This is a genomic window from Microbacterium sp. MYb54 (genome assembly GCF_002979515.1).
GTDB lineage: Bacteria > Actinomycetota > Actinomycetes > Actinomycetales > Microbacteriaceae > Microbacterium.
Genome location: NZ_PCPA01000017.1, coordinates 1 through 57,671, shown reverse-complemented (window position 1 = coordinate 57,671; position 57,671 = coordinate 1). Strand labels below are relative to the sequence as shown.

Annotated in this window: 47 protein-coding genes and 6 pseudogenes (1 of these 53 running past the window's edge); 23 read left to right on the top strand and 30 right to left on the bottom strand. The window is 64.2% G+C overall.

The features are described 5' to 3' along the window. Nucleotides 1–191: the 5' end (the start) of a hypothetical protein gene (locus tag CQ040_RS15960; protein ID WP_146113929.1), read on the bottom strand. It extends 580 nt beyond the left edge of the window; only the first 191 of its 771 coding nucleotides appear in the window; its start codon is at nucleotides 189–191; its stop codon lies off the left edge, out of view. A 693-nt stretch (nucleotides 192–884) separates the two neighbouring features. Here CQ040_RS15960 and CQ040_RS21280 point away from each other — a divergent pair. Both CQ040_RS21280 and CQ040_RS21275 read left to right on the top strand, forming a co-directional pair. Then, nucleotides 885–1,010, top strand: a pseudogene (locus tag CQ040_RS21280) (transposase); the annotation flags it as partial. Nucleotides 1,011–1,628: 618 nt separating this feature from the next. Further along, nucleotides 1,629–2,061, top strand: a pseudogene (locus CQ040_RS21275) (ASCH domain-containing protein). Nucleotides 2,062–2,363: 302 nt separating this feature from the next. Here CQ040_RS21275 and CQ040_RS15945 read toward each other — a convergent pair. The 8 genes and pseudogenes from CQ040_RS15945 to CQ040_RS15910 form a co-directional block, all read right to left on the bottom strand. Beyond that, a pseudogene (locus tag CQ040_RS15945) lies at nucleotides 2,364–2,639 on the bottom strand (integrase core domain-containing protein); the annotation flags it as partial. Between the two features lie 103 nt (nucleotides 2,640–2,742). Next, a complete protein-coding gene (locus tag CQ040_RS15940) occupies nucleotides 2,743–3,546 on the bottom strand; it encodes a glycosyltransferase family A protein (protein WP_181157022.1) in 804 nt (267 codons plus the stop codon). Next, nucleotides 3,543–5,174, bottom strand: coding sequence for a thiamine pyrophosphate-binding protein (locus CQ040_RS15935; RefSeq protein WP_105527838.1), 1,632 nt, complete (start codon nucleotides 5,172–5,174; stop codon nucleotides 3,543–3,545). The genes CQ040_RS15940 and CQ040_RS15935 overlap by 4 nt, the downstream gene beginning before the upstream one ends. Continuing rightward, a complete protein-coding gene (locus CQ040_RS15930; RefSeq protein ID WP_181157023.1) occupies nucleotides 5,167–5,430 on the bottom strand; it encodes an acyl carrier protein in 264 nt (87 codons plus the stop codon). The genes CQ040_RS15935 and CQ040_RS15930 overlap by 8 nt, the downstream gene beginning before the upstream one ends. Then, nucleotides 5,427–6,437 (bottom strand): beta-ketoacyl synthase N-terminal-like domain-containing protein, encoded by a 1,011-nt coding sequence (locus tag CQ040_RS15925; protein ID WP_105527836.1) that lies wholly within the window; start codon nucleotides 6,435–6,437, stop codon nucleotides 5,427–5,429. The genes CQ040_RS15930 and CQ040_RS15925 overlap by 4 nt, the downstream gene beginning before the upstream one ends. Beyond that, nucleotides 6,437–7,582 carry a fatty acid--CoA ligase family protein gene (locus CQ040_RS15920; protein ID WP_181157214.1) on the bottom strand — a complete coding sequence of 382 codons (1,146 nt, stop codon included), beginning with the start codon at nucleotides 7,580–7,582 and terminating at the stop codon, nucleotides 6,437–6,439. The genes CQ040_RS15925 and CQ040_RS15920 overlap by 1 nt, the downstream gene beginning before the upstream one ends. Before the next feature lie 110 nt (nucleotides 7,583–7,692). Continuing rightward, the gene (locus CQ040_RS15915; protein ID WP_105527834.1) at nucleotides 7,693–8,142 is read right to left on the bottom strand and encodes a hypothetical protein; all 450 of its coding nucleotides are present in this window, start codon (nucleotides 8,140–8,142) and stop codon (nucleotides 7,693–7,695) included. After that, nucleotides 8,142–9,311, bottom strand: a complete 1,170-nt coding sequence (locus CQ040_RS15910; RefSeq protein WP_181157025.1) for an aldehyde dehydrogenase family protein — start codon at nucleotides 9,309–9,311, stop codon at nucleotides 8,142–8,144. Before CQ040_RS15910 ends, CQ040_RS15915 begins: the two co-directional genes overlap by 1 nt. Before the next feature lie 104 nt (nucleotides 9,312–9,415). Between CQ040_RS15910 and CQ040_RS15905 the strand changes: the two genes are divergently transcribed. From CQ040_RS15905 to CQ040_RS15880, 6 genes are all read left to right on the top strand, one after another. Then, the gene (locus CQ040_RS15905; RefSeq protein ID WP_105527833.1) at nucleotides 9,416–11,242 is read left to right on the top strand and encodes an HAD-IIIC family phosphatase; all 1,827 of its coding nucleotides are present in this window, start codon (nucleotides 9,416–9,418) and stop codon (nucleotides 11,240–11,242) included. Then, nucleotides 11,211–12,179, top strand: coding sequence for a ribonucleotide-diphosphate reductase subunit beta (locus CQ040_RS15900; protein ID WP_105527832.1), 969 nt, complete (start codon nucleotides 11,211–11,213; stop codon nucleotides 12,177–12,179). Before CQ040_RS15905 ends, CQ040_RS15900 begins: the two co-directional genes overlap by 32 nt. Continuing rightward, nucleotides 12,176–13,168 (top strand): NAD-dependent epimerase/dehydratase family protein, encoded by a 993-nt coding sequence (locus CQ040_RS15895; protein WP_105527831.1) that lies wholly within the window; start codon nucleotides 12,176–12,178, stop codon nucleotides 13,166–13,168. Before CQ040_RS15900 ends, CQ040_RS15895 begins: the two co-directional genes overlap by 4 nt. A gap of 113 nt (nucleotides 13,169–13,281) precedes the next feature. Then, nucleotides 13,282–14,466: an MFS transporter gene (locus CQ040_RS15890; protein ID WP_146113926.1), complete on the top strand. Its 1,185-nt coding sequence runs from the start codon at nucleotides 13,282–13,284 to the stop codon at nucleotides 14,464–14,466. Beyond that, nucleotides 14,459–15,448 (top strand): hypothetical protein, encoded by a 990-nt coding sequence (locus CQ040_RS15885; RefSeq protein ID WP_105527829.1) that lies wholly within the window; start codon nucleotides 14,459–14,461, stop codon nucleotides 15,446–15,448. Before CQ040_RS15890 ends, CQ040_RS15885 begins: the two co-directional genes overlap by 8 nt. 31 nt (nucleotides 15,449–15,479) lie before the next feature. Next, a complete protein-coding gene (locus CQ040_RS15880) occupies nucleotides 15,480–17,126 on the top strand; it encodes an ABC-F family ATP-binding cassette domain-containing protein (RefSeq protein ID WP_105527828.1) in 1,647 nt (548 codons plus the stop codon). A 13-nt stretch (nucleotides 17,127–17,139) separates the two neighbouring features. On the opposite strand, the gene CQ040_RS15875 is transcribed toward CQ040_RS15880, so the two are convergent. Next, on the bottom strand, nucleotides 17,140–18,447 hold the full coding sequence (locus CQ040_RS15875) for a UDP-glucose/GDP-mannose dehydrogenase family protein (protein WP_105527827.1): 1,308 nt from the start codon (nucleotides 18,445–18,447) through the stop codon (nucleotides 17,140–17,142). A gap of 266 nt (nucleotides 18,448–18,713) precedes the next feature. Between CQ040_RS15875 and CQ040_RS15865 the strand changes: the two genes are divergently transcribed. After that, the gene (locus CQ040_RS15865) at nucleotides 18,714–19,445 is read left to right on the top strand and encodes an MFS transporter (protein WP_146113925.1); all 732 of its coding nucleotides are present in this window, start codon (nucleotides 18,714–18,716) and stop codon (nucleotides 19,443–19,445) included. Between the two features lie 75 nt (nucleotides 19,446–19,520). Next, the gene (locus CQ040_RS15860) at nucleotides 19,521–19,985 is read left to right on the top strand and encodes a MarR family winged helix-turn-helix transcriptional regulator (RefSeq protein ID WP_105527824.1); all 465 of its coding nucleotides are present in this window, start codon (nucleotides 19,521–19,523) and stop codon (nucleotides 19,983–19,985) included. A 99-nt stretch (nucleotides 19,986–20,084) separates the two neighbouring features. On the opposite strand, the gene CQ040_RS20885 is transcribed toward CQ040_RS15860, so the two are convergent. Next, nucleotides 20,085–20,321 (bottom strand): alpha/beta fold hydrolase, encoded by a 237-nt coding sequence (locus CQ040_RS20885; protein ID WP_258131506.1) that lies wholly within the window; start codon nucleotides 20,319–20,321, stop codon nucleotides 20,085–20,087. 218 nt (nucleotides 20,322–20,539) lie between these two features. Further along, complete coding sequence (locus CQ040_RS15850) at nucleotides 20,540–21,274, bottom strand: alpha/beta hydrolase fold domain-containing protein (RefSeq protein WP_181157027.1); 735 nt, start codon at nucleotides 21,272–21,274, stop codon at nucleotides 20,540–20,542. 230 nt (nucleotides 21,275–21,504) lie between these two features. Between CQ040_RS15850 and CQ040_RS15845 the strand changes: the two genes are divergently transcribed. After that, complete coding sequence (locus CQ040_RS15845; protein ID WP_105527822.1) at nucleotides 21,505–22,083, top strand: TetR/AcrR family transcriptional regulator; 579 nt, start codon at nucleotides 21,505–21,507, stop codon at nucleotides 22,081–22,083. A 526-nt stretch (nucleotides 22,084–22,609) separates the two neighbouring features. Here CQ040_RS15845 and CQ040_RS21270 read toward each other — a convergent pair. After that, nucleotides 22,610–22,945, bottom strand: coding sequence for a prealbumin-like fold domain-containing protein (locus tag CQ040_RS21270; RefSeq protein WP_105596252.1), 336 nt, complete (start codon nucleotides 22,943–22,945; stop codon nucleotides 22,610–22,612). After that, on the bottom strand, nucleotides 22,915–23,409 hold the full coding sequence (locus CQ040_RS21265) for a DUF5979 domain-containing protein (protein ID WP_219844739.1): 495 nt from the start codon (nucleotides 23,407–23,409) through the stop codon (nucleotides 22,915–22,917). The genes CQ040_RS21270 and CQ040_RS21265 overlap by 31 nt, the downstream gene beginning before the upstream one ends. On the opposite strand from CQ040_RS21265, the pseudogene CQ040_RS21260 reads away from it, so the two are divergent. From CQ040_RS21260 to CQ040_RS15835, 3 genes and pseudogenes are all read left to right on the top strand, one after another. Further along, nucleotides 23,361–23,474, top strand: a pseudogene (locus CQ040_RS21260) (TetR family transcriptional regulator); the annotation flags it as partial. The gene CQ040_RS21265 and the pseudogene CQ040_RS21260 sit on opposite strands and share 49 nt — an antisense overlap. Nucleotides 23,475–23,537: 63 nt before the next feature. After that, complete coding sequence (locus CQ040_RS21255) at nucleotides 23,538–23,870, top strand: hypothetical protein (RefSeq protein WP_181157031.1); 333 nt, start codon at nucleotides 23,538–23,540, stop codon at nucleotides 23,868–23,870. Between the two features lie 1,866 nt (nucleotides 23,871–25,736). Continuing rightward, nucleotides 25,737–26,949, top strand: a pseudogene (locus CQ040_RS15835) (IS3 family transposase). A 12-nt stretch (nucleotides 26,950–26,961) separates the two neighbouring features. Here CQ040_RS15835 and CQ040_RS15830 read toward each other — a convergent pair. From CQ040_RS15830 to CQ040_RS15810, 5 genes are all read right to left on the bottom strand, one after another. Continuing rightward, on the bottom strand, nucleotides 26,962–27,195 hold the full coding sequence (locus CQ040_RS15830; protein ID WP_105527821.1) for a hypothetical protein: 234 nt from the start codon (nucleotides 27,193–27,195) through the stop codon (nucleotides 26,962–26,964). A 10-nt stretch (nucleotides 27,196–27,205) separates the two neighbouring features. Next, the gene (locus CQ040_RS15825; RefSeq protein WP_105527820.1) at nucleotides 27,206–28,048 is read right to left on the bottom strand and encodes a fumarylacetoacetate hydrolase family protein; all 843 of its coding nucleotides are present in this window, start codon (nucleotides 28,046–28,048) and stop codon (nucleotides 27,206–27,208) included. Nucleotides 28,049–28,104: 56 nt separating this feature from the next. After that, nucleotides 28,105–28,983: a VOC family protein gene (locus CQ040_RS15820; RefSeq protein WP_105527819.1), complete on the bottom strand. Its 879-nt coding sequence runs from the start codon at nucleotides 28,981–28,983 to the stop codon at nucleotides 28,105–28,107. Nucleotides 28,984–29,029: 46 nt separating this feature from the next. Further along, nucleotides 29,030–30,820, bottom strand: coding sequence for an FAD-dependent monooxygenase (locus CQ040_RS15815; protein WP_258131505.1), 1,791 nt, complete (start codon nucleotides 30,818–30,820; stop codon nucleotides 29,030–29,032). Between the two features lie 256 nt (nucleotides 30,821–31,076). Next, nucleotides 31,077–31,751 (bottom strand): GntR family transcriptional regulator, encoded by a 675-nt coding sequence (locus CQ040_RS15810; protein WP_105527817.1) that lies wholly within the window; start codon nucleotides 31,749–31,751, stop codon nucleotides 31,077–31,079. A gap of 344 nt (nucleotides 31,752–32,095) precedes the next feature. Between CQ040_RS15810 and CQ040_RS15805 the strand changes: the two genes are divergently transcribed. Both CQ040_RS15805 and CQ040_RS15800 read left to right on the top strand, forming a co-directional pair. After that, nucleotides 32,096–32,698: an RNA polymerase sigma factor gene (locus CQ040_RS15805; RefSeq protein WP_105527816.1), complete on the top strand. Its 603-nt coding sequence runs from the start codon at nucleotides 32,096–32,098 to the stop codon at nucleotides 32,696–32,698. Beyond that, nucleotides 32,673–33,842 (top strand): hypothetical protein, encoded by a 1,170-nt coding sequence (locus CQ040_RS15800; protein WP_105596251.1) that lies wholly within the window; start codon nucleotides 32,673–32,675, stop codon nucleotides 33,840–33,842. Before CQ040_RS15805 ends, CQ040_RS15800 begins: the two co-directional genes overlap by 26 nt. Before the next feature lie 1,536 nt (nucleotides 33,843–35,378). On the opposite strand, the gene CQ040_RS15795 is transcribed toward CQ040_RS15800, so the two are convergent. Further along, nucleotides 35,379–36,833, bottom strand: a complete 1,455-nt coding sequence (locus CQ040_RS15795) for a hypothetical protein (protein ID WP_146115304.1) — start codon at nucleotides 36,831–36,833, stop codon at nucleotides 35,379–35,381. 1,201 nt (nucleotides 36,834–38,034) lie between these two features. On the opposite strand from CQ040_RS15795, the gene CQ040_RS21250 reads away from it, so the two are divergent. After that, a complete protein-coding gene (locus CQ040_RS21250) occupies nucleotides 38,035–39,060 on the top strand; it encodes a helix-turn-helix domain-containing protein (protein ID WP_105527813.1) in 1,026 nt (341 codons plus the stop codon). A gap of 368 nt (nucleotides 39,061–39,428) precedes the next feature. Here CQ040_RS21250 and CQ040_RS20500 read toward each other — a convergent pair whose 3' ends face one another. The 5 genes and pseudogenes from CQ040_RS20500 to CQ040_RS15765 all read right to left on the bottom strand — a co-directional run. Next, complete coding sequence (locus CQ040_RS20500) at nucleotides 39,429–41,021, bottom strand: SpaA isopeptide-forming pilin-related protein (protein WP_146113923.1); 1,593 nt, start codon at nucleotides 41,019–41,021, stop codon at nucleotides 39,429–39,431. 550 nt (nucleotides 41,022–41,571) lie between these two features. Beyond that, complete coding sequence (locus tag CQ040_RS21245) at nucleotides 41,572–41,943, bottom strand: tetratricopeptide repeat protein (protein ID WP_181157102.1); 372 nt, start codon at nucleotides 41,941–41,943, stop codon at nucleotides 41,572–41,574. A gap of 271 nt (nucleotides 41,944–42,214) precedes the next feature. Continuing rightward, nucleotides 42,215–43,750 carry a SpaA isopeptide-forming pilin-related protein gene (locus tag CQ040_RS15775; protein ID WP_146114738.1) on the bottom strand — a complete coding sequence of 512 codons (1,536 nt, stop codon included), beginning with the start codon at nucleotides 43,748–43,750 and terminating at the stop codon, nucleotides 42,215–42,217. Nucleotides 43,751–44,429: 679 nt separating this feature from the next. After that, nucleotides 44,430–45,740 (bottom strand): glutaminase, encoded by a 1,311-nt coding sequence (locus tag CQ040_RS15770; RefSeq protein ID WP_258131503.1) that lies wholly within the window; start codon nucleotides 45,738–45,740, stop codon nucleotides 44,430–44,432. 254 nt (nucleotides 45,741–45,994) lie between these two features. Then, nucleotides 45,995–46,604 (bottom strand): annotated as a pseudogene (locus CQ040_RS15765) (IS5 family transposase); the annotation flags it as partial. Nucleotides 46,605–47,456: 852 nt separating this feature from the next. Here CQ040_RS15765 and CQ040_RS15760 point away from each other — a divergent pair. Further along, entirely contained in the window at nucleotides 47,457–47,945 is a 489-nt protein-coding gene (locus CQ040_RS15760) for a hypothetical protein (RefSeq protein WP_146113922.1), read from the top strand. Next, nucleotides 47,942–49,915, top strand: coding sequence for a DUF1800 domain-containing protein (locus CQ040_RS15755; protein WP_105527808.1), 1,974 nt, complete (start codon nucleotides 47,942–47,944; stop codon nucleotides 49,913–49,915). The genes CQ040_RS15760 and CQ040_RS15755 overlap by 4 nt, the downstream gene beginning before the upstream one ends. Here CQ040_RS15755 and CQ040_RS21060 read toward each other — a convergent pair. After that, nucleotides 49,905–50,348 (bottom strand): hypothetical protein, encoded by a 444-nt coding sequence (locus CQ040_RS21060; protein ID WP_258131516.1) that lies wholly within the window; start codon nucleotides 50,346–50,348, stop codon nucleotides 49,905–49,907. The two genes, CQ040_RS15755 and CQ040_RS21060, sit on opposite strands and share 11 nt — an antisense overlap. On the opposite strand from CQ040_RS21060, the gene CQ040_RS15750 reads away from it, so the two are divergent. The 3 genes from CQ040_RS15750 to CQ040_RS15740 all read left to right on the top strand — a co-directional run bounded on the left by CQ040_RS15750 (nucleotide 50,232) and on the right by CQ040_RS15740 (nucleotide 52,848). After that, the gene (locus CQ040_RS15750; protein WP_258131514.1) at nucleotides 50,232–51,296 is read left to right on the top strand and encodes a DUF1501 domain-containing protein; all 1,065 of its coding nucleotides are present in this window, start codon (nucleotides 50,232–50,234) and stop codon (nucleotides 51,294–51,296) included. The two genes, CQ040_RS21060 and CQ040_RS15750, sit on opposite strands and share 117 nt — an antisense overlap. 517 nt (nucleotides 51,297–51,813) lie before the next feature. Continuing rightward, the gene (locus CQ040_RS15745) at nucleotides 51,814–52,053 is read left to right on the top strand and encodes a hypothetical protein (RefSeq protein ID WP_105527806.1); all 240 of its coding nucleotides are present in this window, start codon (nucleotides 51,814–51,816) and stop codon (nucleotides 52,051–52,053) included. A gap of 276 nt (nucleotides 52,054–52,329) precedes the next feature. Then, nucleotides 52,330–52,848, top strand: a complete 519-nt coding sequence (locus tag CQ040_RS15740) for a GNAT family N-acetyltransferase (RefSeq protein ID WP_105527805.1) — start codon at nucleotides 52,330–52,332, stop codon at nucleotides 52,846–52,848. A 130-nt stretch (nucleotides 52,849–52,978) separates the two neighbouring features. Here the strand turns inward: CQ040_RS15740 and CQ040_RS15735 are convergent, their stop codons facing one another. Then, complete coding sequence (locus CQ040_RS15735) at nucleotides 52,979–53,800, bottom strand: LysR family transcriptional regulator (protein WP_181157099.1); 822 nt, start codon at nucleotides 53,798–53,800, stop codon at nucleotides 52,979–52,981. A gap of 84 nt (nucleotides 53,801–53,884) precedes the next feature. Between CQ040_RS15735 and CQ040_RS15730 the strand changes: the two genes are divergently transcribed. Next, entirely contained in the window at nucleotides 53,885–54,175 is a 291-nt protein-coding gene (locus tag CQ040_RS15730) for a YciI family protein (RefSeq protein WP_105527803.1), read from the top strand. A gap of 215 nt (nucleotides 54,176–54,390) precedes the next feature. Here CQ040_RS15730 and CQ040_RS15725 read toward each other — a convergent pair whose 3' ends face one another. From CQ040_RS15725 to CQ040_RS15715, 3 genes are all read right to left on the bottom strand, one after another. Continuing rightward, nucleotides 54,391–55,062: a GAP family protein gene (locus tag CQ040_RS15725; protein WP_105527802.1), complete on the bottom strand. Its 672-nt coding sequence runs from the start codon at nucleotides 55,060–55,062 to the stop codon at nucleotides 54,391–54,393. Beyond that, on the bottom strand, nucleotides 55,062–56,489 hold the full coding sequence (locus CQ040_RS15720; protein ID WP_219844738.1) for a DUF1254 domain-containing protein: 1,428 nt from the start codon (nucleotides 56,487–56,489) through the stop codon (nucleotides 55,062–55,064). Before CQ040_RS15720 ends, CQ040_RS15725 begins: the two co-directional genes overlap by 1 nt. 872 nt (nucleotides 56,490–57,361) lie before the next feature. Continuing rightward, the coding region (locus tag CQ040_RS15715) for a hypothetical protein (RefSeq protein WP_219844737.1) at nucleotides 57,362–57,671 on the bottom strand (310 nt) is incomplete at its 5' end.

Here is a 57,671-nt window from a genome sequence, read left to right as displayed (position 1 = left end):
TGCCGCAGCGCCTGTTCGATAACCAGCAACACCCGCTGGTCCGTCTCCACGTGTGTCTTCGCCTCCGCCAGACGCCGGATCGATCCTTCCAGCCGTCGCGGATACGACACCTGGATCAGCACGGATACCAGCCCCGCCGCGCCCGCACTCCCGATGACCAAACCAAGCATCGCCAGCAACTGTACGTCCACCGTATTCCCCCTCACCGCAACATGGACACTGAGCATACGTCCGCGCCCCACGCCAGCCGTTCTACGTCGAGCGTGCCCCTACTCACTTGGCCCCGGCCTCACCGTCTAGACCTCTGACGCGCCCACCGCATACGCGTGCCAATCACACACTCACAGCCAGCGCACCCGTCCGCGCAGAAACGGTACAGACAGCGATCAAGACGACGTCGGAGACCTCGGATACTGTGCGGAGATGACGTCATCATCAGAGCTCGCACTCGCGATCACAGCAGCAGACCTCTCCTGAGGAACATCTCGTTTTCTGCCCGGCAGGTCCCTTCGACTCGTCTCAGCAGCAACGAGCAGCACGTCAGCTTACTGACAGTTCCGCCTCGCCGGCTCCGGGCGTTGCGTGCCGCACGGACGCCCGGTCGGCGTGGCGCGTGGAACAGCCTCGTCGATACAGACGACGAGCGCCGTCTACGCGCACTCCTTAGCGCGACGTCAACTTCGAATCCATCATCACATTCTCGTTCGCGGTCGGAGCCTGCCTCCTGGTCGACATCCTCTTCTCCGCCACGGCCCTGTATCTCGAGGTCGGTGCGACGGGTCAGCTCCGCGTCGCACCGACACTTTCGTCGGATTGGCGTTCATCTCGATCTGCAGTTGGTACGCGATACCAATCGCTGACCCGCGCACAAGGGTAACGACCGTCCGATAGTTGACCTGCGGTTGGCGCTTGAGGTCATCGCGTGGCGGTACCGGACGGGTGCGCCGTGGCGGGATGTGCCGGAGCGGTTCGGGAACTGGAACACGATCTACCACCGGTTCGACGCGTGAGCGAAGGACGGCACCTGGGAGCGGATCCTCCGCCGCGTTCAAGCGATGGCGGACGCCGCCGGGGACCTTGACTGGTCAACACCGTGCGACCCTTGCCCGCCGCACAGGGGGCCTGTCGAGTTACACGAATCCCTGCTCGGCCGAACCTGACGACCGTGGCGTCGGCCGCTCCCGTGGTGGCCTCACTACGAAGGTGCATTTGGTCGCGGACGGGAAGGGCCGCCCGCTCGGTTTCGCCGTCACCAGCGGGCAGGTCGCGGACAAGGGCTACCCCTCGAAAGCGAACCGGGCATGGCTCCGCGCACACCGGGTCGGCGCGACCGTCCCAGAACGTGACGACCAGATCGCGCCTCGCCGCAAACGGCCGGGCCGGCCGATCGATTCTGGCAGCCAGCAACGCCAGCGGTACCGCGTCCGCAACGTCGTCGAACGTTGCTTAGCAGGCTCAAGCAATGGCGGGGTATCGCGATGCGTACGGACAAGACCGCCCGCAACTACAACGCTACGATCAGCTACGCCGCGGTGGTACTCTGACTCAGCGACAAACGCCCAGTGAGCTAAGCCGCGATCGGATACCCGCGGGTTCGATGCTCACGTGGCCCCGCCTAGGATGGGCGCATGTCGAGCTTTTTTGAAAGAGCGTCACAGCTGCCCGTCACCTCGTTTGCTTACCCGGGGCCGCTCCGGGACCAACTCAGTGCAGCCATCCTGGCCGGCCTGAAGACCTCGACGGCCTCGCTCCTCACCGACTACGAACAGCCGGGCGAGGAACTCCCGCAGATCGGCCAGCACTACCAACTCATCGACTCCGACGAGCAACCGATCGCGATCGTCGAGGTCACCGACGTACGCACCGTACGCCTTGCTGACGTCTCAACACGCCCTGGACGAAGGTGAAGGGCTCACCAGCGTCCAGGAATGGCGCGAGGTCCACGAACAGTTCTGGACCGAGACCGAACACACCGACAGGACCGGCAAAGTACTCATTCTGGCCGATGACGAGCCCGTCGTTCTCGAGCGCTTCCGGGTCATCGAACTCCCGACAGTCTGAGCCCGACGGGTTTCCCAACACGACCTAATCAAGCGATAAGTGGTTCGGCGACTGCCGTATCGATCCTTCCAACGCCCTGCCGACTCGCTCGCACCTTCGTCCGACGTCGGTTCATAGGAATTCTCATGGTCAATGTAGAAGTCGTTGAAGTCCCCCGCATTGAGATGGAAAAGTGCGTGTTCTGTACGTAGGTCCAGATCCGATGTTGAACGTCCGCGTAGGCGACCCACACCGCATCCCCCGCGCGGGGACGAACGAGGTAAAACGTCATCGGCTGCCCGCACCTCTCCGCTAGTTGTTGTCCCCGTGAGGTTGGGAACGCGGTCTGAGGGTGTTTGTCCGCCGATGCCGGTGTGGGGTCTGTCGTGATTGTAATGATGGATCCAGGCCTGGTAGGTCGCTGCGCGGGCATCCTCGCTGTCGTATGAGGCTGCGTATGCCCACTCAGTTGCGAGGGTGCGGTTAAAGCGTTCGACTTTCCCGTTGGTCTGGCGCCGGTAGGGGCGGGTCCATCGGTGCTTGACGGGGCCGAGTGCGGCAGCGAAGCCGCGCGAGCGGTAGCAGGAGCCGTTGTCGGTGGGCGTTCAGTTTCGCGCGCTGCTCATGAAGCGCGATCAGCGCCTCAGCGATATGAGACGCGGTATCGGCCGATCCGAACTCCGTCATCGGGTTCCTTCCGTTCTAGCGGCCCTTGGCCGACTGTTCGTCGATCGCGACACCATCCACGTTCTGATTGGAATACCCGCCCATGAAGTAACGGACGGTCGCGCGTCCAGAAGTCACGATCGGAACCCCGGCACGCACCATCCGCAGCGTCATCAGAGCGTCCTCTGTCAAACCGAGGCGTCGTTCCGCCGGTGACGGGGGCGTGGGCCTGCTGTATTCGAGGAACAGATCCCGCGTCAGGAACCACTCGTTCGTATCGACTCGGCCCATTCCCACTCCGTAGCGGGCTCTGTCCCTCACCACGTTGGTGCCGGTCTCGAAGACTCCCTCGTGCGCGAGCCGCTCGAAGGAGATGCGGGAGAGCCGCGGATTCGGCACCCACGGGTCTTCGGTTCCAATGAGCCACGGTTGGTCGGCGTCGTCCCAAAGGCTTCGCCAGCTGTGGGCGGCACCGACGTCGTGGACGGCCACGGCATCTGCCAGAGACGTCAGGTGGTCGTCCTCGAATAGGTTGTCATCATCGAGCATCGAGACGAACTCAGCGTCGGCGTCCGCAGCGGCGCGCGCCCGAAGGCGCGCCAGATGGGTTGGAAGATACGAGTCGGTCCGATGCTCGTTTGCGATCACCACGCTCCGCGGGAACTCTCGCTCCAGCGCGACCCGATTGACCGAATCTCCGATGAAATCGCAGCGATCCCCCACGACGAGGTGTTGCACCGCGGGATGGAGCTGCGCGGCGATCGACCTCATCGCCTTCCTCAGCTTCTCCGGCCGGTTCCGCGTGAGAGTTATGACGACGACAGCAGGGACGGCCCTCATTTGCTCGGCCCCATGACTGCTTTCACCCCGGGGATCATCTCGAGATCCGAGACGTCGACCTCCACGAGTCGCGTTCCTTGCGCGAGCGTCGCCTCCGCGAGAGCGGAGGACAACTCGTCCACGCTGCGCGCCCGCCATACCCGGGCACCGGAAGACTCTGCGAACGAGACGAGGTCTCGGGTGCTGGGGAGCAGAGTGGTGACGTCGCTGCTCGGACGGCTGAGGGAGGGCCATCCGAAGCGACGGTTGCGCAGAACGAAGAGGACGATCTCGGCGTTCCGCTCGGTCGCGGTCAGCACCCACGAGAGGTTCTGCTCCAGCGCCCCATCGCCGCAGACGGCGACGACCCGGGCTCCCGCCGCCGCCGCTCCGATCGAGGCCCCCAGCCCGAAGCCCATCGCGGTCTGCTCACCCGGCCCAATGATCCCCCACCCCTCCGGAAGAACGAAGGTGTCCGCGTCATAGCCCCAAAGATCACCGAGGCCATTCTCCTGACAGATAGTCCACAGCCCCCGGGCATCCACCGAGGCGACGGTCTGGCTCAGGAGGGTCCAGAACAACGGAGCGGTCGGGATGCTCGCCCCGTCCGCTCGAACGACAGACGCCGCTCGGCGCAGACCAGATCTGGCTCGCGGTGGCGCGAGCACTCCGTTCAATGCGTCGACTGTCTCGGCACAGTCCCCCACCACCCCGAGGACGGGAAGCACGGACCGCTCCAGGATCGCCGCGTCGATGTCAACCTGCACGATCGTGGCGGTGCCGGGGATCCCCTCTCTCGCGGTCTCCTCCAGCTGGGTGCCCAACGCCAGGATGACGTCCGCCCGACGCAGAGCCTCGCGGCCGGCATCCGTCGCGTAGAGACCGGCAAGACCAGCGAAGCGCGCAGACGATTCAGGGAAGGCGCCGCGTCCAGAACCGGTGACGAGCACGCGGGCATCCAGCGCATCCGCCAGATTGACGAGCGCATCGCGGCGGCCCGCGCGCTTCGCGCCCGCGCCGAGGATGATGACGGGATGCGCTGCCGCTGAGCACACCGCGCTCACTTCAGCGATCGCCGCATCGCTCGGGTGGACGCTCGACAGCGGACGAGGAGGAGGGATTGCACCTGCGTCCGCGGGTACTGGATGCAGATCGGGATCGATCGAGAGCAGGACGGGCCCCGATCTGGTCCCCTCGCTTACCCGGACCGCGGTCCTGACTGCCCATTCGAGATGCGCCGCATCGGAAACGTGGTACTGCCACACGAAGAGCTCCGGAGATGAACGTGTTACGTCCAGTTCCTGAAATCCCCGACGACCTCTCGCATCGGTCCTGTTCGCCGTTGCGACGACGATGAGAGGTGTTCGGAGCGACATCGTCTCGAGGATCCCCGTGCGGGCGTTCTCGAACGAAGGTCCCGCCTGCACTGCGAGAACCGCAGCCCGCCCCGTGATCATCGCCCATCCGCATGCCGCGAAGGCCGCGAGGCGCTGATCGCGGGTCACGATCACCTCGTCGTTGCGCGACGCGGCAGCGTCGAGGAGTTCCGGCTCATCAGCCGGGACCCCCGCATAGGCACGGCGCCCGTCATGATCGAGATGGTCTCTGAGCGTCTCCCAGAGAGAAGCCGAGGCGATCACGCTAGTCATTCGTGGATGCGGCGGACTGGACCACAGCGTGCAGATCCCCTACGGTCGCAGCTTCGAAGACATCGGCGTCCTCGAGCTCGACCGAGTACCACTCATCGAGCTGGAGCGCGAGCTCCACGCTGGACAAGGAGTCCACGTCTAGATCATTTCGGAGGTCGGAGTCGAGGCCGACTTCCAGGTGGCTCTCGTCGACACCCCTCAGATCGGCGACGAATCCCCGGATACGAGTGATGAAGTCCTGCTGATCGATGCTCATGAATTCTTTCCTTTCCATAGATCTCCGCTGCCCGTGACCGCCAGCGCGAAGTTGTTCCCGCCGAATCCGAAGCCATTCACGAGGAAGATGGTGTCTAGATCGACGGCAAAGCTCTCCCCCTCTAGCGGGAGCACGACTTCTCCTGCCGAGGGGATCGGCCTGCCCAGCCCGAAGGAGCCGAGCATCCGGCCTCTCCGCACCGCCTCGGCGACGCCGATGACGGCGGCGATTCCCGCGGCCTGGACGGTGTGCCCGAGGGCGCCCTTCTGAGACACGACGCGAACAGCGTGCTTCCCGTCATCCTTCGTTAGCTCGGCAATGGCGTCGAGCTCTTCGCGATCGCCCTGCACCGTGCCGGTCGCATGCGCCACGACGACGTCAGGAGCGAGCTGCTCCGCCGCCTGCCTCATCACGGCGAGCTGGTCCCTGGCGATGGACGCGGCCCCCGAGCCCGTGACGCGTGAACCGGTCCCGACGATCTCAAGCGACATCGGGGCAGGGTCGGCTGCCACGAGGACGGCTCCGGCGACCGTGCCCAGCACGACGCCGGTTGACCGTTCGTCCAAGGGCCTCACGTCTCCCGACGCGAGAGCGCCGACCCCGCTGAACGACACCCAGTCCCCTCGACTCGAACTCGATACGGCTATGACGATCGCTCGGTCGAACGTTCCGCTATCTACGAGATCGTTCGCGAGCGAAAGGGCCTCAACCCCGGACGCGCACGCACTCGAGACCATGATGTCGGCGACGCCGAGGTCGAGGAGGTCGTTCGACGTCGGCCCGAAGAAGGACCGCTCATCGTCGCGAGCCTGGCCCGTGTGCACGACAGCGATTCTCTCGGAGCGAAGCGCATCCGCCGGAAGGAACCGGACGACCCTTCCGACGAGGTCTTCCCGCGATGCGCTCGGAGGCAGCCGCGTCACCCGTGCACTCTCAGCGAGATCGCTCAGTTCGGCGACGTCTTCCGCGAGGGTGTGCGCGAGTCGGTAGTCAATGATGTGGGCCATCAGCTCTCGCTCCGTTCGATCAAGCGGGACAGACCTTTTCGATCCACCTTGCCCGTCGGCGTCAACGGCGTTTCTCCGGTCTCGAACCACCGCACGCCTTGCACGAAGAATGGTCGCGGAAGATGAGCGCGATTCTGCCGCACGATGTCGAGGAACTCATCCGCCCGCATCGACGAACCGAAGACGGCGGCGACAATACGATCGCCGGTGTCATCCGAGCCGACGCGGGCGAGATACACGGCCGCGCCGCCGGCAAGCCCGTCCTCCAGCTGATGCTCCAGCGATTCGACGGCGATCTTCTCCCCGTGCTGGTGTACAGCGGTGCTTCGGCGGCCCTCGATGACGACATAGCCATCTCTCGTGCGACCCAGATCACCGGTGCAGAGCCACCCTCCGGAGTCGACGACTGCGTTCGTGACGACCTCGCCGTCGACAAGCAGGAGAGAGGACACCGACGGGCTCTTGATTCGCAGCTGTCCCTCATCGTCGACGAGCACGGCGGTACCGTCCAATGGGCGCCCCACGGTACCTGCCCGGTAGCCCGGGCCTGTGTTGATCGCAACGTTGGGGCCCGCCTCCGAGAGACCGTAGCCGTCGTGCAGCGGAGCGCCGATCTCATCGAATCGCGTGGCAAGCGACGCAGCGAGCATCTGACCACCGACGCCACGCACGTGAAGCGCGCGCACCCCGTCGAGAAGAGCCCGGTCATCCCGGGCATGCCTCCAGATGTGCCGCCATGTGGAGGCGCCGGTATCGAGACTGTCGAAGCGGCGTTCCGAGATGCCGGCCAGAAGGACTCGCAGGTGGCCCGGCTGGTACCAATGCAGTTCTCCACCGCTGCGCGCCCACATGTTCACACCACTGAAGCCGTAGGCGTGGGTGGCAGGAAGCGAGAAGGCCCACCGCTGCGACGAGATCTGCATGCGGCGGGCAGTTTCGGTGGCCTGGTACCTCATCGCCTCCTGCGACTGCAGCACCCACTTCGGGGAGCCGCTGGACCCTGACGTGGGGAAGACGACCGCGATATCACGCTCCAACAGCTCGCTGCGGGTTCCGGCCGACAGTTCGACATTCACCGCGAAGGGGCGTGAGGCGAGCACAGCAGCAGCGGCCTGCTCGATGAACACCGCGATGCGACGAGCCATCGATCGCCCCGCATCGTGAGGAACAGCGACCGCGTCATCGCCAGCCCGATCGACGTCGAGAGGATACGCCTCACCGTCCACAAAGAGTACCCTCGCATCGGTCATCCCGCTCACCTCCAGACCGAGAGATCGATGGTCCAAGCGATGCCGCCGTCGCCGCTGCGCGTGTGGGACGAGACACCGACACCCGCCATGGGCCCAGCTCCGGCCGCCGATAGCGATCCGCAGAGACGTTCGAAGGTGGGCACCGTGGTGTTCAGTACGTATCCACGCCCCGTCCACCCCGCTGCCGACAGGAACCGCGCCAGTCTCGCCCCCTCTATGTTCAAGTGCTCCGAGGGACTGACGACCTCCTCGCCCGCATCCTTTTCGGCGTATACCCGTACAGCCCAGTCCGTAAGCTCCCCCGTACGGAAGCAGACCGGGCTCGTGTCATCGAGACCGTACGGGCGGCCCTCCGAGCTCCACAGGTCTCGAAGACCCTTGCCCAGGATGACGTCCCAGTTGCGCAGAGTGACCGGACCGAGTGTGGTTCGGGCGTGGTGCACCTTCGAGCGCATTAGCCGTTCCCTAGGTGAAGCGCGGATTCTCGCGATGTCAACAGTGGTGTTCCCCGCTCTTTACCCCGCCAGCGCACCCACGACGCACGCCGCCCGTACCCTCCGAACGGCCGGTTCCCGTCCTCTTGATTGAGGGCGGACACGGCACCGACGTTGACAGCGTTGCCGATGACTGGATCGCGGAGAGCATCCTCGCCGTACACGCTGATATAGAAGCCGTTCTCCCGGTTCTGCGGCGACTCTGCCCAGCGAAGGACTTCGGCAGGCGATTCGTAGCGCACGAGGTGAAACACGGGAGCGAAGTGCTCAGATACGATGGCGTTCGCCACCTCGTCCTCACGGACGACGGTGAGCGGAACGAACCCCGGCGCGTCTACCTCGGCCGACTGCCACCGGAGATGGTCACGGCGTGACCTGATCCACCCACGGGCGGCGTCCGCCGCGTCGTTATAGACGAGTGGGGCGTTCACCAGTCCTTTCGCAAGGCGGTCGCCCTGTGGAATGACTTTCAGCTGCTCGATCAGCACTTCTTCCACACGGTCCACGACATCGGCGTGCGCAAACACCACATCGGGGCAGAGACAATCCTGCCCGGAATTGTATAGCCGTGCCGAGACCGTCTCTGTCACGGCGCGGTCAATATCCGCTTCTCGGCCAATCACCACCGGGTTCGGACCGGATCCGAACCCCATGAAAAGCGATGTGTCCGGAAGGAGCGCCGCAATATTCCGGCCATTCTCTGGACTACCGGTGAAGATGACTGAATTGCTCGTCGACGCCTCAGAGACGAATGCTCGTTGCGACTCATCGGCCATGACGATGCTGGGCGAGAGGTGCGCCCCCAGGAGGTCGTGCAGGGCCAGGCATGTCGCTTTGACCCGCGATGACGGCCGCACTCGTATCCGCTGCGCCCAGGCCGCCGGCATGACCGCATACAGCAGATAGCTGTACAGGAGGTTGTTCGAGGGAAGGAAGACGGACAGCTCCTGCCCCGCCGGAATGCGGGACACCCAGACCTCCTCGCTCTCCGCGTGAGCGAGGACCCTCAGGCTCCCCGCGAACTCGGCGTCGATCGAGCTCCGAGTTGCGATCGGGCCGAGAATTTGCATAATGTCCGCGCGCGCGTTTTTGAGGACTTCGGCCGCATTCGCATGGTAGCTGTAGGTCATTCGTCTCCTCCGGCGCATGCCCGCACTCTGAGCGAGCCCCCTGCGCACACGTACAGTTATGCTGTCACGATGGCACGGTATCGGCAAAACACGCACGGGGCCCAATGATCCTGTTCGAGTCTCCGCGCGGCCACCGGCTGTCATTCTCAGAGGCGACTCTTAGCGAACTGCGACACACCGCCGCAGAAAGCGATGTCCGCGTCGCATTCGCTCGCCGAGGAATGTCACCCGACGACCTACCAACGCCGCCGAACAGTCGCCTGTATGGAACGGGACAGTCCGGCGAGCTGGCTGCGGACGCCGCTGCCCTCCCTCCGGTCATGGTCGTGAGCTTCGGAACCTGTCTCACCCAGTTCGCCGACGAGGCCATCCAGCGCGAGGCGTTCGCGCGCGGCGTGGATGCCCCGGTTGCGCACCGCTGGCTGAGCACGGACGCTATCGCGGACCTTTCGGCGGACGAGGCCGATGTCGTGGTACTTCAGCTAGGCGCCCAGGCGTTACTGGAGCCGCTCTTCCGCGCGCGGACCGAAGAGGAAGCATCCCGTCTGTCTCGCGGCGTGGGCAAGGTCATGGCAGGGCTCGTGCATCGGGCCCGCGCGTCCGCGCCCCGATCCATGCTGATCGTGCACACCGTCGCACCTCCGTCTACCTGGCCTCCCGCGTTGACGACCGACACATGGGCGAGCATCTGGGCGTCGATGAACTCCGCTATCAAGGACGCCGCCGCAATGCACAGCGCCGTCGTCCTCGATGAGCAGGCTCTCACCTACAGGTACGGCGCATCGAACCTTTTCGATGACCTCCAGTTCCCATGGTCCCACCACGGAGGGCGCACCGATCTCGGCCGGGAGGAGCCGAACCAGACCGCCGTCTGGCATCGGGCGATCGCCGCCGAGCTCTGGGACTGTTGGGAGAGCGCGCACCTCCCGAGCCTGAAGGCTATCGTCACCGACCTCGACGGAGTCCTTTGGCCCGGTGTCCTCGCAGAGGGGTCACTCGAGTGGCTGGACTCTGACTCCAACACCTCTTGGATGCATCTCGGCATCCAGGAGGCCCTCGCTGGTCTCGAACGCGCCGGGCTCGTGCTTGCCACACTGAGCCGCGGCGACGAAGAAGTGACGCTCGGCGACTGGGCTCCGCAGGCCCGGCGCATGAGAATCGGCCCGGACGACTTCGCTCTCCACTCGATCACATGGGAGACGAAGGTCACGCGCATGGAACGGATCCTGCAACAACTGCAGACCACACCGGACCGCGTGCTCTTCATCGATGACCACCCCGCAGAACGGGCCGCAATGCGCAGCGCGTTCCCAACAATGCCGATCGTCGGTGACGACCTGTACGATCTCCGCCGTCTTCTCCTGCAGCATCCCCGCCTGCGGCACCTATCGCCGTCGCCACTCGGGTCGCGCACCGCCTCGACCCGCGCCGCCATTGCTCGCGAGGACATTCGGGCGCAGGTGTCCGAGGAAGAGTTCTTCAGACACCTCAAGGTCCAGAAGACCCTCCGCGCCGCCACGGCTCAAGATGTCCCGCGCATCGTCGAACTCCTGGAGCGAACAACCCAGTTCACCCTGGCGAACGGGGAGCGGTTCGATTCGCGCATGCTGCCGCACACCATGGTCATGGAAGCCGTAGATCGATACTCCGACTATGGGTTGATCGGCGTCTCGGTGCTCGATCCGGAATCGAGCATGCTTACGATGTATGCCGTGAGCTGTCGGGTCATCGGACTCGACATCGGCGCGGATCTCCTCAGAGCGCATGCACAGACCCTGGGCATGGCGCGGGTGAGGGTGGCACTGACGGCCACGGATAGGAATCGGGTGCTGCGCGATGCCCTCGCAGCCTTCGACCTCCGGCCGACGCCGGATGGCCTTCTTTTGAACCTCGGAGGTGATGACGTTGCGGTGGACTACGCTCCTCGATGAACCGACGCAGCTCACTGGACCGGCGAAAACGGTGTTCCGGCAGGGCGAAGAGGTCATCGCCTCCCAGCCGACGGCCGCGCGTCTCTTCGAGACCTGGGAGAAGAACCACTGGAACCCGTTCGAGATCAGCTTCGAGCGTGACCACGCCCAGTGGCAGAGGATGCCGGAATGGCTTCGCGCCCGGTTGAGCACGGTCATCCGCACCTTCGTGATCGGCGAGCATACCGGACTCGACCTCCTCTCCCCGGTCCTCGCGGGCGCGACCACGGAGTCCGGGCTGCGCTTCCTCGCAACCCAAGTGGCCGACGAGGCGCGGCACTCCGCATACATGCTCCGACTCGTGGAGGCGTTGTGGGGCAGCATGGGCTCGGAGTCGGTGCTTCTTTCCGAAGCCTGGGAAGGTCTTTCGCCCAGCTACCGACGCCTGAACGAGATCGAGAGCAGCCTCGCCAGAGACACGCTCCAAGGCCCTGGGAACTACGACAGTTGGATCCGACAGGTCACCATGTTCCATCTGGTCACGGAGGGCATGCTCGCCTATTTCGGGCAGCATTCCCTGACCGATGCACTCGAGCGCTCCCGCGTCCTTCCGGGAGTGAAGCTCGGCTTCCTCGCCATGGGCAGAGACGAAGCCCGGCACATCTCATTCGGCATGGAGGCGATCCGCACGGCTATGGACGAAGGTCGAAGAGACGAGGTCCTGCACACGCTGACCGAGATTCTCCCGTTGGCAATCACCGTCGACTATTTTCCCGACGGCACCCCCGGTGCCAGCGACGACGATGCGCTACGTACACGGCGAGCGCTCTCGACGCTCGCCGCCCGTCGCCTCACGCAGATTGGACTGGAGCGCCCGCTCGTGGAATCGGTAATGAAGGACGTGCAGACCCAAGCGGATCGCCACCTCGGACAGTTGAGAGCCTCCGACCGCTCATGAGCACATTCATGATCACAGGAGCTCTGGGCTTCCTCGGAAGTTCCCTCTCCCAAGCCCTCCTAGATCAGGGCCACGCGGTAATCGGTGTCGACGACCGGTCGAGCGAGAGCCCGGATGCGGTCCGCGTGGAAGAGCGGGCCGGATTCCGGCTCCTCGTGCACGACATCGCCGATCGCGACCGTATCGATGTGATGCTCGACGCCATCGACGGGGCGGAGGTACACCAAATCTTCCACCTCGCCTGCCCCGCCTCGCCTATCGACTATCTCAGGGCGCCGACTAAAACTCTCGCGACCTGCGCCGATGGCACCCGGGCGGTCATCGAGGTTGCTCAGCGCGCATCGGCGACACTCGTGTTCACCAGCACGAGCGAGGTGTACGGCGATCCGCTCCAGACGCCCCAGCCCGAGACCTACTTCGGCAACGTGAACCCCGTCGGACCCCGTGCCGTCTACGACGAGGGCAAGAGATTCGCGGAGGCAATGATCACCGCATTCGGTCGGGCCGCAGGCCTCGACTATCGGATCGCGAGGATCTTCAACTCCTATGGCCCCGGCATGCGCCTGGGCGATGGGCGGCTCCTCCCTTCCGCGATCTCGGCCCTCACCCGGGGAGAGCCGGTGCCGGTGTATGGGGATGGGTCCCAGACCCGGAGCATGTGCTACGTCGACGACACCGTCTCGGGGCTCCTCGCCCTGGCACGCAGCACCGCAAGCGGACCGGTCAACATCGGCAACGACGACGAGCGAACGGTGATGGACCTCCTCATCGCGACGGCACAGGCGATGGGCTGCGAGCTGCGCGTCGATCATCGTCCCGCGCGGCAGGACGATCCCGCTCGCCGTAGACCGGACACTGCGCTGGCCCGCTCAATATTGGGCTGGAGCGCTCGCGTACCCTTCGAGGTCGGTATCGAGAGGACAGTCGCGCAGATGAGACACCGTGCCCCCGAGTCCGATGCCTCCCGCTCCCCCGCGTCAGACAGCTAAGGACTTGCTCCCGAACTTCATCCTCCGCAACCCTGACAAGAAGGCCCAACGTGCGATTTCTCTCGCTTCTCTGGAACGGTGTGCGCGGCAACGTAGGTGATCTCCGTGCAACCATGACACCGTCGTTCCTGCGGCTCGTGACCGCGATGTTCGTGATGAACCTCGGCTCATCGATCACGGTGGTCGCGCTACCTATCCTCGTCGTGCAGCGGTACGGGTTCGGCAGCGAGCTCGCCGTGACCGTCGCGATCCGTCTCGTGCCGATGATCCTCGCCGGTGGGGTCGCGGCGTGGATCCTGTCACGCTTCGACGCACGATGGGTCGCCGCAGCCTCGATCGTCGCCGCCGGACTCACGACGCTCGTCATTCCTCTGACGACGGAACTGTGGCAGTTGAACGTCGTGTCGGTGTTGAACGGCGTCGCCGCGGTGGGCGCCGGACCGGCCATGATGGCCCTGCGGGCGGGTACAGTGCCCCCCGACAGAATTATGAGCGGGAACGGCCTCATCGTCTTCGCGGAGCGAGCTCCTCAGGTGCTCGGTCCGCTCGTCGCCGCGATCGTGCTAGCGGTCGCATCGGTCGAGACGCTGTTCACCGCCGAGGCCGTGGCGATGATCGCGGCCGCCGCGCTGCTCACCAGGCTGAAGAAGGTCGCGCTGGAGCCCGCTGGCCGCTTCTTCTCCCGAGAGAACGCGCGCACGTGGCTGACGATCGTACGTCAGCCACGGGTGCAGGGGTACGTGATCACTGGTCTCTTCTACACCGTCGCCGTGAGCGCGATGCGAATGATCCTGGTCGCGCTGGCGACGTTCGCGTTCCCGGACAACCCGGCCGCCCTGCCGCTGCTACTCGGGTCGATGGCTCTGGGGGCCGTGGTGGGAGGGCTGATCGGAGCCGGGCTCCCGGTCCGGTGGATCGGCCCTATCTACGTGCTCGGCAACGTTATTGAGGCGATTGCACTCGTGGGCGTCGGGCTCAGCACGTCTTTGGCGTTGAGTATGACCCTGCTCGTTCTCGGCGGCCTGTTCGAGTCAATGGCCACCACGGCCTTCTTCGCCGACGTGCAGCGCCTGATCCCGGGGAGCTCAGTCGGACCGTTCTTCGCGTTGTACATGCCTGGAATCGACAGCGCCGCCGTCGTCGGCACGATGGTCGGACCAGCGCTGGTCGCCGGTGGCCCGTTGGTGGGCACCGTGGTCGTCGCCGCCTTGATCGCCGTCCCGTTGCTGCCCTACCTCAAGGCGTTCCTCCGTTCGACGCCGAACGCACCTTCCCCAGCAGGAGTCGAGAATGCCTAAGCCGACCCTTTTGCCAGTCTCGAAACCCGCCGCGTACGCCTACCAGTTCTACGCTTTCCCCCTCTCGATCATCGCGCAGTCACCGGGGTCGGAGCAGTGGCTCTACAGCAACTACATCCAACTCGCCTATGACCCGCGCGGCCAGGCCTGCCACGTACCGTTCTGCTTCTACCTCAATGACTACGCGCGCAGCCCCTGGCTGTCGAGTCATCGCGTCCGACGCGAGTGGTTCGCGGGGCCTCGCCTCCTGCAGAACATAGCCGATGCGGTCGCGGACGGATGGTATGTCTATCTCATGTGGGACGAGTGGCACGTCGAGCGCCGGAGGTACCACCGCGAGGAAATGTATCCACACGACGTACTCATCCACGGATTCGATCCCGCCGCCGGCACGATTCAAGCGTTCGGATACGACGAGCGCTATCAGCTGTCCTCGCTGGCGATACCAGTCGAGCAGTTCGAGGCGGCGAGCGCCAGCCTCGACGAGAATGTCGACTTCGAGACCCCGATGATCCTCTACAAGCCGCGTGACGGATCGGAGTACGGTGTCGACGTCGAGCTCGTCGTGAGGACGCTGGGGGAGTATGTGGAAGGTTTCAACACGTCCACGCACTTCGCGATGGAGACTGCCCCGATGGAGCGCTTCTATGGCGTCGAGACCTACGAGCCGCTCGCCGACTACCTCGCCGGCTATCTTCGAGGCTCAATCGAATACGACATTCGGCACCTCCAAGTGCTGTGGGAGCACAAGCGACTCATGGCGGCGCGGATGAAACACCTCGCCTCGACGTTCCCCGCGCTTGACGACCTACTTCCGGAGTTCAATAGACTCCAGCGCGCGAGCCTCAGACTTCGAAACGACCTATTGCGGATCGAACACCTCGGTCACCAGCGGACTCTCTCTCCTCGCGATGCGCTGCTCTCGTTGCGCGATGCAGAGATTCCGCTGCTGCAACGATCGATGTCGATCCTGCAGGCGTGAGAACCTGCAGGAAGCGGAGAGAGGAGACGACATGAACGCGGCCGTCACCGCCCACGGGCTAACCGTAGGCAACGGGCAGACGCAGTTGTTCGCGGGACTGGACCTGAGCGCTCACGACCGCGAGGTTGTCGGGGTGATCGGCCCCAACGGCGCGGGCAAGTCGACGCTTCTGCGAGTCCTCGCCGGCGAGGTCCCTCCGTCGAGCGGAAGCATCAGCTACTCTCGGCGCAACGCACGGATTGGATACTTCGCGCAGAGCGCCGACTGGAGTGCCGACGAGAGCATCGAAGACTACCTCGCGCGTCGCACAGGGGTGGACGTGGCCCGACACGATCTCGAGACGGCGGCCGCGGCGCTGGGAACCGATGTCATTGGCGCGGCCGATCGTTACGAGGATGCCCTCGATCGGTTCTTAGCGTCCGGTGCGTCTGACTTCGAATCACGGATCGGCCCGGCTCTGAGCGCCGTGCGCATGGAAGGCCGTCACGCAGAGCACATGTCAGAGCTTTCCGGTGGCGAGGGGAGCAGGATCCGGCTGGCGAGTCTGATGCTGAGCAGGTTCGATCTCTTCCTTCTCGATGAGCCGACGAATGACCTCGATCTGGCGGGGCTCACCCTGCTTGAAGCGTTCATCGCAGGCTCAACGAGCGCCATCGTCCTCGTCAGCCACGACCGGGAGCTGCTGAGCCGCGTCGTCGATCGTGTGGTCGAGATCGACAGCGGACAGGACGAGGTTAACGTCTACGGCGGCGGATACGACGCCTTCCTCCACGAGCGAGGTCACCGGCGCGCGCAACGGCGCGAGGCCTTTGAGTCCTACACCCGGACTAAAGACGATCTGCTGGCGAGAGCTCGGACGCAGCGGGACTGGGTGAACCAAGGTCTTCGTCGCCAACGGACCAGCAGCCAGAGCACCGACAAGATGGCACGCAGGGCCGCCGTTGAGGGCACCGAGAAGCAGGCGCACAAAGCGCGCATCGCAGAACAGAAGGTCGAGCGCCTGGAGGTCGTGGAGGAGCCGAGGAAAGAATGGAGCCTGCAATTCTCGATCGCAGCGGGGCTGCGTCCACCGACGGTGCTCGCGACCTTGGATGACGTAGTGGTTACGCGGGAGCTCGGCTTCACGCTGGGCCCCATCCGCGCTGAGATCCGTCGAGGCGATCGCATCGCCGTTGTAGGCGAGAACGGGTCAGGGAAATCCACTCTGTTCGACGCCCTCCGCGGGTCCGTCGTGCCAACTTCGGGACGAGTCTCGTTCGGGACTGGGCTGTCCGTAGGCGTCATCGATCAGCGGCGGCAGACACTCCCCGAGGAGCTCGACCTGGTCAGCGCCGTGTCGCAGACGCTGCCCGGCTTGGAAGCCAGAGAGGTGCGCACGCTGCTTGCGAAGTTCCAGTTGGGCCCAGAGGATATCCGCCGCCGCACCGGCGAACTCTCCCTCGGAGAGCGGACCCGTGCAGCGATGGCAGTGCTTCAGGCCATGGGCGTGAACCTGCTGCTGCTCGACGAGCCGACCAACCATCTCGACCTCGAGGCAATCGAGCAGTTGGAGGCTGCTCTCGACGCCTACGACGGAACGATGCTCGTCGTGACTCACGACAGGAGGATGCTCGAAGCCGTGAGCTTCACGAGACGCTGGGTACTCGACGGCGGGCTGCTGATGGAGTCGGCGCTCTAAGCCAATCCCGACTTCAGCGGCCGACCGCTGCGTACCGCCATCCGGCATCGATCCATTCGTGCGCGGTCAGGCAGTTGCGCCCATCGATGATCGTCCTCGCGGGCGTGCGCTCCATGACGGACTTCGGCGACAGCTCCTGAGAGAACTGCGGCCAGTCGGTGAGCACGAGGATCACTTCTGCGTCGTCGAGAGCGTCGTCAACCTCTTCGACGATCCTCAGCTCAGGATGATGGCGACGAGCATTCTCGACAGCTGCGGGGTCGGTGACGACGACGACGGCGCCCCGCCGACGCAAGTGATGGGCGACCTCGAGCGCCGGAGAATCGCGCACGTCATCGCTTTGAGGTTTGAAGGCGGCCCCGAGAATGCAGATGCGCCGTCCCTGGACGCTGCCCCCCAGCTCATCGACCACAATGTCGACCAACCGAGTCCGCGCGCGAAGGTTTATCTCATCCACATTGAGAAGAAAACGCTCCACCACGGTGGCCTTCAACTCCGACGCCCGCGCGGCCAGTGCGCGCAGATCTTTCGGTAGGCAGCCGCCTCCAAAACCGATGCCCGCATTCAGGTTTTTCCGTCCGATTCTGATATCGTGCCCCATTGCGTCTGCCAAGGTGACGACGTCAGCGCCGGTCGCGTCGGCGATCTCAGCCATTGCGTTGGCGAATGAGATCTTTGTCGCGAGAAACGCGTTTGCTGCCACTTTCGCAAGTTCTGCAGTCTCAAGTCCCGTGAGGACGAGCGGGACGTCAGCTGCGAGCAGTCGCTCATATGCCTCGCGTAGAGTGCGGATCCCCGCTTGCCCGGCCGTAGTCGCTGGGGCGCCGATCACGATGCGATCCGGTGCAAGCGTGTCGTCCACCGCGTGCCCTTCTCGCAAGAACTCCGGGTTCCACAAGAGGGACACCCCGAGAACGGACAACCGCTCCGCGAGAGAAGAGGCAGTCCCGACCGGCACAGTAGATCGTCCGACGACGACATCACCCGGGTTCACGTGAGGGATCAGATCGTCGATTGCTCTGTGCAGATATCGCAGGTCGGCGGCGTTGGTCCCGTCCTGCTGCGGAGTGCCGACGCACACGAAGTGAATGCGTGCTCCTTCGACGGCAGCGATGTCGGTAGTGAAAGACAGTAGTCCCGAGGCATGTCCTTCTTCGAGAAGGACCTTCAACCCGGGCTCATAGAAAGGCGCGCGTCCCCCGGCGAGGGACTCGATCTGTGACGAGTCAATGTCGACGCCGATCACCTCGTGTCCCAAAGACGCCATCACCGCTGCATGCACGGCACCGAGATAGCCGCAGCCAATGACCGACAACCGCATTCGTCCCCCAAAGACGGATCGATAGGAGGCCGATCTTCGCCCCCTCCAGCGTAGGCCAATTGTGTAGCGCCGCCCCGACAGTGCGCACCAGCTCCCCGGTTGTCGGAAACGTACTGTTGTGCGCGACGCACGATGCGCGTCCCTGGTCGGATGCTCCGGCGTCGACGGCGCGCAGACGTTACTCAACGACGAGGCCGATGCCGCTGCCGCTCGAGGCCATGGCGACGCCCGGCACGTAGCCAACAATTCCGGCGAAGACGACCGTCGTGCGGACGACGCGCAGCGCCCAGTATCTGCCGCACCCGCTCGTCCTTGTCTTCGTCTTCTTCCTGGCGCTGCTCGTCGTGGCGATGGTCCTCACGCTGCTCATCCCGGAGACGAATCCACGCACACCAGGACATCGAGTGGATTGGACGCCGCGCGTGGGGGTTCCGAGAACGGCGCGAGGAGTCTACGTGCGATCCGTCCTCGTCGTCGTTCCCACGTTCACACTGCTCGGATTGTTCTCCAGCTTGACGCCGCGCTTCATCCACGATTCTCTTCACATCGACAACCTCGCGATCGCCGGCGCCGCCACGTTCGTGCTGTTCGTGGTCGGGACCGTCGCACAGCTCATCTTCCGGGGGCGAGAGAGCCGTACGCTCGTGCTGGTTGGGCTCCCGCTGCTGGCGGCATCCCTAGGGCTGGTGCTCTCGGGACTGCTGGCGACGAATCTCCTGGCCTTCTCGCTCGGCACGATCACAGGCGGAGTCGGCGCAGGGATGGCATTCATGGGAGGGCTCGCCCAACTGGTCGACGCCGTGCCGCACGAGACCCACGCCAGGTCCGTCGCGGCGTACTTCATCGCCGCTCAGAGTGGTCTCGCCATCCCGGTTCTCACCATCGGCGTCCTGGCCCCGATCATCACGCTCCAGACCGCGACGGTGATCGTCGTCGCCGGCGTCGTGGCGCTCGCGGCCGTCGCGTTCTCCGCGAACCTGCGGGCGCCACAGAGGTAAGATATCGGTAGCCCGGTCCGCGGGGCGGGTTGCTCCTGACGACGCCTTCCACCGGAATCGCAGAGAGGTCGGCTGATGTCCGCGCCGAATCCGGTCACCGTGACAGACGCCGACTCGATCGAGCTGTGGGGGACGATCTTCAAAGGCGTCGAGCTGACCAACAAGCGGCTTCACGGAGCGCTCAGAGCGGCGTTCTCCCTGAACGAGGCCGAGGTCGACTCGATGGTCCTCCTCGGCAGCGATCCCGACCGCCGCTCCTCCATGGCGGCATTGGCGAGGAGCGCAAGCTTCACCTCCGGTGGATACACGAAGGTGGCGGACCGACTGGTGGCACGAGGGCTCGTCACCCGCACCACGATCCCTGAGGATCGCCGGATGGTCTACCTCGAGCTGACGCCCGCCGGGGCGGAGATGGCGGCGGAAATCCGATGCCTCATCGCGGACATCAATCGACAACACGTCTTCGAAGTCCTCGGCGAGGAGCAGGTGCGAGCGGTCGCTGCGGCGATGGAGCTCCTCCGCACGGCGAACGCTTCCTGATGCCTGCAGCACACCGCGTTCGCTGTTTGTCCGATCGCATCGGTCTCGGTATCGGCCTCACTTCTCCCCTCCTAGTCAGGGATGCGAAGGCCGCGATCACTACAGCCCCTCGGCGACGGCAAGGCGGGTCACCCGGTCTCGGTGACCGGCTGCCAGGGCGTAGCCCACGATCATTCCGAGGTCGTATCCCGCCACCGCGAAGTCATCATGGCCGAGCTGGGTCATCAGCCCGGCCATGTCGTCGGCCAGGGTGGCGGCGTCGTAGCCGGTCGGCGGCTTGTCGCTCGCGCCGACACCACGAAGATCGGCGGCCACCACGGTGAAGTTCTCGGCCAAGCGTCGGCATCACCTGGCGCCAGCCGTACCAGAGTTGTGGCCAGGCTGGCAGGAGCAGCAATTGTGGCCCGTCGCCGACGATGGCATGCAGGGTAAGGCCGTGCAGTTCGACGAAGCGGCTCGTGAACATCGCGGTGAAGCCGGCCGGAAGGTGCGGCACATTCTCCACCATGGGCAGGGGGTGGCGCGGGGCAGGGGTGTTGGCCACGGTGTCCTCCTCAGGACGGCGTTCGGGTCAGCAGCTCGGTAAGGGTGCGCAGGACGTCCTCAGCCTCGGGGATCGGCAGCAGCATCCAGTCGTGAACGAGATCGGGATACTCGTGCACCGTGACGACCGTGCCGGTCTCGGAGTTCGCCCGGTCGTGGAAAAGGTGGGCATCGGGATTCAGCAGGTCGCGGGTCCCGGTGAACACCTCGACCGGTCCAAGATCATTCAGGGGCGCGTCGATCGGGTTCACCTGCGGGGCTGACAGCCCCAGTTCGCCGGCGTAGAGCTGCGAGAGCTCGCGCAGGTGGTCCGCGCGCAGCAAGGGATCGCGCGGTGCGACCTGGTCGATACGGGGGTTGGTCAAGGTCAGATCGATCAATGGGCTGAGCAGCACGACCCGGTCCGGACGGGGATCGTCCTGGGTCAGCCCGGCGACCAGACCGACGGCGAGTGCGGCACCGGCGGAGTCCCCGACGACCGCGGTGCCGTCCGACCGGGCCAGGGTGGAGAACAGCCGCCGCAGCACCGGTTGGACGTCGAGATGGGTCGCGTTCGGAACCAGGGGGTAGATCGGCACCGTGACGATCCGCCCCGTTCGCTCGGCCAGTCGTGCCGCGAAGCTCCAATGTGCGTGCTGGATCTCGGCGGCGAAGGCGCCGCCATGCAGGAACAGCACGTGTCCGCCCCGGACGGCTGCGGGGGTGAGGGTATAGACCGGCCAGGAATCGAAGATCGTCTGGTCCATATGCACTCGACGTCGAAGTCGACCCGGCGGTCGGTACCGCCTCGGATCCGGCGCCGGCCTCGTCCGGAATCGGGCGGGGTCGAACTGGGTGTCCCGCAGCCGGACGAGCCGGACGGCGCCCGTCAATAGGCGGCTGCGCAGACTGACCACGAGAACTCCCATCGGGAACGGATGATGTATCCCTTTCACCGTAGCGCGTTCCGGATGAGCTATCCAGTTACACTGCTGGAGTGAACGCCGAACCCACTCGCCGCGACGCCACCCGCAACCGGAAGCGGATCGTCGATGTTGCCCGGGGCCTGGTCGACGACGGCTCCGCGGTGCAGCTCAACGAGGTCGCTCGGCTCGCCGGGGTCGGTGTCGCGACCGTGTACCGCAACTTCCCGTCGGTCGAGGCGCTGATCGAGGAGCTGGCCACCCCGAGTCTGGAATCCCTGATCGGCCATGCGAAACGAGCCCTCGACAACGAAGATCCGTGGCAGTCCCTCGCGGACTTCCTCGGGCACACGATCGAGGCGCAGGTCAACAATCCGGCGTTGTCGACGGTGAATGCGGCTCTAGTGAACGTTCTGCCGCGCACGGTCGAGTTGAAGGCGACTTTGGGCCCGCTCGCCGGGCAGTTGCTTGACCGCGCTCGGCGGTCGCGTGCCGTCCGGTCCGATCTGACCAGCGAGGACGTGATTCCGCTGATGTGCGGGATCGCCTTCGCGGTCACCGCGCACGACGTCCATCGCCGTGCCGATCGCGACAGCCGGGTCCGGACCGCCCACCGCTACCTCACCATGCTGCTGACCGGCCTGCGCGCCTGACGCCTCGCCCCGGAACCGAACCCGCGCAGAGTGCCCTTCATGTGCTCTCGACGGAGCCGACTCTCAGCCGATCAGCGACTCCAGCCGCACGTGGTCTCGGAACGCGGCGTCGGGATAGGTGACCAACAGTGACAACAATCTTGCGTCAGGGTGGGAGCTCGGCGGCGATCTGGCTCATGGCGACGGTGGCGCCTTCCTCCATACCCAGCTCGAAGGATTCAGGCCGCAATTGCATCCTCGATTGTGAAGAGTCGACTTACCCTCGTTACGCAGCTTCTGCCAACAGCCAGCCCACCACGCCTCTCGGGGGATCGTCACGTCAGGCTTGCAACGTTTTACTCGATGTCAGCATGGCCGAACGCCGCGTTCCGCCAATGCTCCCACTCTCCCGTCGGCAGCGCCGGAACACGCACGGACATCATCCTCTGAGCCTGCCTCGCCAGCGCCGCCGCCACTTCAAAACACTTGAAGGGGTGGATTCACAAAGTGTGAATCCACCCCTTCGAGTGTTTGCCTGGTGTCCGCCCTAGTCTGACGACGGTTCGAGGAGTTGCTCATCCCGGTGTCTACGATGCCGTGACGCTACGAAGATCCCAATCCCGATTGCACTGAGAACCGTGGCGACGAGCGTTAGCCCAATTGGCAGCCCACCCCCGGTGATCGCGAGCGGCGTCATGCCGGTAGCCATCCCACCTGAGTTCGTCGACGGAGGCGGCGGCACCACGCCCGTCTCACGAGCGTTCGTGATCTGCGCGAGATCGACCGTCAACGCGGTCGCACCCACTACAAACGTGTGCGCACTGGTATCGAGAACATATCCCGCAGGAGCAGTCACCTCCGTGAGGGTGTAATCCCCCCCCATCCGAGACCCACGACCTGGAAAGCACCAACCGCAGGATCCGCATCGCCAGCGGCATTGTCCGTCACCGAAACCGTGCCCGCAGGCCCCACCAGCTCCCACACCGAACCCGCCAACGCGGCACCACCAACCGCATCCGTCTTCTCCCACGTAACCACGCCCGTCTCACGAGCGAGCGTGTTGGTAAGGATGACATTGATCGTGCCGCCCGCGGTGACCTGGAAGTCGTTACGGCTCAGCGTCGGCGTCGCCCAGTTCGTTCCAGGAATCGGAGTCGGGGTCACTTCTTCAAGATGAACCGTCGCCCCAAGGGGCAGTACGGGGCTCTGCACGAAGGCCCCACCGACGACGTTGAGTGTCCCGCTTCCCGTAGTACCCCCGGTGGCCCAACAGCCGAGAGGCGTTCCTCTCCGCGGCCCGCGAGCTATTCGCCCGAAACGGGTACGAACGGACGACGACGCGAGCAATCGCGGAACTCGCCGGTCACGACCAAGCCCTGATCCGTCGCTACTTTGGCGGCAAACAGGGACTGTTCATCGAGGTCACGACCTTAATAACGCAGTTTGGCGACGGTCCGAGCGCAGGCGAGGACTGGGTGGATGACCTCATCTCGACCTGCTTTCGAACGTGGGAAGATCAGCCAACGGCGCTCTCGTTGCTCCGGGCAAGCGCAACCAACGAAGCAGCCCGATGCCGCTTCAAGGACAACTACTACGGCAACGTGTTACCCGTACTGCGACAGTACGCAATCGATCACGTCGATGAACGTGCATCCATATGGTCGGCCATGGTCATGGGCACAGCCTTGAATCGCCTCCTCTTCGAATACGAACCACTCGCAAGCATGTCCCGCCACGCTCTGGAGTCATACCTCAGACGCGTCGCGCAAACAATGTTCCTCGAGCCCCTCGCATCAACATCGGGCTGACGCGCAAGGAAACGATCGACACTAGCCCTCCAGTGGTAGTGTCGCTGCACGATGATGGTACAAATAGGTGTCATCAAATGATGACACCGGTGGGGGCTAGTGTCATCATTTTGTGCTCCGATTCGGGTTGAGGATGCACAACACGTGATGGTCTCGGGCTGGCCGCGTGCCAGCCCGAGAATCCCGACCTACGAGGTTCATCCGTAGCCACGCCAGGAGTGGAGCGCTCGTACAGAAACTGCCTCGGCTAGGATCTCCCCCCTTACGCCGAGGTGAGGCCCCGCTTGCAGCTCAGGCTGCTCCGCCGGCGAGGCCGGTAGAGGGGCGGGTTACCCACAGTGGTTCCGCCCCTCTATTTCTGAACCCGTCGCATCATGTCCTCCGACGATCACAAAGATCTGTGACCGGCATCAGTTTCAATGAACGTTATGACACATCCGCCAGGAGGGTGTCCGCCAGGCACGGGAGGAACCGTCGGACACAACCGATAGAGCCCAATGAGCGCGCATCTCCGATCGCAGCTTCGCCTATGACCGAAGGACGCCGCCGCCCAATCCACGTCGCAGCGATCAAAACACGACATGCACGCAAGCGCGGGTCAACGATTCAGTCGAGCCACCGAAGCCCCCGGATTGCTGAAGACCACCCGAGCCAACCTGTCTGCGTCGCAAATGCCGAACGTCGGAACGCAGGCCACCCGCCGAGGGCCGAAGGTCCACCGGTGCAAGGCCGGGGCCGATCGCCCTGGGGAGTGACCGGCCCTTCGGCCTCGCCGTCTGAGTTGCTCGACCGACAAGACACAACAAATCAAAAGTTGCCGACACGAGAAAAACGGCCGTGGGGTGTGCGTTCCTCGTGCATATTGATTCTGAACCACAGCGTCCCACTCAGTAGAGGACCTGTCAAGAGGGTTCAGCACAGACCGTTTGCGTCGCGCGCAGTAAGGTGAAGCCCCCGTACCCCACCGCGCGTACCCACCTGTACGCTGTAAGCCTTTGCGAGGCTAGATCAACGGTCATCGCGATGTCGTTCGCTGCGATGGCTGGTGGCGGTGGTGCGGGAGCACACGCGGAAAGCGCCAGAGCCAGGAAGACGGCGATGCCCCGCCGCAGACGGTCGTTTCACTGTTCATCCCATCCGCGTCTCGTCACGGCTATCGCTCCCGCCCGAGCGCCGGGGGGGGGTCCGAACGATCGATACTCCGTCCGTCCGTCCGTCCGAACGCCCGCACAGCTCGACGACTACCCGCCAACACGAGCGAGGCTCAACGTGTCGCAGAAGCCGACGTCGAGTCCGTTCTCCTTGAGGCAGTAGACCTTCGCCTCCTGAACGTGGGGCCGGCAGCACGGGCGCTCTACCGCTGGAAGAGGAGACGACGCCCCACGAGATCGCCGGCTGGATGCGTACACAACGCGACAGCGTGATCGGTGCTCGAGCAGGACTCGAGCCCCGGCAGTTCTGCGGACCGACGACCAACAACGCCGACAATCTGTACCTTCACCTCATGCATGGCCGGACGAGACCGCCACCATGCGCGGCACTCGGCCCCGTTCTGCGCTCGGCGTGGACCTCCTGACGACGGGGAGAACCTCCCCTTCCGAGCCATCGTCGATCCCGCGGACGCGAGACGATGATCCAGTGGGTAACCTGTTCATCACGATTTCCCCGACTCGACCCGTGATACCCCTTCCGTTCGTCCGAGTGCGGTTCCGGACAGGCGCACAGTTGAAGTTGCCGCCGGGAGCCATGTCCACGAAGCGCGAGCATTGGGAACAGCTCACTCGGCAGCCAAGGGTAGCGAGCGGTGTCAAGTGAAGCGCCCTGAGTTTGTTGGAGGCTCTTGACCTTGAAAACGAGGATGGAGTCATGGTGTCGAATCAGGGATCTGGGAAGCCGACGGCACGTCGGTATTCTCCGGAGGAGAAGGCTGCGGCGGTTCAGATGGTACGGACTCTGCGAGCGGAGCTCGGGACGGAGCATGGAACGGTCCATCGGGCCGCGTCACAGCTCGGTTACGGGGTCGAGTCGGCCCGGATGTGGCCAAGCAAGCCGACGTTGATGACGGCCACGTCGCCGGCGTGAGCACCGCGGAGGCTCGCCGGGTGCGGGAGCTCGAGCAAGAAGTGCGTGAGTTGCGGCGGGCGAACGAAATTCTGAAGAGGGCCGCGTCTTTCTTCGGGGCGGAGCTCGACCGCCAACACTGGAAGTAGTCGCGTTCATCGACGCGAACAAGACCGACGTCGTCGAAGATCGCCCGCTCGGAGTCGAGCCATCTGCAGCCTGTTGCAGGTGGCTCCGAGCACGTACTGCGCCGCGAAGAACCGTGCCCGTCAGCGCGGGCCGTGAGCGACGCGGTCCTCACCCTGGAACTAGTGACGCTCTGGAAGACCGCCCGCCGCAACGGGATCGATATCGGCCGGGACCAGATCGGCCGGCTCATGCGTGCTGCCGGTATCGAGAGCGCGACCCGAAGCAAACGAGTGAAGACAACTCGCCCCGGTCCCACGGCCGCGAGGCACCCTGACCTGGTGAAGCGGGAGTTCAGTGCGACGGCCCCGAACCGGCGCTGGGTCACAGATCTGACGTTCATGCCGACCTGGGCGGGCGTCGCCTAGGTCTGCTTCATCATCGACGCGTACTCCCGGATGATCGTCGGATGGCGGTGCGCGTCACACATGCGCACCGCCATGGTCCTCGACGCGATCGAGATGGCTCGCTGGTCGAGGGGCCGTCATCATGAGGATCTCCGCTGTCACTCGGATGCGGGCAGTCAATTTACGTCCATTCGCTACGGCGAACGACTCGCTGAGATCGGCGCGACACCGTCGATCGGGGCCGTCGGCGATAGCTATGACAATGCCCTCGCCGAGACCGTCAACGGCTACTACACGACCGAAATCGTCCGTGGACCCGCACGCCCGGGCGCCTGGAGAACCGTCGAGCTCGCGCCCCTCGGGTGGGTGCACTGGCACAACATGCAACGACTCCACGGCTACCTCGGCGACTCCCGCCGGCCGAGTTCGAGCAGACGTTCTATGCTGACCAAACCACCGCAGATCAGCTGGTGGGAATCAAATAGCGCGAGTCTCCATCAAACCCAGGGCGCTTCAAGACCGGCGTAGTCGCGATCAAGATAGATGTGGAAGCGCTGGATCTGGAAATCCCAGACCTCGCAGACGCGACCAGTGCCCCATTCCGAATCACCGGTAGCCCATGTGCCATCCTTGTGCGCTCCGCGCGTCATCCCCTCACACGCGACAGTCGTGTCGCTGACGACGACGCTGAAGTACTCCAGGACGATCGCCTTCTTCTGATCGTCTGTCATGGTTCCGCATTCAGCCGACGAAAACCTGGCGAATGGTGCCGACTCCCTCAATGGTGGTGACGAGCGTCTCACCGGGTCGGATGAGGCGTGCGGGCTCGCGCACGAAGCCCACCCCGGAGGGCGTGCCCGAGTAGATCACATCGCCCGGATGCAGCGTCACGATTCCGGAGAGCCGCTCGACGAGCGTCGCCACGTCGAAGATCATCTGGCTCGTACGGCCGTCCTGCACCCGCTCGCCATCGAGTTCGCAGAAGATCGCGAGGTCGTCGCGGTCGGGCAGTTCGTCGGGGGTCACCAGCCAGGGACCCTGAGGGGAGTAGCCGGGGAAGGACTTCCCGAGACCGAACTGCGGTGCCGGACCGTCGAGCTGGGTCGTCCGTTCCGAGAGATCCTGTCCGACCGTCACGCCTGCCACGTGATCCCAGCCGGATCCTTCCGCGATGCGGTGCGCCGTGCGTCCGATCACGACGACGAGCTCGGCCTCCCAGTCGGTGCGGCCTCCCGGCACCAGCTCGACGGTCTCAAAGGGTCCCGAGATGGACGACTGGAACTTCGGGAAGACGGGGGGAAGCTTCTCCGGCCGGCCGAAACCGCTCTCCGCGACATGCTCGTCGTAGTTCAAGCCGATTCCGAACGCCTGGAAGGGGCGTGGTGAGACCGGGCCGAGTTTCGACTCCTCGATCGCGATCGCAGGTCCGGAGGCCTCAGACCCCCACTCCGAGAATGCCTCCCACTTTTCGTAGACGTCCTGAATGCTCGGACCGAATCGGCCCGAGCTGGCGTCGAAGACGTCGAAGCCGCTGGCATCGTCTGTGAGGATGACAGCTCGGCCGTCAAGGTTTGCAAGACGCATATGTGATTCCTTTGATGGTGAACTCAGGGTCGGGGAGTGTCCGTGTGCGTTTCGGATCATCGCTCTATGGGGACGACACCGTGGTCGAGGATGCCGGGCGGCACCTGACCATCCCACTGATTGATCCAGTAGAGATCGTCGGCATCGAACCGACGCTCGGGTCGCTCCTTGTCGCGGATGGTCTCCATATCGCAGTAGTACTCGATCACCGCGCCGTTGGGTTCGACGTAGTAGACCGCGACGTTGTCGCCCGCGCCGTGGCGCACCGGCCCCCAGGCGAGGCGCGATCCGCGACGGGCGAGCCGGTCGCCGAGACGGGCGAGATCCATGATGTTGCCAGCCTGCCATGCGTGATGGTGCATCGCAGCGCGGGTGGATTTGAAGACCGCGATGCCGTGGTGGTCGTTGTTGCAGCGCATGAAGAAGTTCTCGTCGCCGATGTTGTCGGAGACGACGAAATCGAACACCTCGCCCAGGAAGTCGCGTTGCGCCTTCGAGTCCCTCACCTGGATGTTCGTGTGCCCCAGGCGATCCGGCGCGAGCGATCCTCGCTTGAGCATCGAGTAGTCGATGCTCTCGGTATAGATCTGCCAGGTGAACCCTTCGGGCCCGACGAAGGCGAAGCCCTCCTCGATGTGGTCCTCGATCGGGTGCTCGGAGACGATCCGATATCCGCCGCGATCGACCTTCTCGCGGATGGCCTCGAGCTCCATCCGGTTCTCGACCACCAAGCCGGTGTGGTCGAGCGCATCCTCATCGGCTTGCGCGTAGATCAGTTCGTGGTGCTTGTTCTGGGCGGTGATGAACGCCTTCTGGGCATTCGAATCGGTCACCGCGAGACCGAAGACATCGACGGCGTTGGCGATCGAGGCAGACAGGTCTCGCGTGCGCATCGACACGTAGCCGATCTCTGAAACGGCGCCTTTTGCGCTCATGGTTCGTCCTCTCGGTTCGTTCTGGCGAAGTGCTGGTGACTGCGGGTCAGGCGCGCGCGAGCACGGCTCCGAGCGCGGTACGCAGAGCAGTGACCGCGTCCTCGGGCTCCTCGGTCGCACGCCACGAGACGACGCGATCGGGGCGCACGAGCAGCGCACCGGCGTCACTCACGCCGCGAACCCTCGCCCAGTCGCCGTAGACGTCGTCGTACTCCCCTCGCACGGCCACCTGAGCGACGCGGATGACGACACCGAGCTCGTCGCTCACCGTCGCGGCGGCTTCGCGCCACGCTCCATCTGCGATGCCGGTGACGAGCGTGAACACGCCGTCGCCGACGAGGTCGATCGTCGACAGCAGCGCGGAGTCGCGCTGGACCCGCGCATGCGCGAGCGGCGCGCCCGGATGGGTGGAGGGAGTCGCGTAGAGCGCCGGGTCCCGCTCGTTTCGCGGCCAATCCGTGCCGTCGTCGACGACGGCCGCCGACTCGTATCGCAAGTCGAACTCGAAACCGTGCGCGTTGAACTGGTAGTGCTGAAGTTCGATCGCGGCCTCGAGTGCAGCTCGGCGATCGGCGCCGTGGGGAGTGGCCGAGAAGAGATCCTCGAGGTTGTCCCATCCCTCGGCGATCGACTGACCGGGGGCGAAGCCCAGCGCGTCAGCGATCGGGCCCATGTTGCCCACACTCTCGATCGCGCGGTCGACGACCTTCCGACCGATCGGCTGCCGCTCGGCGTCATACGTGGCGAGGAGCTCGGGACCTGCGAGCCCGCGGATCACGTATGCAAGGCGCCAGGCGAGGCTGAAAGAGTCCTGCACCGAGGTGTTCGAGCCGAGGCCCCCGGCAGGTGGGTGCCGGTGGGCGGCGTCTCCGACGAGGAAAGCCCGGCCGCGCTGATAGCTCTCGGCGACGACGTGATTGATCTGCCACTTCGACACCGACTTGATCGTCACGTCGACGGTGTCATCGCCGATGGTCGAGCGCACGCGCTCGATGAGCGCGCTCTCGCTGAGGTCGGGTTCGCCTTCCGCGGGGTCGTACATCGAGAGGTTCACCCATTCTCGGAAAGGTGTCACGCAGATCCAGGTGCCCGAGCCCACCCAGTAGTTGTTGCCCGGCTGGGTCATCCAATAGAGCACGCCGGGACGGTGCGCGCAGTACTCGGAGAGGTCAGCCTCCAAGAAGATGTTGAGCGCAGCCCCCAGCCCGCTCTCTCCCGAGAATCTGAAGCCGAGCTGTTCCCCCACCGTGCTCCGCGCCCCATCGGCGCCGACCACGTACTGCGCGCGGATCAGCGTCTCGACGCCGCTCTCATCGCGCACCACTGCGCGCACCCCGTGCTCAGCCTGGGTGATCTCGATGAGCTCGACCCCGAAGCGCAGGTCCGCGCCGTGTTCTTCTGCTGACGCGCGCAGCACGGGTTCCAGCCGATGCTGCGGCGCGTTGCACATCCGGCTCGGACTCACCGCGTCGTAGTCGGCCTGCCGCTCGATGCTCGTGCCCCACGTCTGCAGGCGTGCGATCTCCGTGCCCGCGAAGCTGGTCGCCCAGACGTTGTTCGACATGAGCTCGCTCGGGGTGGCGATCCGGTTCACCTCGTCTTCGATCTTCAGATCGCGATAGACCTCCATCGCACGCTGGTTGGTGATGTGGGCGCGGGGAGTGCGGGCGGTACCGGCGAACTTCGACACCGTGATGGCATCGATTCCGTATCGGGCGAGCAGGGCCGCGAGGGTGAGCCCCGCCGGTCCGGCGCCGACGATGAGCACATCGGTCGCGACCTCTTCCGGCGTCATGCGCAGGCCTCGTCGACGATCGCGAAGGGAATCTGCGCGCACGGCATCTTCTGTGACATCTTCGTCTCCTCATGCGTAGCGACCGCGGTGTGCGACCCGCTCGCGCGAACAGCACTCCGTCATGCTTTGGCCCAGCTTGCCACTAACTTTCGAAATACTCAATGAATTTCTAAATTCTGCCGGGAGCGCTCCGCGACACCGCGCTCGCGCCGGCGCGCGGGACGCTTCCGGCCCCCATGCCCCGCGAGCCGGTGGTCGGATCCCACCGTCGGCCACCTTCCCGGAGATGGTCGGAGGTTCAGACCGAGAGGCGGCCCGACTCCAGCAGCAAGCGCGTCGTGGTCTCGATGTGCTCGGCGAGTCGACGGCTGGCGAGTTCAGCGTCGCGCGCCAGCACGGCGTCCACGATCGCCGCGTGTTCAGCGGGAATGTCCCGAGGATGCGTGCGATCGGACAGCGGCACCGACCACCGGCGGTAGAGTTCCGCTGATGCCCGCAGGTGGTTCGCGATCTCGGTGAGTCGCGGGTTGCGGCATCCCGCGAGGAGTACTCCGTGAAACTCGTTGTGCACCTCCGCCCAGGCCTCGCTCAGCCGATCAGGATGTCCGGGGGCATACACCGGCGTCACTGCGAGGCGGTGGTGCACCGCGACGAGGCGACCCTCCCAGTCGAGGTCGCCGTCACGGATCGCCTGGCGCAACGTCAGCGTCTCGATGTGGACGCGCGCCTCGGTGAGGTCGCGCAGATCGGCTTCACTGAGAGGCATGACGACGAAGCCACGTTGCGGCTCCGAACGAACGAGCGACTGCTCGGCGAGGCGCTGCAAAGCCTCACGCACAGCACCGACGCTCACGGAAAAACGATCGCAGAGTGCGGCGAAGGCCAGACGCTCGCCCGGCTGAACGCGGCCCGACAGAATGTCCGCCCGGAGCAGACGATACACCTCTTCCTGGCGAGTCCTCGAAGCGGGCATGTTCGAAACGCTAGCACCGGGGAGACGATGCGCCCGCCCGCTGGCGAAGAGGCGGCCGCATCTCTTCGGCGCCCGGCGATCAGAACCCGCGCACGCCCGTTGCATCGTTGGTGATCTCCCCAACCGTTGTGCGGAACCCCCATCCGAGAATCACTCCCTCCCCGCAAGACATGGACACGCCGATCGTGCGTACTCTGTCTGAACGTCTCGCTGCGTGTACACGGGCATCGTGACACCGGTCCGTCGAGTACCGGAGGCGGCAACCATCGTGTGTGCCATCCTTCGCCGACCTCAGGCCTGGTCGCCGTCGTGAACAAGAACCAGAACGATCGGGAATACCTCTTGTGAAGACCGATAGAGAGATCATCCGCGGCTCGGTCCGTGAGGCGTCCATGTTCTCCGAGCTGTTCGAGAGACACGCCCAGCGAGTGCGTGCGTATGCGTTCCGGCGGGTCGGGTCGGACGCCGCAGACGACATTGTGAGCGAGACGTTCCTGATCGCCTTCCGCAAGCGCAAGACCTTCCGGAGCGATGCCGATCCGGCTCGCCCGTGGCTACTCGGCATCGCGACAAAGGTGATGCACCGCCACCGCGAACGTGAGGCGAAACACCTCCGCGCACTCCTCGTCGCTCTGCACCAGGACATAGGTATGGCACAAGAATCACCGACGGAGCTACTCGCGGATCAGCTGGACGCGCAGGCGGATCTGCAGCGGATCGCACCGCTGATCGCGGCGCTGTCATCACGGGATCGCGACACGCTGCTCCTTTACGCCTGGGGCGACCTCGGATACGAGGAGGTCGCAGCAGCACAATCGATCCCCGTCGGGACAGTCAAGTCCCGGCTCAATAGAGTCCGGCGGCTTCTCGCCCCGGCCCGCGAACAGATCAGCACGAGAGAAGACAGGAAAGAGGCCGGTCATGGATATCTTGAATCGCGTTCGTGAATGGAACACCGCACCACACGGCGAAGACGCCGACGTGACCGGATCACGGGTCCAACTCCAGCGCGAGATCGCCCGAGAAGCCCGACGCCGGCACCGCAGGCGTTACGGGTTCACGGTCGGGGCAGTCGGCGGTGCACTCGGGCTGTCTGGAGTCGCAGTCCTCGCAAGCGGCGTGCTCACCGTCGGAACTGTCGCGGATCACGCCGCGCCTCCCGCTCCTTTCGTGCCCGCGGCCGCGGATGAGATCGTGACCAGGGTCGCAACACAGCTCGCCGACAGCACGATCCCCGCGGGAATGTGGCGGAAGGCCACGGTCACGTTCGAGCAGACCCAGATGCTGCAGCCGCCCGGATCACCAGAGCCCTTCGATTGGGTTCGCACCGGCGCCCTCGGTTCGATGACCACCCGGTGGATCACTTCGTCGTACATCTCGGCAGACGGCGCCCAGCCGATCATCCTCGAGTCGAGTTCGTTCCAGCCGATCGAGGCGAACGGCGACAAGCAGGCCGTCCACGATGCATGGGACTCCTACTACGGAGCGGCCTACGGCAACTGGCGCGACATCATCGACACGCCTCGCCCACCGACGACCACCGACTCAGGGCTCCGCTCCGACCTGCAAGGAGCCACCGATCCATCCCGGACCAAAACGACACCATCGGAGATGACGGGTTTGGATGGGAAACCACTCGTCGAGGGTGAAGGGGTGCTCAGTTCGGATCCCAGCGAGTACCTCGATGCCCTCGCCGCCGGCCTGGGAGAAGATGCAACCCGAGAAGACGCCATCGGGCAGGTGTTCTCTCAGCTCATGCAGTCCGCACTCACCAGCCCCGTGCCCATCGACTCCCAGCAGCTGTCTTTCTACCTGCAGGCGATCGCCCTCTCCGAGAACGTCCACATCGAATCGGTCACCGGTGGCGTCACAACACTGCGATACGAGAACGACGACGCCGTCCGCCGTCTCGTCGTGAACACCGACACACTTGTCGAAGCGTCCGAGCAGCTGAAGAGAACATCCGGTGTGTACGCCGAAAGAGAGGCGATCGGAGAAAGCCCCTTCCTCCCCGCCGACGCACCCACATCCGTCTTCCGCTTCACACAAGAGATCGTCGACGCCGCGCCTGCTGTCGCCCCAGGGGGCTGATCCACACGAGCGTGGCGCTCTGGAAACCTCATCACCATCCGAGTCGACGGTGATGAGGTTTCCGACGCCACGCCAAGCGTCTCGTGCGGACAGAGGCCCCCAAGGCGACATCACAACGCCGCCTATGCGCTGGGCCGCGCGAGTTTACCCACGATCGTGGTTAACGGATCGCTACGGGTGTGAGACCACGCGTGTGATATGGGGGTGAATCACGGGTATCAAGAGTCGTCTCCGAGAGGCCCATCAGTACCCGTCACTCCGCCGGCGCCGACCGACGTCGGCAACGTGGCGGGTGAGATGGCTGGCTGTGGAGATTCATCCTGTGCAGGTGCAGCTAGTACGGTTCCGTTGCGATCGACCCAGACCCGTCGATGGTTGTGGATCGCTTGAGCGATCGCGGCGATTTCGCGAGCATAAATTGGGCGTGTGTAGACGCTGGTACGGGCCCATTGTTGCCGTAGCGCGCGCTCGATGATATGACAAGGGCGACCTGCGTGCTGGGTAAATGTGAGCTCTAGCATCCGGCTTAGTCGCTCCGCGTCTAGGCGGATGTGTCCAGATCGGTTTATCTGCGACTGTTCTTTCATCCGTGTCTCTCCATGTCTACAATGCTCCACTCTGGAGCGCCTCCCTGGATACGGGCGAGGGGGTTCAGCTCTCCTAGTGGCTGGCTTGATCACCCGACTGTGCTGCCCCCGTCGCCGACACCCACCTCGGCGTCGGGCCCCCACAAGGCGAGTCGTTCCTGACAAACCCCGCACGGCGCAAGGACAAAGGAGTCGCCGTCGCTTGATCGTCCGCTCACACAAATCAACGCCACCACACGCTTCCCCAACGAGCAAGCCTCACAGATGGGTCCCGTCTCCGCACAGAGGCTTATCACCGCATTGAAGTTGTCAAACGACACCCTGTGAATGAGGAAACGTCCTCGAGATACACCGAGGCAGCCACCGCTGGCGCTTCAGGCCACCGGCGGCGCAGGGGAGCGACGGCGTGGTCGAAGAGCGCTTGGTCGCCCCCATGTGCGGGCCCTCTCAATCGCGGATAAGGGACGGCAGTTCAGACTCCCACTTGCGGTATTCGAGATCATCCCTGTCTTGATGTCCACCACACGCTCTCTGGTCAGATAGCGGGGTGTAGCGCGCCGGAACGCACTACACCCCGGGCCTCGGCTTGGTGAGCAAGCTCGAACCTTCACGGGGGAAACCGCGAAGCCGAAGCCAGGCCGGGCCCCGAGGGGAAAATCGAAACACCGGCCAGCCTCCACACTCGTAAGCTCTAGGGCCCCCGCCACAGCGTCGTAATGTCGTCATCCGTACGGGCTAGCCACGCACGCACACACGGCGCGAGGAGGCCCCACACTCCGGCAACCAGGGAGGCACCGAAGATCACCGACGCAAGGTCCATGGTGTTCATAGTGCTCACGCTAAAACGCGCAATTCCCAGACACCTCCCCCCTGCGACGGACTCTACGGTCGACTTCGGTCCCTCGTCCGACGGACCCCCAGCACTCGCAACAATGCGTGGCACGCAATGTCACTCTCCACCGGTCGCGGTTCTGGAGGTCCGCACGTTGCCGATCAGGGCGACCAACAGGCCAAGGCCGGCTAGTAGCGGCATCCAGATACCCGGTGCTCCTAGCGCAAGCCATTCCTCCCCTCCTTCGCCGAGCTCCAGAATCGACCGCCCCACAAATAGCCCGCCGAGGATGAGGAACCCGCGAACCATCCTGAGCCCGGCGACTGCCAGACACAATGCCGCAGTCGTTGGAATCGCCGCTGCCATCAACGCCCCGGCGCTGCCTTCCATGGCAGCCGCGACGCCGACGAGTCGGACAGCCGCGACGAGGTCGGCATAGGCGAGGGTGCTGAGCGAACCGAGTACGGTGAGCAGCGCGACAGTGCCGGTGAGCGCGGTTACCCATGCGGGGCGAGTGCTCCACCGTGAAGGCAGGTACTCCTCCGCCTCTCGAACTGCTCTCAGGTAGCGCGATATCCGCCAAGTTGCACCTGCGTACCACCAGATTCCTGCCAGAATCGCAATGCTCATAGCGACGCCGACCGCAATATAGATGAATGCCGCAGATGCCGCAAGCAACGACCGCCCAATCGTGGCAACGGGGACGAGGATCAATAGGAAGATGAACACCATCTGAACCGTCAAGCGTAGACGGTAGGAACGTTCGGACAGGTGCGCAAGGTCGTCGGTGACGGCATCCAAACTGGCGAACTTGGCTGACCGCACCGCTGGGCGAGCAATCCATCGAGCCACTTCCAGACGAAAGGTGGAGCGACGGGATAGATACGAACCCATCAAGTGATCACCGACAGGCTGCCGAAGGCTAGGGATTGTGCGGCGCAACACTGTCGAGGGGATCTCGGGTATAGGCATGCTGCCGACGATGTCATTTGGGGAGGTGAGCTCCTCCCAGATGACACGGGATGGTATCGAAGGGATCATTGACATCGATCGTCTGTGCCTTCTGCCCGTCCATGCTCCGGCGGCGAGCAGTGTAATCCCAGCGCCGAGCAACGGAAACATCCCCCATTGGGTTGGTAAGGCGTTGCCGAAGATGAGCGTGGGCACTTCGCTCTCTCCTAGCGTCGCCAACGGTTGAGCCAGACCAAGCAGCATCGTCTGAGAGAGCAGGCGGCTGCCGGCGGTGTTAGCGAAACCGCCGGGCTCGTACCCCCAAACCATTGCGGCCATCATCATCGCGACGCCGGTGAGCATCAGCCAGCCGCTCCACCCCCACCGGTGCTCCCGCACCATCGAGATGAGTCGTATCGGACGCAGACCAGATGCAAGCCCCGTGAACTTCTTCACATTCAACCATCGCCCGCGCCCTCTCTCGGCGAGAACTCGATGGGCGAGATACCCACCTTGCGAATGACCAACGATCCATACTTCATCGCAACGCTCCGAAACATACTCAATATCGCGGACCAGTCGCTCCTCCACCGCTGTCCTCGCGTCGGATTGAATGCTCACCACTCGAATGTGCTCGATGACATCCCATCTCCACCGCAGAGTCACCCACAGCACAGCAGGAGTCAAGGCGAGGACTGACAGCAACGCCCACAGCGGTAACAGGCTCAGGCTAACCCCGACCAGCAACGCAATCCCGATCACAGTCACGGTCCGCCACAACGCCGGGCCCAGCTCTCGAACCCAGCCGAAGTTCCACCACGCAAGTCGCGTGTCGGGTACATGCTTCTCATGGGCACGCGGAGACACCACAGCTGCGAGGAGAAACGGGAGAACAGACACAACCATCCAGCAGCGGGCAAGAACATCACGCGACCCGTTCTTCCGCCTCTCACGAATGATAGATGCCCAATGGCTTTCCGCGATGAGCACCGGGCGAAGTCCCGGCATCGTCAGCTGATGCGCCCGAGGGGTGCCAGCCAACGCAGGAAGCGGCACTTCTCTCGCTTCCTCCCCCACATCGACGAGCGCCCGCGCCGCACGCGTCGCGGCGAACCTCGCCGTAGCCCCCACCCGTTGGTTCCCCACCCCGTGAACGATAAGGATTCCGGCGCGATACGCCCGCCCGTCCGTCTTCGTCGAGACAACCCGTCTCTGCTTCTTGCCCTTCTTGCTGGCTCGCCCCACCTGCTCCCCCTAATCCACCGCAACACCATCCGGCTTGAAGGAACCAATATTATTGACACTCGGGCCCCTCGCGCCCCAACGAAGCTCCATCACGACAGAGCCCTGATCATGCGCCCAGACCAGGCCGAAGCGGCCTCGGGCACTCCCCAGCTTCCGCACGCGAGCGACGCCGCAAGTGGGAGGACGACAGACGAGAGCACCTGCGGGCACCTGCGTATCCCTCCGGATGTGCCGTATTCAAATCGCGCACGATCAGGTCCGACAGGACCCGTTGTGTGAGGATCCGAGCTTCAAGGGCCCGGCATATGGAACCTCAAAGACCCCTTAGCTGTTTCCAGGCAAGGCCCGACCCCCTCTGAGGACGGGTCGGCCTTCTGTCTCGTCGCGTCCATCTTCTGACAGCGACGGGTTGTGAAGATGCGAGCGTTGCCGGCATGAGAACACTGGTTGCGTCCTTCTCATGCATCTCATCATGATCGGTGCTGTCCGCCGCTGAGCACCACACCGTCAACGGGTTCTGGATGAGACTCGGCGAGTTCGAATCACTCGTCATCGCTCTCCTGCCGGCACCGTCAGGATGGGCGAGAACGCGACATCGACCTATGCTGCTCCCAAAGGAGGACGTCTGGTGAATCATTCGTTCATGCAATCGATAGGCAGTAGCGACCTCCGCGCGTACGGTATACGCCCCGTTTATGGCGACCCCGTGCTCCGATCTCGTGCGTGCCGAGCTCGAGATGTCCTGCTGCTCAGCATCAGCGGTCCATCAACAGAACTCCATATCGATACGACCTCGATGTACCCTGAACATGCGCTTTTCGCCTTCATCACGGCACGAACGATCTGGTCCCGACCTCCACACGGCCCCTGGGCGAGAGATTCATTGCGGCTTGTCATCGCACCGCACGGGCTAGTCCGCGACGTCCACTGGCACGGGCCCTGGCAGATCACCGCCATACTTATCCCTCGCTCCGCAATTGATCCGGGCGCGTCCCCTCTGCCCCAGAAGGCGATCGCCTTCGCCAACCGTAAAGTGCTCGACGCTTCGGTGCAACGATTCGCAGATGTGCTGTTGAACTCCGACCTCCAGGCATCGGTTGTCGAGCAGTGCGCCCTCGAGCAGCTACTGCTGGACATGTGCGGAGCGCTACTAACAGACCGGATCGGAGAACAGGTTCCCCAGAGCGCAGCCCATGCGGCGCTGCGGAACAGCGCGATATCCGTCATTGCCCACCAGTGTGGCGATCCCACACTAACGCCCTCTCGCGTCGCTCGGCAGGTCCAATTCTCGCTGCGTCAGCTGCAGCTTGTCTTCACCGAATCGGGGAACACCATCGCCGGTGAAATCCGTCACCAACGGGCACGCCGTGCTCACTCATTCCTCATCGACCCCCGGTACGCCCACCTCAGCATCGATCAGGTAGCGCAACACGCCGGATTCCCCTCCACAACAAGCCTCCGTCGAGCCATCAGCCAGGCCTATGCGACCACTCCAAGGACGCTGCGCACGCAGGCAGGCATCCCACGAGATGCGGCGTCCAGGTTGAGGGCGACTCAAAGGACTCAAAGGACTCAAAGTGAGCCTCGCAACAGCGACAAATGAGATGTACGGGTTGACCGGTGCGGGACCGCGGACGTGGCAACTGGGTCTTGTGCGAGGGCGGCGTCATCCGTGTACCCCTGGTGGTCACCGCCGAACGCCTTGCTCATGTCGGCTCGCTGCCGGTGAACGAGTTGAGGATTGAGGCGCTCAGCCAGGCTTCGACCTTCTGTTTCCGGTGCAAGACGGGGCGTAGTGCACGCATGTGCACTACGCCCCGCAGCCTCTGCGATGACGAGCGCCTTCACTCGGACCAACACGACCGGGGAGGTGGGGTGGTCGAGGCCGATTCAAGTATTTCCGCCAGCCCTCTACCGGCGCATCCCCCGCAAGGGGGATAGCCTCGTCGAGGCCGGCCCATTAGCCCAATGTCATCCAACCCGCGCCGTACGCGTACGGCGGCGAGCCACAAGCGCGCTGCCCACGAAAGCCGCAAGCCCGCCGAGAACGGCAAGGGGGAAGATACTGTCCGAGCCCCCCGTCGCTGCTAGCCGTCCCGGGGTAGCCAAGGACTCCGATGGGGCCGATGTCACCGGCGGACGGGGGCTGACGACGTTAACGAAAGCGCCTAGGTCTGCGTTCAGCCCAGCACCAGATATGGTGACCGTTCGCACCGCGGAGTCGAGGACATACCCCGATGGAGCGACGGTCTCGACCAGCGCATAGTCACCCCAAAGCAACCCGCCGACACGAAGAGAGCCGACAGCAGGGTCCGCGTCCGCAGTCCCGTTGTCCTGCACCGCGATGATGCCAGACGGGCCATCGAGACTCCATCCAGAGCCAGCGAGACTGCCGCCCACGGTGTCGGTCTTCGCCCATGACAGGGTTCCGAATCTCGCGGTGTTCGTGACCGCACACACGACGCTATCGCCAACCGTGATCGCCGTTGATACCGCCTTACCGTCAGCGGCCACGGTGAGTTGCCCCAAGGGGATCGTTGCCCCGTTTCGCGTGCACGACCACGTGGCGTCGTAGTGAGACAGATCAGAGGAACCGCCTGACGCCGCTGCTTCCGAGAAGGTAGCTGTCGACCCCGCGGTGCTGGCGAGAAGTGTCGCTGATCCCGTCGACACGTCGGTGTCGGCACCCGAAGTGGCTGCCGATGCGAGTACTGTCGCGCCTGCTTGCGCCGTTACAACGAACTGGTCACCCGGCAGATAGCGGCTCGCGACGATCTTGCTCACTTCAGCATTCGCGAACATGACACCAAAAGCGATGCCCTGTCGCGACGAATCGGTGCCATTGTTGAGGCCGATCGACACTCGTGTCGGCGACTCTGCGGAGGTCAAGATCGCGCCCGCCGGGGTGGAAGGTCCATTCTCCGAGATATCGTCAGGGTCTCCCGTGCAAACGACCGTTGTGGATCCAGCACCGGTGAGACCACCACCACATGCGGGGAGCTTTCCCGCCGGCTCGATGAGGGAGAGGATCTCCACCGGAGAATCCGAAGTGAAGGAAATGATCTCGTTGTTGTTCGTCGATTCCGCGTCCGCCATGATGAACGAGAATCCCGAAGTCACGGATGCTCCCGACGGTGCGGTCACCGAGATGTCAGAGAGTTCAACTGACCCGGTGTCCCCTTGAACACCATTCTGCAGCTGATACAACGCGACAGCCCCAGGGACGTTCAGATAGGCATCGTTACCGAAGACGGCGCCCGAGTATGTAGGAGTCGGTGTCGCCTGAAGGCTCTTCGTCCCATCTGCGCCTTCGACGTGCCGAATCGTCGCCGAAACAAGGTAGCCGCCGACATCCAGCGAGAGCTGCTGGCCCGCGGGTGAAGTCGCCGCTTGCTCATCATACGAAGACATGTCGATCCAGCAGATCGTATCCGCATGCGGCCCGCCAGCCCCATAACCACAACCCTCTTCAGCAGCGGCGGCGCCCAGCGCGGGCGTCAAGACGCCCGCGACGCCGGCCACTGTCGCAATTAGCAGAATCCCACTCGCCTTTGAGAACTTCATGCCCGTCTCCCCGGTTAGTAACGAAGCGGCACCATCGCCATTCGCAGCCCTCACTATACGCCCACGGCACGTGGGCCGGTCAGGGTGTTCTGCGTCATCGGCGGGCCAGGTCCTTTCAACAGCGGGAGCTGCGGGCCGCAGAAGCGGAACATGAGCCAGAAGCCCTTCCCGCCGGCCGGGATCCAGTTCGAGGCGAGACTCTCAGGAGCAGTAGGGCCGACATAGACGTCGGCCGGTCGATCCATCCGAATTGAGGGCCACTCGCTCGGCGTCTTGAGAGCGCGATCAAACTGAGCCCCTGGTACATCGCGCCGGGCTTCACGACTTCCATCACACTCGCTCTGTTGCTGCAGGGTGAGGAGAAATCGCTGTTGGCGCGATCGCTCGAGACGGTCCTCGGCGTCAGCCTCGCCCTCGTGTTCGGCTCACTCGTCCTGCCGCGATCCATCGTGGTGAGATTGTCGCCAGGCCCGCACTACCCATTGACGGGCGGATCACAGCAAGGCCTTGCCACGGATGGTCTCAACGGTTGCCAGCGGCCCGGGCAAGCTCACCGGCATACGACGCAATCGAGCGACAAGGTTGGGGCCAGCGCAAGTAGCGCCACGCTGAGTGCCTCATCGTGGCGTCCTTCGTCATAAAGTGCCAGGGCGAGGAACGCCTGCCCGGCGGAACCCGTGGATGGGTCATCGGGGCGACCGCCAGGGAGAGCGATGGCCACGGCCGCCTGCCCAACATTTCTTAGCGGACTTGTCAGTTGCACGACACCCTGGGACTCCTTGTCCCCTCCTACTCCCGCACCCAGCGCCACCCGGCACAAGGGAATCACTTCAGCTTCACGGCCCAAGAAGTCATGGACAGATGCCCACTCGTAGAGGGCTTCGGGGTCGCCCGGTAGCCGTTCCGCCACCAACTGATGCATCGCCTCGAGTGTTTGCTCTGGATCCCAGGAAGAGTCGACGCGGTCGTTCCAAGAGTCTCTCATATACTGCCGCTCCGATCGTGATTCCACCTTCTCGCCGTCCGGCCGGTGCCTCACCACCCTGGCCGGTGGCCCGAACAGGCCTGGGCCAGATTCGATGCTTCTTCACCACATCGAAGGACCGTACGGTCCCGTTGCGAAGCCGCGCCTCGCAACGGGACCGACGTAGTAGCAGCCCCGCTGGTCGCGGGCTGCACGGCGCCCCAGCGCGCTATTGGACTCGTCGGCGCAACAGGAGCGCTGCCCCCACGAGGATGACACTGATGCTGCCAATGGCTACAAAGGCAAGGGCTATGGGATCGGTGCCTGTCGCCGCGAGTGCGGTCTGGCCGACCGACGGCGGGCTGCTTGGCGCTTCTGGGTCGACGGGCACTTCTGGATCGACAGGCACTTCTGGGTCGACAGGCGTAACGATGGGCGTGTTGACGATTTGTCCGACACTCACATCAAGATTAGCTTCGTCGATTACAACCGTCCGGTCGGTCTCATCCCGCGTGTAGCCGGCGGGGGCAGTGGTCTCCGTCAACACGTACTCGCCCCACAGCAGACCGCCCACCCGAAGTCGACCGTCCGCCGGATCCATATCGGCCGCTCCGTTGTCGGTCACTGCGACGGTTTCGTTCGGACCGACGAGTGCCCACGCCGACCCTGCGAGCGTGGCGCCCTGGGGATCGACCTTTTCCCAAGCGATCGCGCCAAACCGGGCCGTGTTGGTAACGACGCATGCGATGCTGTCGCCCACGAAGATGGATGTCGTCACCGAAGCACCATCACCACTCGTTGCCAGTTGGTCGGCCGGCACAGACGCACCGTTGCGTTCGCAGGACCATGCCGGAGTGTAATGCGACATATCCGTCGTAGACCCGGGAGCGGCGGATTCCGTAAACGTGATGCTCGAACCTGCCGTACTTGTCAGCAGCGTCTGCGGCCCCGCAGTCACCGTTGTCTCGGTTCCCTGGGTAGTCACCGTATCGATCGACGTAGACCCCAGCCGCGTGGACACGACAAATTGATCTGTTGGAAGATACCGACTTTCCACCAACTTCGTCACCTGCGACTTCGCGAACATCACACCGAATGCCACACCCTGCCGAGAGGAGGATGTGCCGTTGTTCAGCCCAATCGCCACCTGCGACGGAGAATCAGCGACCGTAACCAAGGCGCCTGCGGGAATCGACAGCCCCACCGCCGACTCATCGTCCGGATCTCCCACGCATGTCACCGTCGTGGTCCCCACGCCCGTCAGCCCCCCCCCACACGCCGGCAGCTTCCCTTCCGGCTCAATCCGGGCAAGAACATCGACCGGGACATCCGAGGCGAACGAGATGACCTCATGATTGTTGGTTGACTCCGCGTCGGCCATGATGAACGAATACCCCGACGTGACTGGCACGCCTGTCGGAGTCACCACCGAGATGTCGGTGAGCTGAATCGACCCCGTGTCCCCCTGGACCTCGTTCTGGAGTTGATACAGCGCCACCGCACCAGGTACTTGCGTGTACGCATCATTTCCAAAGACGGCACCCTCATAGGTCGGCGTCACAGTCGCGGTGACGTCTTTAGTCCCATTGAAACCAGGTACATGACGAATTGTCGCACTCACCACGTAGCCGCCCACGTTCAGCGTCAGCTGCTGCCCGTCCGGTGATATCGCAGCGACCTCGTCATAGCTGGACATATCAATCCAGCAAATCGTCTCCGCGTAGGGCCCGCCCTCGCCGTAACCGCATCCTTCCTCCGCTGCCACCGCACCTGAAAAAGGTAGTACTACCCCAGCTACGGCAACAACGGCCGCAGCTCCCACAAATGACACACGTCTCATCAGTCGATTGCTTTCTACTAGAAGGAAAACCTGAACCCGCGTATCGAGCGGCTGGTGCAGCCGCTCGGTGCGCGGGGGCGTCTCACGGGAACCCTCATCCCCCCGGCTCCCCTCGGGCACGACACCCGGACATCTAAACACATCCATTCGCATGCAAATAAGAGGAGACCGGTATATTGGGCCCGCCCGCCAACGGTGGAGTGTAGTGCGCGGGGTACCGCGCGCACTACACCTCGGCCCCGACTGGGAGCACAGCTCAACCCTCGCGGATTAACGCGAGGCCGGGGCCACAGCCAGACTCGGCCCGAATACCCTGCCCAGCCGCGTCCACATAGCTGTCAGCGCGCGCCACCCGTCAAGCGGTGTCCCTAAATGTACGGCGACACACCAAGTTGCAGGAAGCGCTGGGGTGACTCCCCATGCACCAGCCCCGGCGCAGAAGCCCGGGGCTGGTGCATGGGGCCGTCCAGGGCGTTCTCTCGCATACATCTAATATATGAATCCTCCCGCCCTGGCACATCCCCCGCGCGACGGATTCCTGATCCCTCACACGACGGACCCCCCCCCACGCCCCGGTGCACGGCAGCATGCCATGCACAAGGGGTCACCCGCGCAATGCGCTCACGATGTCGGGGAACGCGGTGGGCACGTAGCCGCCGCGGGCCGGCTCTCCACGCACGAGCTCACCCGAGCCCGTCTCGGCACTGCCGAGCACACCCCACGGGTCCACGATCCGCACCTCATGGCCATCGAGATGGAGGCGGCGGATGCCCTCGAGGAGCATCCGCCGAGCGATGTCGTTAGTGCGATGAACTCGATCAAGGTCCACGACTACCGGTGCGTCGCCAGCAGGGTCCTGCGCGAAACCGCGCAGGACCCGCTCCGCCTCGACGAAGTGGAGATCGCCCATCACTTCATGCACGGCGACACCCTCGCGCTCCCACCGACGCGCTACCGAACGCGTGGAATCCGTCGAATCCATGAGATGGAGCCCTAGATCGCGATTCATCCGCTCGAACATGCGGACACCGCGGGTGCTGTTGCCGTGAGGGTCGAGTCGGGGCGAAAACACGGCGATACCGACCTGACCCGGCAGCACGCCCATGAGTCCCCCCGCGACGCCACTCTTCGCGGGGATACCGACCGACGTCAGCCAATCACCCGCAGAGTCGTACATACCGCACGTCGCCATGACACTCAACACCTGCCGGTTGATCGCGGGAGCGATCGCCTGGTCACCGTCCGGCGTCCTCCCACCCGCTGCCAGCACCGACGCCATGCGTGCAAGATCACGCACAGTCACCGACACGGAACACTGTCGCGTATACCCGCGCACGATATCTGTGGGCTCACCGTGGAGGGTGCCGACCGTGCGCAGCATGTACGCCAGCGCCATATTGCGATCAGCGGTGGATAGCTCGGATTCGAAGACGTCTTCGGCGATCGACAGTTGACGGCCTGCCAACCGGCTGCATAGGTCGAGAATGCGTCCGACTCGCGCGTCAGCGTCCTCACCGCGAACAAGTGCGTGCGAGGCGATCGCACCCGCATTGATCATCGGGTTCCGCGGCCTGCCTGTTTCAGGGTCCAGAGAGATCTCGTTAAACGCATCGCCAGACGGCTCGACATCAATGTGTTCGAGCACGACGTCAAGCCCCTGGTCGGCAATCGCGAGCGCATACGCGAACGGCTTTGAGATCGACTGGATCGTGAACTCGGCGTCCGCATCACCAGCGACGTACACCACACCATCGGGCGACGCTACTGCGACCGCAAGCTTGTCCGGATCCGCGTGCGCAAGCTCGGGTATATATGAAGCGACGGCGCCCGCATCTGTACCGACGGAATCAAGCAGGAAGTGGAGGTAGTCGATCATCGGCGTCTGCATGCCCACCATCGTTACATGCATCAGCATGCCTATCCTCCTCCCCTGCGACTGGAACCACACCCCGCATCATCCAGACAACGCGGGCGGAAGACCTCACACCTTAACCCCTCACAACCAGACACCGGATTCGACCGCAACCTGAGACGCCCACGACAGGTCCTCCTTCAGGGAAGACCCCCGAGTACGCGCGTCGCGTCACAGGCAACGACCCACAACCCACTGACGCCTCGAACATACTCGAAGCGCTGCCACCGCTTCTCACGCGCTCGAACAAACTCGGCCTAGGACGTGTCTGACAATGTTTTCGTCCAGGTGATGACGGCGTTGAGGAGCACGGCAGCGCGGTAGACGGTGGCGTCCTTGTCGTAGCGGGCGGCGAGGCCTCGCCATTGTTTTGAGGTGGCAGTACTGGCGTTCGATCACGTTCCGGTTCTTGTAGTCGGCGGTATCGAGGCTGACCGGCCGACTACCCCGGGCTGCGCGCCGCCTGCGGTGTCCTTTCTGGACGTCGGGCTCGGGGATGACGACCTTGACCCCGCGGGCGCGGAAGTGAGCGCGGATTGCGCGTGACGAGTACGCCTTATCGCCACGCACCGCATCTGGCCGGGTGCGCGGGCGACCCTGATAGCGCGTGACACGCAACTGCTCCATAGCGGCAGGAACACCGGCGAGTCGCCGGCCTGGCCCGGGGCGATCAGGGTGACCAGCGGACGCCCGTTGCCATCGACGAGCTGGTGGATCTTGGTCGACAAGCCGCCCCTGGAGCGGCCGACTCCGTGGTCAGCCAGCTCTGCCCGCAGATTCTTGCAACTCGATCCAGCCCCCGGTGAGGCGCTTCGTGTTCGTCGCGTGCTGATGCGCGCGAGTGATCGTCGAATGCATTCGCGAGGATGTAGAGGTCGGTTCCGGTCAGCCCAGAAGCCAAGCGATCCGGCGTCCGATCTGTGAGCTCGATCATCATTTCTTCTAGGCAGTCGCACGTCTCACGGAACGTGCTCGGAGAGGAAGCGCCGAGCATATATGAGCGGAGAGCCCACGGTAGGTCGATGAGAATGCCACGAGCCCTCGCAGCCACGCGACCAGCGCCCCGGCCGATCATCTGCCGCTCGGAGGGAGGCATGGGGTGCACTGAGGCCGAGGCAGCGCAGGTGGCGCTACTCGAGCTCGCGGAGACCCTGCCGATGTACGGGCGTGCCGCGACCGTGTATGCCGCTGAGCTCACGGATTTGCGGGGCCCACAGGTTGTTACACCAATGCGAACAATCAAACTGAATACGTTATAGTCGGCGAGGGTGTTGACGCGTCGAGCACTGAAACGCGATCCGGTGGCCCGGCCGGGCGGCGGGTTTCGACGACTTCTGCGGTGGGAGGCGCAGAAATGCATCTCCCACGCGCGGACTTCGTGGGTTGATTTGGGAGAGCCAATTTTTGGAGCCTGATGTTGAAGACAGCGGATGTGCGGCGGCGCTTGGCGCGTGTATTTGCTGCAGTGGTCAGCATGGCTGCTCTCGTTCCGGGGTGGACGGTCCCGGCGCCCCCCGCCGCCAAATGCGACGACGGCTTCGGGCGGCTCCATCAGGGTCACGGAGATGCCTGTGGAGTCGGGAAAGGATGCGCAGCTCGTCGCGACCTAACCCGATTCTCCCCGCCGACTTCGTGGTTTACCTTCCCGCGGGCCTTCAGTGGCCCTCGCATACGTTCACGCTGGATGCCCCGAACGGAGCGGTCATGGGGAACTGCATCGTGACCTCCACGCAGATCGTGTGCGACGAGGAGACCGCCGACATCGCCGCGAATCGGAGGAAGATCCAGGGGGCATTTGAGTTCTGGACGCGGACTACCACCGTCGTTCCGGAGAGCACGGTAACCACCTATAAGTTCGGTGGCGTGGTGGCTGCAGCCCCGTCGGCTGATGCCTGCACGCAGAACTGCGAGCTCACCGGACGCGAGTCATCGAATGATGGGTTCTACGATAACGAGACCTACCAGATCGACGGGGTGGTGAAGGTGGGGGCTCCTGCCAGCAGCTTGGTGGGCGGAGAGAACGTCACGATCGTCTACACGCCCGGCCCGCAGCAGCAGCAGCAGCAGCAGATCATCGCCGGTGGCCCGACCAATGGCACGGACACGTTCACGAACCAACTCATGACCGCGGCGGACGGTACGCAGGTGCCGATCAGCCGTCCCCGAGCCGGTCGGGCGCAGACTCCTCGGACGGCGGATCCACGATGAGTTCCCGACTCGGCGGTGATCAGATTGGGGCTGATGGCGCCCATCCGGGTGACGTCCGAGACCCGACGCGAGCGGGCGATGCTGAGGAGGCGGTGAGCGGTGAGCTGCGGTCGACCCGAAAGGCGCGACTCGCAAGCGAGCAGCTCACCGCAGCTGTCGTCGATGAGTCACCTGCGGTTGTCGATGAGTCACCTGCGGTGAAGGACCAGGCTGACGAGCCTCGGCCGAGGCGCCGAGCACTCCTCGCCTGGGGGGCGACCGGCATCGCGGGGGCTCTCGGGGCGTGGGCGCTCGCGAGCAGACCTCCCGAAGAGTCCGAGGCTGCGGCAGGAACGGGGCCTGTGCGGCCTCGGGGAGGCGAGTCGAGAAAGGCGTCCTTCGATGGCACCGAGGGAGCAGAGTCGGGGTCCCCGACCCCGACGCCGACGCCGACGCCCGTCTCACCCGGGCGTCACCCGTTCGATCGCGATCGGAGCCTGGTCGAGGCGGGGCCGAGGACGCCCGCGTCTCGTGTCGATCTTCCTTTCGAGTCTGCGCCGGTCGATGGAACGGGCCCGCACCCGGCTGACGGCGTGCAGCTCCCGGTCGCCGACACACGGGCTGCACGATTGCACCTCCTCAACCGCATCGGCATCGGTGCGGGAAAGACGGTTCTCGCAGAGATGGAGGAGCTCGGACTCGCTGGGTGGCTGTCTGTGCAACTGGATCCAGTGAATCTCGAGGATGCGGGTGAATCGAAGGCGCGAAGCTGGTTTCCGCTGGGGAGCATGGACATCGCAACGACCCGTCGATCCATCCCGGAATTCAGTTGGGATGCGATGGGCCAGGTCCGCGATCTCTATCTCGCACGCTTCCTGTTCAGCAGGCGACAGGTGTTCACGGTCGTCGCCGACGTCTTTCATAACTTGCTGCACGTGACCGTTCCGAGCGAGCGAGTCTGGGACAGCGCCGGCGACTTCGTCGAGAACGTGATCCGACACCACGCATACGGACGGTACGCCGACATGTTGCGTGACGCGATGAGACATCCGGCGATGCTGCGATTCTTCGACAATGCGAGCTCGCGCCGAGGTGCGGTGAATGAAAATCTCGGTCGGGAACTGCTCGAACTCCACAGCGTCGGCACTGGCGCAGGATATTCGGAAGACGAGGTGGTCGCGAGCGCGGGCATGTTGACCGGGCGGACGATCGACGGGCATGGAGCTTTCGCCTTCGTTCCGGACGACCACAGCACCGATGCGGTCGAGGTTCTCGGGTTCTCTGAATCTCGACACGGCGCGCAGTCGGGGCTCGAGGTCGGCGATCGGTATGTGGAGTACCTCGCCAGGCACCCCTCCACCGCGCGAATGATCGCCAGCAAGCTCGCGGTGCGATTCGTCTCCGATGATCCGACGCCCGAATTGCTGGACGCTTTGGCAGAGGTCTATACGCGCAACGACACGAGTATTCTCGCCGTCGTCGTCGCCATCTTCGAGAGCCGCGAGTTCTGGTCGTCGCTGGGGACAAAGATACGACGACCTCTGGAGGACGTCGCCAGCACAGTTCGCTCTCTCGGCCTTCCTATGGACGACGTCGCCCCATCCGCCATTGGCGGATTGGGCTGGGTCCTCGGCGCTATGGGCCATCAGCCGCTTCGCTGGGATCGACCAGACGGCTACCCCGATGTCGCCGCGGCGTGGAACTCGTCGGGCCAGATGATCGCCAGGTGGAACATGCACCGGGCCCTGGTGTCGGGGAAGTACCCAGGTCTCCCTAGGGGGGAAAGCGTCCTCGCCGAGCTTCGGCCGGATGCCGACGAGGGCAAGGAAGAGTGGGTGCAGCGAATCGCTGAGACTTTGCTCACCACGTCACCCGGCGAATCGACCATTCAGGGCATGCTCGCCTTCCTCGACGGTCTCGAGCCGGAGAGCCGGCACCTTGAAGAGGTTGCTGCGCTCGCTTTCGACTCGCCCTCGCACCTCATTCGCTGACTTCTGAAACCGCCTCGAGGAGATCCATATGGACGATCGCTATTCGCTTCACCCCGACCGTCCGAACTGGCGACGTCTCGGCCCGACCGATGGTGACGCGGCTGTTCGCGCGCTCGGAGATGTAGTGAGCGAACAGGCCGCGTCGCGTGGAGAACGCTGGTCGCGAGGCTTCACCCGTCGTCGCCTGCTCCAAGGTGGTCTCGGGATGGGGGTCGCGCTGCTGGGTGCTCAGATGGTGACCACCCGTGTCAGTTACGCGGCTGCGAGCGAGGAAGGGGCGAATGGCGCACTCGTCGTCCTGTTCTTGCGCGGCGGCATGGATGGGCTGTCCGTACTGGTCCCTTTCGAGGATCCAGTGTTGCTTGCCGCGCGACCAGACATCGCGATCCGGGGGGCGCAGTTGCTCCCTGTCGATCAGCGGTTCGGGCTTCATCCTGCTCTCGGTGGTCTGGCCCCTTTGCTCAAGGCGGGGAAGGTCGCCGCGGTTCCAGACATCGCGACCCCTGAGCTCTCGCGGAGCCACTTTCAGGCTCAGGACTGTCTCGAGCGCGGCGGAGTGAGCAATGGCGACAGCCGCGGATGGCTTGACCGTGTCTTAGAGGCGTCGGGAGCGGGCACGACGTTCCGATCCCTGTCGGCGACCAACCCGTTGACTCGTTCGCTGGTCGGATCTTCTCAGTCTCTCGTGGTGCGCAACCTCGACAGTCTCACGATCGACGCGGACGGTGACACGCTCGACCGCACCCGCCGGGCGCTCGAACTTCTCTACACAGGCATCGATCACCCATATGCGGTGCAATCATCCATCGCCCTCGAAGCAGCCGCAGCCGCGGGACAGATTCCCCCCTCGAGCGCGGAGTCGACGTTCCCGGACGGAGGATTCGGAGACGACCTTTCCATGCTCTCGTCGATCATCCGCGCCGACCTGGGGATGCGCGTCGCCACGATCGATCTCGGAGGCTGGGATATGCATACCGGCGTCGGTAACGTCGATGCCGGCGACATGACGATGATGCTCGCAGCGCTTGGTGACGGGATCGCGGCGTTCTTCGACAGTCTCGGCGATAAGGCTGCCTCGACGACGATGGTCGTGATGAGCGAATTCGGTCGACGCGTCGAGCAGAACGGCACCGGGGGCACGGATCACGGGCACGGGGGTTTGGCGCTTGCGATCGGGGGTGGTGTGCGCGGCGGCGTCCACGGGGCTTGGGAGGCCCTCGATGCAGGCATGCTCGAGAGGGGCGATCTGCCCGGTCGGAATGACTTTCGCGACCTTCTCAGTGAAGTCGTGGCGGCACGATTGGGCCTCTCAGCGTCACAGATGTCCGGTGTCTTCCCCGGCTGGAAGGCATCTCCGATGGGACTGATGGCCACGGGGTAGGAACCGCCGACAGATAATACACATCTGGGTCAAACGGGGCGTTCTATGTAATACGACTCTGGATCGCTCGTCGATCGACGGAGGGGGCGCCTCCGCCTCGCAGCGCATGGCATCTCCCACCGGTGTTGCTCGGGATGGCAGAGGGCCGCCGGGGCGTTGGAATACCGCTTCTGACGCCCACATTCCTGCGTCCGGCGCACACAAACAGGAGCGGTCGTCTACGTACGCTCGTGAGACGGGTGTGGTGCCGCCGTCTCCGCCGACGACTCCAGGTGGGATGGTTACTGGTGGGACGCCGCTCGCGATCACCAGGGATGGGCTGCCGATTGGGCTAACGGTCGCTGCTACGGTGCACTGCAATCGGAATTGGGATCGTCCTAGCATCGCGGCCTTCTACACGCCGCGATGAGCACCTCCTCGAACCGTCGTCAGACCAGGGCCGGTCACCCCTTCAGATGCTTGCCGAAGGCGACAGGCGTTTCGAGGTGCCGCAGCTGGCCTGCTCTTCTCACCGGTGATGATCGTGGCCTACTTCGCCGCCCACCAGGCCGGCGGAGAACACCGCCAGAACTCGGCAACGACCTGGGTCAACTCCAGCCACAACGTCGGAGCATCACTCGGCAGCGCCCTGGCAGGCATCATCATCATCCAAGCTATAAGCGTCCCCGCCGCAATCATCGGAATCGTTGCTGGTGCAGCCGCTCTGCTCATCGCGAGCGCCGTGTGGGGCAGAGGACGCGCGACCGAGAGACGGTGAGCCACGTGCGGGGGGAATGGCGACATTCGTCCCCGCATCCGCGAGTCTCTGATCCCCTAGCTGGACCTCTCGGGTGACAGTGCCGGGATGCAGAAGATCCAATGACCGGTACGAATCGTGAAGTCACTGCCGCAGTCGAATATGGAGGTCGACCCGCAGCCTCGTCATCGAAGACGAACGCCACACAACGATCACAAAACAACGCCACGGAGCGATCAGCTCCACAGGCCCGTTCGCAACGCCCCACCGCCTTGATCCCCGTGAGAACATTTTCGGGTGACTGTCTTGAGAGAACTACACCCCGAAAGCCTCGGGGATATTACCGGTCTGCAAAGGCTACTGGAAGCCACCCCCGAGTACGCGCGTCGCGTCACAGGCAACGACCCACAACCCACTGACGCCTCGAACATACTCGAAGCGCTGCCACCGCTTCTCACACGCTCAAACAAACTCGGCCTAGGGACTTGGGACGAGCCCACTGACACGCTCCTCGCCTTCTGTGACGTTCTACACAACTGGCCCCACCCAGGCGTCGCCCACGTAGGCCTCCTCCTCGTCCATGGTCAGCATCAGGGCAAAGGACTCGGGAGGCTCTTACACGACCACGTCGTGGAGCGAGCTCTCGCCTGGCGGGACGTCGACACACTGCGCCTGAGTATCGTCGCGACGAACGCCGAGATCGCAGAACCGTTCTGGCAGGCGCTCGACTACCACCCCACAGGTGAAACCGCCCCCTACACCGCAGGAAATGTGGAAAGCACTGCTGCCATCTGGGAGCGCCCCCTTCCCCGCTGAGAGCTCCCCTGGCCAGGGGGATCGAGGACATGTCGATCCCCCTGGCACTCGTGTTGGAAGCACCCAATGCCACCAAAATCAACGGGTCAGGCCACCGCCAATCCGCACCACCGCCGTACGTCAGGCCCCATCACCCCAGGCGTAGCATCGCGCTCCGAACGGCAAGGAACAAGCGCTCCAGCGGAGGATCGCTCAACGGAATCCACGCGAGCCCCCAGGGGAGAACCCTCGGGCACGGGGTAAGTGCCACAGTGTCCCGGCTTCGCCGAAGCGCGTCCTCAAAGATCTGGGCCCCCGCCGGATCGAGTCGCCGAGTCTGCGGAGTCCACCCATGCGTGCGACAGCACTCCAGCAGCCATTGTGCGAAGTCCGGAGCTCGTCGATCGTCGAACCACAGCAGCGTCTGTCCGTCGAGGTCCTCCCAATTGATCAGTCCACGGCCTGCCAATTCATGACCGCTGCCGTGCAGGACGCCCAGCGGAGCCACACGGACCTCGCTCAGCTCCACCCCGGGTTTGAGGGAAAGTACGGGGCCTCTGAGCAACGCCGCGTCAACCTCCCGCCCAATGGCATGCAAGGCACGCCCAGAATCCAGTGCCACGATCTCCACCGCGTCCCCGAAGCGATCCGTCAGCATCCCAAGGACCTCCGCGTCAGTGCCACGGGGGACACCGATGCGGCGGATCACGCCAGCGACCTCCGACAGCTCTTCCAGCTCACGCGTCATCCGTTCCGCGATCTGCCCCAGCTGCTCCCCTCGCTCTGTCGGTCGCATACCCGCTGGAGACCTCTCGAACAGTCGAACACCGAGCCGCTGTTCAAGCCGAAGTAGTTGTTGACTCAAACTGGGCTGGCTGATCCCGATCCGTCCCGCCGCGGCACGCACTGTCCCCTCATCAAGAACAGCAAGAAAGTATCGCAGATGCAGGACAGACACCTGATCGTATGCCATAGCCCCGTCCATAGCCTCTACCCTATTCACGTAGTCTCATGCTGGACCTTCCTCCACCCGCCGGATGCGTGTTCCGATGTAGGCATGTATGTGATCACCCTCGACTACCTCGCCCCCGCTGATGCCGTCGATGCCGCTCTCGAGGCCCACAACGAGTGGCTCAATGTCCACTACACGAGAGGGCTGTTCCTCATCTCAGGCCCAAGAGAACCACGCGTCGGCGGCGTCATCATCACCGCAGATCGACCACGCGACGAGGTCGAGGCAGCGATCATCCGAGACCCGTTCGCCTTACGTGGCATTGCCCGACACTCCCTCATCGAGTTCCGACCGTCTCGGGTTGCGAGGCTCAAGGCCTGGCCAATCCGTGAGTGAGCGTCATCCAGCCCCCATCGATCCGCTATGTTTCGGCCCGATGAGCCGAATCTCCAATGCTCACGTCGAATAGATCGAGGCACTGATGCGCTCTGCGAGCTTAAGCGACGGGACCCACCTTCGTCGGCGAGGTTCTCGATACACCTGCCGCTGAGGGTGGGTCCCTAAGTGCCTATCAGCCGCCATCACATTGTCGTGTCTGAGCTGCGAGCTTGCTAGAAGCTGCCGATGCCCTTGCCGATCATGGAGATTCCGATGACGAGGAGCAGGACCGCCATGATCACGGGGTTCTCCCTCTGGAGCCAGCTGCGCAGGCCGTCGAGCGGGCTCCGCAGCTTCTCCGCCGCGATCAGGTAGCCGATCACGGGGACCGCGACCGTGCAGGCTGCGATCAGAGTGAACACGACGATCACCAGAATGGTCGTCCCGGTCTCCAGCGCCGCGGATCCGATTGCCACGCCCGCACCCGCCGCCATGATCAGGTTCTTCGGGTTGAGTGCCGACATGAGGAAGCCCAGGCCGAGCGCGACGGGGAAGGTGACCTTGTCAATCGCCTGCATCCACTTCGGAAGCGCCGGTGTCTCGCCCTCGCGAGGTCGCCCCCGCCACTGCTTGACGGCGAGGAGGAGCAGGAGCGCACCCAGCAGGAGTTGCACAATCCCCTGGATGGGTCTCGTCGCGTCGGGGTCGTCCTGCGGGAGGACCGATGACAACAGCGTGAATGCGACGACCGCGACGACGATGCCGACGATCCAGCCGAGAAGGAAGCCGACACTGGTAACTCGCGCTTTCGGCGACAGCAGCATCAGGATCGTGGCGATGATCGGGATCGGGCTGATCGCGATGCCGAGAGCGAGGGGGAGGATCTCTCCGATGGCCCCGCCCATCAGCCGACCATCTCGATCTCGCCCGGGCGCCAGGTCTTGTCGAACCAGGGCTCGAGTGGCCCGTAGAGGCGGAGGATAACGAACCATCCCTTGCCAGGCACGGTCTCCAGCCAGTTGTCCTGGCCATCGCCGCGCTGGGGTGAAAAGTGAATGACGGTGCCGCCGTCGGCTTCAGCAGGAACGTCGCCATGGAAGCTGTTGATGCTGGGCCACGGGTTCGACGTCTGCAGCAGCGAGCGGGTCTGCGGATCATAGATGTCGATCGACCAGAACGTCTTCGCCGGGATCTCTGCCGGCAACCGCAGCGTGTAATGCTTGCTGCCATCGAGCCATTGGCCGGTGGAGTCGACGAACGCATTCACATACTGGGAGCCGATGCCCACGCGTGCGACAGCCATTGCGGGGGTGATTCCGGTGCCGATGTACTGCATCACGGAACGCGCATCCAGCAGACGCACGCCGTCGGCGAGGAACTCTGAGCTGCCGCCCACGAACGCTGTGGTCCATGACGCGTCCGGATAGTAGTAGAAGGCCGGATCGCGCGGCTTGTAGGTGATGGTGCGGGCGATCCCGCCTCCGATGCGCGCTCCGGCGTCCAGGATGCTGCGCATCCGCTCATCGGGTGCGAACGGGCGTCCCTTCATGATTCCGAGCGCCGCGATCTGTCCAGCCCTCTCCGGGTCGAGGCACCCGACGGGTTCTTCCTGGACGATCGTGTCGATCTCTTCGTAGAAAGAGCCGTCGTTGGCGTGCACGCCGATGAAGCTGGCGCCGGCCATGTTGATGAACTCCATCTCCGGCGGGGTCGCGGCATCGGCGAGAGAGTAGATGCGCGTCGTGAGGAGGTCATCTACGCCGCCGAGAGCGCGGATCACCAACCAGTTCGAGAACGTCAACGACCGGCGCACGTAGTACCCGTCCGGCACCTCACCGTCGAAGCCGGGCGGCACGAAGAGGTACTTGCCGCCCACGCCACGATCCTCACCGGCGTTGCCCATGTCACTCACGTATCGCTGCCAGATGTCATCGACGAACGACAGCGAGTTCGGCGGCACCTCGACGACGACCGGCCCGACACTGAGATCGATGAAGTTCGTGCCGTACGCCGTCACCGTGTTGGCTGTCAGCACGATCTGCGCCGAGTCCGCCTTCGGATCCGTGTAGATCAGCTTGTGGTTCGCATCGCCTCCGATGCTGCGGAACCCTTTGCGCATCGCCACCATGGACGCCCCGGGCATCGCGTTGAGGAAGACGTCCACCGCTCGCATGAGATCTAGCGAGTCCCACGCTCGATCGATGGTGTCCGGCAACGGCATCCCGTCGAAGAACTCGAAGACGCCCAGCGGCGTCTCGACCTTCGCCGGGATGCTCACCGCGGCCAATGCCTCCGCCGACACCACAGCCGAAACAGCCTTTTTCTTCAACATATGAATCTCCGCTTCTCTGCCGATACTCATCGTGGCAGACGACGTCGCAGTTACCCAGCAACCGCTCACTCTGGGGCAAAGGACGGTGGCCTATCCGGGGCACTCGACGGGATCCGCGGTGAGGGAATGTTAGCTTACGAGCTGCGACGGGTGTCGAGTCTGCTGGGCTGACGATGAGCTGGTCCTTCTTGCCAGTGGGGTCCTCCTAGCCGGGGATTCACTACACACCGCATGATGGCAAAATGCGGGTTCTGCCTGCGACGTATCCTTGCGTTGCGCCGACAGCACTTCACGCAGACTGTCCCCGCCTCGGTCGGCGACCACATATTCAGCGTCACGACCATCACGGCGCGTCGACGCAGCAGTACCGAATCCCACAGCCCTTGAGGGCCCAAAACCCACATCCCCGGAGTACATGCGCTCGGTGGGATGCCTACCAGGTTCATGCCACACCTCACGGCTCCCCGTCTCGGCGTAGCTCATGTCCTGGATGAATACGGGTCTGGCAGGGAGGATGTACTCCCGTTCCGGCGACCGCCAGATTCTCCTGGCAATTGCGGTCACCCGAGCCCGTGGAAATGGTCGCCGTTCCCAGGTCTGCGCGTCCCCATCGTCTCGGATCAGAGTGCTTTTGGCTCGATCGGTCATCCAGGATGCCACCAACGCCGGAGCGTGGACAAGCCGCCGCAATTGTCCCGGGCGCTCCTGCATCAGCTCGTATCTCTCGTGGTGCGAGACAGCACTTCATCGACGCCGCCTCGCTGATTCGCGACGTGCAGGCCGAGGCCAGTCCGCCACTGACGTGTGATGACGGAAGCCACCTCGTCAGGGGTTGTCAGGGCAAACGGCCGCCGTGTCTGCGTGACCGCGCATCACATCCGCACGGCAGCGTCCTTCCGCGACGAGCGCGGCGAGGTCATGCGTGAACGTTTCCGGAATCGAAGTCGCGAGCAAAACTCGAGGAGCTCACCGTCGAGGTCGCCGACCACCTCTTCGAGGAGGTAGTTCACGACCACGGGTTCGTTGCCCCGCAAATGCACACCCAACTTGCGATGCGAATCGGCCGCGATGTGCATCATGAGAACGAGCCCAGCCGCCCATCCCTTGGTTCTCTGAAGGATGCGGTCGATCTGCTTCTCAGACAGGTGGTCACCGCGTGAACCGAAAAGAGCGCGTGCTTCG

Excerpts from the sequence above, each read along its gene's own strand:
- CQ040_RS15940 (WP_181157022.1), bottom strand. The coding sequence starts at position 3,546 with ATGAGGGCCGTCCCTGCTGTCGTCGTCATAACTCTCACGCGGAACCGG.
- CQ040_RS15935 (WP_105527838.1), bottom strand. The coding sequence starts at position 5,174 with ATGACTAGCGTGATCGCCTCGGCTTCTCTCTGGGAGACGCTCAGAGAC.
- CQ040_RS15930 (WP_181157023.1), bottom strand. The coding sequence starts at position 5,430 with ATGAGCATCGATCAGCAGGACTTCATCACTCGTATCCGGGGATTCGTC.
- CQ040_RS15925 (WP_105527836.1), bottom strand. The coding sequence starts at position 6,437 with ATGGCCCACATCATTGACTACCGACTCGCGCACACCCTCGCGGAAGAC.
- CQ040_RS15920 (WP_181157214.1), bottom strand. The coding sequence starts at position 7,582 with ATGGCTCGTCGCATCGCGGTGTTCATCGAGCAGGCCGCTGCTGCTGTG.
- CQ040_RS15915 (WP_105527834.1), bottom strand. The coding sequence starts at position 8,142 with ATGCGCTCGAAGGTGCACCACGCCCGAACCACACTCGGTCCGGTCACT.
- CQ040_RS15910 (WP_181157025.1), bottom strand. The coding sequence starts at position 9,311 with ATGACCTACAGCTACCATGCGAATGCGGCCGAAGTCCTCAAAAACGCG.
- CQ040_RS15905 (WP_105527833.1), top strand. The coding sequence starts at position 9,416 with ATGATCCTGTTCGAGTCTCCGCGCGGCCACCGGCTGTCATTCTCAGAG.
- CQ040_RS15900 (WP_105527832.1), top strand. The coding sequence starts at position 11,211 with ATGACGTTGCGGTGGACTACGCTCCTCGATGAACCGACGCAGCTCACT.
- CQ040_RS15895 (WP_105527831.1), top strand. The coding sequence starts at position 12,176 with ATGAGCACATTCATGATCACAGGAGCTCTGGGCTTCCTCGGAAGTTCC.
- CQ040_RS15890 (WP_146113926.1), top strand. The coding sequence starts at position 13,282 with ATGACACCGTCGTTCCTGCGGCTCGTGACCGCGATGTTCGTGATGAAC.
- CQ040_RS15885 (WP_105527829.1), top strand. The coding sequence starts at position 14,459 with ATGCCTAAGCCGACCCTTTTGCCAGTCTCGAAACCCGCCGCGTACGCC.
- CQ040_RS15880 (WP_105527828.1), top strand. The coding sequence starts at position 15,480 with ATGAACGCGGCCGTCACCGCCCACGGGCTAACCGTAGGCAACGGGCAG.
- CQ040_RS15875 (WP_105527827.1), bottom strand. The coding sequence starts at position 18,447 with ATGCGGTTGTCGGTCATTGGCTGCGGCTATCTCGGTGCCGTGCATGCA.
- CQ040_RS15860 (WP_105527824.1), top strand. The coding sequence starts at position 19,521 with ATGTCCGCGCCGAATCCGGTCACCGTGACAGACGCCGACTCGATCGAG.
- CQ040_RS15850 (WP_181157027.1), bottom strand. The coding sequence starts at position 21,274 with ATGGACCAGACGATCTTCGATTCCTGGCCGGTCTATACCCTCACCCCC.
- CQ040_RS21270 (WP_105596252.1), bottom strand. The coding sequence starts at position 22,945 with ATGGGGGGGGATTACACCCTCACGGAGGTGACTGCTCCTGCGGGATAT.
- CQ040_RS15830 (WP_105527821.1), bottom strand. The coding sequence starts at position 27,195 with ATGACAGACGATCAGAAGAAGGCGATCGTCCTGGAGTACTTCAGCGTC.
- CQ040_RS15825 (WP_105527820.1), bottom strand. The coding sequence starts at position 28,048 with ATGCGTCTTGCAAACCTTGACGGCCGAGCTGTCATCCTCACAGACGAT.
- CQ040_RS15820 (WP_105527819.1), bottom strand. The coding sequence starts at position 28,983 with ATGAGCGCAAAAGGCGCCGTTTCAGAGATCGGCTACGTGTCGATGCGC.
- CQ040_RS15810 (WP_105527817.1), bottom strand. The coding sequence starts at position 31,751 with ATGCCCGCTTCGAGGACTCGCCAGGAAGAGGTGTATCGTCTGCTCCGG.
- CQ040_RS15800 (WP_105596251.1), top strand. The coding sequence starts at position 32,673 with ATGGATATCTTGAATCGCGTTCGTGAATGGAACACCGCACCACACGGC.
- CQ040_RS21250 (WP_105527813.1), top strand. The coding sequence starts at position 38,035 with ATGGGCGAGAACGCGACATCGACCTATGCTGCTCCCAAAGGAGGACGT.
- CQ040_RS20500 (WP_146113923.1), bottom strand. The coding sequence starts at position 41,021 with ATGAAGTTCTCAAAGGCGAGTGGGATTCTGCTAATTGCGACAGTGGCC.
- CQ040_RS21245 (WP_181157102.1), bottom strand. The coding sequence starts at position 41,943 with ATGCATCAGTTGGTGGCGGAACGGCTACCGGGCGACCCCGAAGCCCTC.
- CQ040_RS15770 (WP_258131503.1), bottom strand. The coding sequence starts at position 45,740 with ATGCTGATGCATGTAACGATGGTGGGCATGCAGACGCCGATGATCGAC.
- CQ040_RS15755 (WP_105527808.1), top strand. The coding sequence starts at position 47,942 with ATGAGTTCCCGACTCGGCGGTGATCAGATTGGGGCTGATGGCGCCCAT.
- CQ040_RS15750 (WP_258131514.1), top strand. The coding sequence starts at position 50,232 with ATGGATGGGCTGTCCGTACTGGTCCCTTTCGAGGATCCAGTGTTGCTT.
- CQ040_RS21060 (WP_258131516.1), bottom strand. The coding sequence starts at position 50,348 with ATGAAGCCCGAACCGCTGATCGACAGGGAGCAACTGCGCCCCCCGGAT.
- CQ040_RS15745 (WP_105527806.1), top strand. The coding sequence starts at position 51,814 with ATGATCGTGGCCTACTTCGCCGCCCACCAGGCCGGCGGAGAACACCGC.
- CQ040_RS15735 (WP_181157099.1), bottom strand. The coding sequence starts at position 53,800 with ATGGCATACGATCAGGTGTCTGTCCTGCATCTGCGATACTTTCTTGCT.
- CQ040_RS15730 (WP_105527803.1), top strand. The coding sequence starts at position 53,885 with ATGTATGTGATCACCCTCGACTACCTCGCCCCCGCTGATGCCGTCGAT.
- CQ040_RS15725 (WP_105527802.1), bottom strand. The coding sequence starts at position 55,062 with ATGGGCGGGGCCATCGGAGAGATCCTCCCCCTCGCTCTCGGCATCGCG.
- CQ040_RS15720 (WP_219844738.1), bottom strand. The coding sequence starts at position 56,489 with ATGTTGAAGAAAAAGGCTGTTTCGGCTGTGGTGTCGGCGGAGGCATTG.